The following is a 57,671-nucleotide window of genomic DNA, read 5'->3' on the forward strand; positions in this document are numbered from 1 at the left end:
ATTGTAAGCCTGGATAATGTTCTATTACCACTTGTAAAACGGAGAGAGCCACCCAAATTACCTGTACCATTTATTACTAACCTCGAGGCACTGCTTCCTGTAAGTGTACCAGTACTAGTAGATAGAGTTCCTTTTAACGTCAATGTATGATTCCTTATAGCTAATGAATTAGAGTTAACAATATCTAATAAACTATTGATAGATACATCTGTTGCCAGTTCTACTCCCGGACGTGCAGCGTTTGTTTGATTAACAATAACACTTGGTAAATCTAGTGCAAAAGTACCTGCAATTTTTTGCACTGTGGCATAGGGACTAGTAAATGTAAGGGTTGCCTTACTTGGATCAGATGTAGTTATATCTCCATCATTCAGCGTTAAATCTCCGCAAATATTTAAGTTAACTGTACTAGTATTATTGTTATTTATTTTTAGTGTTGCCCCTGGATGCACGGTTACATTTCTAGCAAAAGCATCAATCCCATTATTCTTTCCATTAATGATCGGGTAATTAATTAAATTTCCTGGAATAACCACATCATCCCCGCAGGTAGGAACATTAGGATAACAAGCTCCCCAGTTTACAGAATTGAACCAATCAGTAGTATACCCTCTCCATTTATACTGAGTAAGTGGTTGAAAATAAGCAGAACCTCCTGCCCCGGCACACTCAAAGAACTCGATATCATCAATAGCTACGTCATTACCACTGGCAGTAGCAGCAATATTTACAATAGAGATTTCATGAGCAAAAGTCGTGGTAAGATCGGTTGGGTTGTTAGGATTAACACCTGTCCTCATTTGAATAGAATATTTTTGCCACACACAATTCCCAGTGTAATTGCCTGTGATATCATCCCCTACCCGATAGCAGTTTACGTATAAACCAAATAATAAACTACTTCCTGTACCTGCTAAACTTGCAGCATAAAAAGTAAGTACATAATCTGTTGAAGGTTTTAAATTTAAAGTTTGTGTCCATAGTTTTTGCGAGGTATTAGCAGCATTAGCAATTAACATATTTCCGCCTGATACTGGAGAACGGGAGGCAACTGTATTCATATTGCAAAATCCAGTATGAAAGGCTCTGGGATTATCTCCAATAGCATATGTCCCTTCAGGATACATTTCACTTTGAACACTAGGATTGTCATAAACGCGTGTGTATTCTGAAGCAAATCCAGTAGTATTAGTATTATTAAAATTTCCATTTATTGCCAAATTAAGACCTGTATCGCAGTTAACATAAACGGTTACCTCATTACTTACAACCCAGGTATCTACCCCTCCGCAAGAAACTCTCATTTGACATACTACATAGTAGGTACCTGGTGTTCCAGAAGGCTGCAAGTTGTCCAGGCCTTTAAAATCCATACCTTTTGGCAGATAAGTATTGGTTGTATTTGGCAGATCATATATTACTCCTGTAGCAGATGTAGTTCTATATCCCCACTTATAGGCAGACGCACTAGAAGCAGTTAGTGTAGAACCTGAGGTAGTTTTTATCATAGATTGCACGTTGCCAGGAGTGATAAAATACATACTTACTCCATTAGTTGCACCCACAGAAATATTTAAATTGCTACTAATTACTCTATATCGGTAACCTGATCCTGTAGCATACAAAGGAATAGTGACAGGTATACTACCGGTAGCAGAAGTTGAGGTGATTTTACCTAGGATATCTACATTATTGTTTGGGTCAAAATTTCCTGAAGAGTTTGAAAGCTGTACTCTAAACTCATTTCCTTCATTAAAGCTTGCACTCGGTGGCGTTGCTGCCCCGGGAATAGAATTTACCGAATAGTTAACGTTAAATACGTAACCTGCCGTGTAACAAACAGATGCTGTAGTAATCGTCGCCAGTGGGTTTATCTGTAAATTACGCAAATTAATAGTACCTGAACCAGCGTCCATCACGAATTTTAGCTGTTCCATTACCTGGCCGGGATCTTGTATAGCTAAATTACTTGCTAAACGGCTCGTGCCATGCCATAGTTCGCATCTTCCCGTAGCTAGACTGTATTCTGTCCCATTCTGCCCCGTATATAGGATTGTACTACCCGAGTTATTTATAACCCAGGTAAAGACCTGCCCTAAGTTTAAATTATCAGCACTTGTATAAGCCGTACCATCAGGACTAGTTACTGAAATTCTGTTATTTGCAGTAGTCAGATTAAATTGTAAACGGGCAGTTGCTGTAGGTTTGCCGGCATCATCACCCAAGTTTTTCCCTATCATCAAAGTACCGGCTGCACTAGTATTTGCTATAGTTGAAGTGACGCCTAACTGAAAACGGATAACCGCAGTATTTGGTAAAGGATTCAAAATTTTGTTCCTAAAGGCATATATACTACCTGCTCCATTACGGATAAAGGCAAGATCAGTAGTGGCACTTGCGACAGCATTTCCTATATCATTAGAAGCTGCATATCTATCAAATTTATTTACCAAGGCAGTTCCTAAGGTACTATTATTAAATGCACGTACAGTCGTCGAAAGAGGGATGATAGCTGGAAAAGCAGTTGAGTTATTTATAAATTTTCCATTTGATTCAATTGTAGCATTTGTTATTGCAATATCAGTTCCTGTAGCTGTAAGCGTACCGCTTGCAATAGTAGCATTATTAATTTCGGCATAAGTACTGATCGTAAATGCGGAACCTGAACCAGTACGGTTTAAGGTAAAATTTTGCAAACTTCTCGAAGAACCGCTTGATTGACTGAAACGGATAGTTCCGCTAACAGATTTATTATCGCCTTTAATGATCAGTGAAGAAGTAGGCGAACCAATAAACACTGCATTGTTGGCTTGACTACAGTTATAACCTCCATTCAATGTAAGTACTCGACCATTTAGACTAGTGCCCGTATTTGCGGAATTGGTAGTCATACTAAAAACTCCGTTTACTACCACATCTGCGTTTAATGTTACGACAAGTCCTACAAAACCATCTATCCCGACTGTTAAATTATTCAAAGCTGTAGCAGAAGTAGGCAACTCCGGACCTGTAGTAACAGTTTGTGTATAAGTTACATTAACTAAATTATTAAAAGTGGGAGTCCCTGTTAGACTACCTTGCGTACGGATGATATTAGTTATGGCAGCACTATTTTCTCCCATAATTATGTTAGCACCATTAGTAATTGAGCCACTCACCAATCGTAAGGTGCCTGCATGGTAAATAGTTACTGGGCTTGCCGGTAAATTGATGCTAGCATTAGACCCAGTTTTATTAACATCAAAATTCAATAGCCCATTATTTATTGTAGGTAATGTTAGTACTGGTGTATTATTACCACCAATACTTAAGTTAGAAGTAGTTCCCCCTGTTATTGTTCCTGTACCTATAGTAGTACGCCCGTTCAATGTGAGTGTATTACTTCCAATACTTAGACTGCCTGCTGTAAAAGTGGCCAAGTCGGAAACTGTTACACTTTGAGAAAGCGAAACCATTGGTGTAGCTGCCGTATTATTGATTGTCAGGTTAAGAACACTAGCCGGTAAACCATTTCCAGTTACCTGAGGTAGTGTACCATTGTAGATAAAAGACCCAGAAGTAAGGTTTCTTGAACCATTAACCCGGATGCTTCCCAAACTTGTTCCCGCATTTATTCCATCCGGCGACGCAGTAAATAATGTACCAGTTGAAGTTAAAGTAAAACTTCCTGTGCCATTTACAGCAGTCAAGCCTGCATCAAGAATTCCGGAAATAACTGAAGTTCCGCTTACAGTGGCATTAAATCCACCCAATGAGAGTGTTGGTCCAGAATTTATTAATAAGGTATTACACACAGTAATATTTCCCAGAAGAGTTTTAATGCCACCTCCGGAAAAAGTCAAGTTATTGTAATTGATTCCCCCAGAAACTAACTGATTCCCTGTACTATTATAATTGATTGTGCTGTTACATAATGAAGAAGTAGTAATAGCTGCAATTGTATTAACGGCCCCTCCCAGATTCAATATATGTGCCTGATTACCTGAGCTCATATCTACCGTCCCCAATCCCGTTAAGCTACCGGTTATGGTTAGTGTTCTTGCTATCGTATTATCATAGCTTAGCGTACCATTAACTGTTACCGGCCCATTCATGAATATATCCCTTCGAAGGGTTACCATACCTGGTACAGAAACTGTTGTATTGGTACCAAAAGTTAACGTACCACCGCTACCTTGAATTACTTGATTGGATAAGCCACCAAAAGTTACGGTATTTGCTGAGCCTGGAGAAAAATTAACTATCCCAGAGTTTACTGTTAAGTTTCCTTTTATATTGATACCTCCAGTCAGCTGTATATTCATCGTACTGACATTAGTAACGGTGAAATTATCTGCAGTAAATCCATTGGAACCTATAGATGTTTGGGTATAGCCTGGCGCATTTATCTCGAAATCAGCATAGGTTCTTCCTGAAAGAGTAGGCTCTGAGCTTGTCTGCCGGTAACTGAATAGGCTACCAGTATTGAATTTAACTTTTGAATTTGGAAGAGGTTTACCAAAGGGATTTGCCCCATTCAATGATACAAATGTTGAACCACTTGCAAACACTACTGCTTCATTTGCACCAGTAGTAGTAAATGGATTCCCTACATTATTTTGTGTGAATACAGAACCAGTGTTAAATATTATTGCTCCTATGTCTGTCGCATCTAAGGTGTGAGTAGCCGCATTAGATGTACCACTAAGAATTACATCCCCGCTGATAGAAGCAGTTGCAAGGGCTGAAAGCCTGATATTTAGTGCATTATTTGTATTAATTTCCAGCGTTGAGCCTGCTTCCACAATTAAATCATCACCTATTACATTGCCACCAACAGTCAGTGTATTGCCGGCTGCACCTGCCTGTAGGATAACATAGGTGTTATTTCTAACTATTATCTGACCTATCGTTTCACTAGGTACGCTGGTTAAGGTAACCGTCCCACCATTTTCTATTATTAAAATATCATTTGCAGCAGGCGTATTTCTATTTGGATTCCAACGGTTTCCAGTTGTCCAGGGATTATTTCCCCCCTGCCAGCGGTAGGTAGACTGCCCGAATCCTACAGAGGATAGCAACAAGAGCATCCCAATACACATAGCCACAAAAATGTACTTCTGTATAGTTGGTTGCGTATGTATTAGATTTTGGTAAATCTTGATCATAGAATAGTATCTAAAATTAGTATCATTGATAGAATAATGTAAAAATGTGGTTAGTACTTACTTCAATAGATAACTCTTACTTTGAGAATTACTTATTCAGGTATAAGCTTGTATGTATCTTTTTTCTTTAGAAAAATTCTGTTTTTAGTTACTGAATTAGTTTAAATGGGCTATCATAATCGTTCGTGTGTTGACTATAAGCCTACTATTATTCTATTCAAAGAAACTTAAACGACTACAAACCTATATTATGAGGAAAGCTGATTACCTTACGTGCGTGGGGTCCTATAAACTTTAGCTATACCTGACAAACTGTTCCTTGTGCAATACTTGAAGAATGTATCATCTTGTTAATCAACATGTGACCCATGTAAAATCAATGTAAGGCATAGCCCTTGCTTTTAATAGATAATTTTTAAGGAAGTAGATAGAAACGGATGTGTACTAGCCTTTCTAATAGAATAGGTATCCGAAGGAACTTCATCTAATCTGTTGTATCTTAACAGCCTATAATTGTTGCAAGCTATGGAGATGATATAGATTGCTCACCTAAATATATAGGACTATGAATTGGTCATATGCTCCATATGCTATAGACTATCTTTACTATTTATAAAGCTAGTTTCGAAGCGTATTAACTTATCAGAAATTAACTATTGTGTGATAGATTTATTAGTATGGGCTACTAATAAAGTTAATTCAATCTGTCAAATTATAGGTAGACCTTGGCTTTTCACACAACTAGTTGGGAGAGCATTGACAAACTTTGAGGGGAAAAGTAATGTGTATTTCTGTATAATAATTTTGTTTTAAACTATCCCTTGAAAGAATAGTTAAACCCTTTCTCATTAAAGCAAAAAGGCTGCCTTACCGGCAGCCTTTTGATGTGTTATTTTTTAGCAGATTCGTAATTTTTACTTACTTCTTCCCAGTTGATCACATTCCAGAAAGCATTAATATAATCTGGACGTTTATTCTGGTATTTTAAATAATAGGCATGTTCCCACACATCCAGTCCTAACAAAGGCTTGCCTTGCTTTTCAGCTACATCCATCAATGGATTGTCCTGATTGGGAGTAGATGTTACTGCAAGGTCTCCGTTATTATCTACAATAAGCCATGCCCAGCCAGAGCCAAACCTGGTAGTTGCCGCTTTAGCAAATTCTTCTTTGAAGGCCTCATAGGAACCAAATTTTTTACTGATAGCATCGGCTAACGCACCGGATGGTTTGCCGCCTTCATTTTTTTTCAACGTTTTCCAGAAGAAAGTATGATTGTAATGCCCACCTCCGTTATTGCGCACAGCAACAGGATGTTCACTCACATTCTTTAACAGTTCTTCGATAGACTTACCATCCATTTCTGTACCGTTGATTGCATTATTCAGGTTGGTTACATAGGCCTGGTGATGTTTCCCATGATGGATTTCCATGGTTTGTTTGTCAATGAAAGGCTCCAGGGCATCAGGAGCGTACGGAAGGGGTGCTAATTCAAAAGCCATAATCTTGATTTGTTTTAGGTTTAGTTGTATGTTAAAAACAACGGCACAAAAATAGATTAGTTCCGTAAATTTCGAAAAAACTGCTGCAATAATGCTTCACTTTCTTGAGCCATTATGCCCGAGGTTATTTTTGTTTTAGGATGAAGAATTTTAGAAGGCACTAAGGAAAAGCCCCGCTTAGCATCTTTTGCACCAAATACCACTCTATCCAACTGAGCCCAAGCCAAGGCACCAGCACACATCAGGCAAGGTTCTAAAGTTACATACAGTGTACATTGCGTCAGGTATTTCGCATGCAAATGATTTGCCGCTGCCGTTATGGCCAGCATTTCTGCATGAGCCGTTACATCATGCAACTTTTCCGTCTGGTTATATGCTCTGGCAATAATTTTATTCCGGCATACCACCACGGCACCTACTGGTATCTCTTTGTCCTGATAGGCCAACAGGGCTTGCTTGTATGCTTCCTGCATGAATTTAAGGTCAATATCCAAATCAAATTTGTAGTTAGCGCCGGGAATTGCAAAAATACTGTATTGTGAAATCTAAATGCCTAAATTGGTGTTTGAAATAGTAAATAGTTAAATTAGTCGAAATATTTACAATAGCTAAGATTATGCATAATGGGGTAAAACATATTTTGAAGGATTTTGATCTGAGAAACACATCCTGCCGGGAAGAGATACTGGATCTTTTTTTGCAAAGAAAGTTTGCCTTATCACACGCAGATATTGAATCTAATGTACATGAAGGCTTTGACCGGGTCACTGTGTATCGAACCCTCAAAACATTTCTGGATAAAGGTATTATTCATAAGGTGTTGGATGATGAAGGCGTTACTAAATACGCGCTTTGCAAAGAAAAATGTTCGCATGACGAACATCACCATGAACATGTCCACTTTAAATGTGTACAATGCGGCTTAACAAACTGCATGGAAAATATAGAAATTCCATCGATTGCCTTACCCAAAGGCTATAATCTGATAGAAACCAACTTGCTTATGCAAGGGGTTTGCCAGGTTTGTAATGATAAAAGAAGGTAGATAGTAACATATACAACATATACAACAAACTGTTACGCTACTTAGGCTTTCGCATCACCATTTTACACCCAGCGTCCACTCTACAAAATCGGCAGTGCCATAATGAGACTTTAAGCAGATGGCGGCGAAAAGCCGTTGATTGATTGCGTATTTCAACCCATACCGCTGGTAAACCCGGGTATCTACTTCCTGATACGGTTTATATATATATACCCCCAGCTGGACCAGCATCGAAACACGGCTTATAAATAATTCATGTCCCAGGGTAATACCTACGCGCTTAAAATCAGGCATTTGCAGCGAGTCTACATCCGGGTCCGATTCTATTAACTGTCTCAGGGCTGTATTGTAAAACCCATCCATTCCTATATTCAAGGCACTTTTTCTGTTGATCCGCCGGTTTACATATAAAGCTAACACACCACCGGGGTATTTTTTCCCTCCTGGCAAGCCTATTTCTTTTATAGTAAAGGCACCAGAAACATTTACTTCCATATTCCGGTAGGAAGATTTTTCCAGACTATCTCTTTTTACTGATTGTACCTCAGCTACTGCCGGATTATAGAGTAACCCTACCTTAATTGCAGGAATATTGATGCCGGAATTAGGAACTTTGAAGGCTCCGTTAGAAAAATGCGTTAAAGTAATACCGCTTCTTACTTGCCAATGGCTAGCTATCCGGTAGTTGTGCGCAATCTCTCCCCGTAGATTATACATAACCCGGCTACTAAGGGCTGTATTCTGAAAATTTTTATCAGCATCGTATGGGTTGGTGAGTAACACCGCACCAGTGCCAATTTTTAAACGCAAAGCAGATTTTTTACTTTGCACGATTGCTTTATCCAGTGAAACTATTCCATACACTGCTTTTCCCAGTACTGGGTTCCGGAAATCAAACAGGCCAACCGCATATCCAACTTCCGGGTACCGGTATACTTTATGCCATTCTTTGGTGCCAGTGGTTATCTGGTTGTATGTAAATTCAACGCCATAAGGATGAGCTTTTACTAAATGTCCTACAGATGGCGCATGTTTCAGCACAAACCCATACATTCCATGCATACCTACAGAATAGGTGTTTTTGTAAATGGTTTGAGCAAAAACACCTGAGCAACTCAGAAAAATAACCAGTATGGTATAAATAAAGATGGATACCCTGATCCGGAAACTCATTATGATGGGTGTAGAAAACAGGCTAATTCATTAGTTGAGAGTAAAATTAACTAAAAAATATTACTGAAAAAATTTAACTCTTCGTACTAGTAGCTGTTCGTACGCCTTTACACGAAATCTATACATTGCGCCTTACTCACTCATTTGTATATAGTGGAGGTACTGCGTTTTACTTTTGCTGCCAAAGGATTCTTCTAACGTATGTTGCTACGGTATTATCTCTGTCAGATGCTAGAATAGATCGAAAAGGAATTATATCCTATAGAGAATATAATTAAGGAAGCAAGCTCTTAAATGTGGCGTACTGGGTAGGGGCTGTGGTAGCTGTACCACAATTTTCTTCCTCTGCTTTCTGCCTGATTGCTTCTATCCGGTTGTCCGGGTTGGGATGGGTGCTGATAAACTCTGGAACACGGCCTGCAGTGCCTTCTTGCTGCATTTTCTCAAAAAAACCAGCTGCCCCCGCTGCCTCGTAGTCTGTTGGGCACAAATAAATAACTGAATAATCATCTGCTTCCCTTTCGGCGGCGCGGCTATAACTTAGATTTGCCAGACCTTTAGCTATTTCGGTTACTGCTCCCTGGTTGCTACCTACCACAATATCAATGAGTAATTGCCAGCCATAGGCTTTGGTTAAGTTATCTGTGGTGTGGCGTTTATCTGCATGGGCTATTTCATGGCCCATAACGCCAGCCAATTGATCTTCGGTATCCAGATATTTTATTAAGCCTGTATAGACATAGATATACCCGCCAGGGGTGCAAAAAGCATTTAAGACTTCATCGTTTTGCACAATTTTAACTTTCCAGGGAAACTCATCCCGGTAGGTTACATTTCCTGAATTGAGAATTTTAGATGTTATATTCCGTAAGTATTGATATGCCTGTTCATTTCTGCCATTTCTGCCGGTTTCCGGCAATAGAGGAAATTGCTGAGGGTCTGATTCTATCTCTGTACTTACTTGCTGACCAAGGGCAATATCATCTTGAATACTGAATACATTAAAACTACCATCCTGGTCGCAGGCAGGCACTAGGAAAATTAGCAGAAGTAATACACAGTAAGTGAAAGTATATGAATGATACAAGGATGGTTTCATTGGTATACGAATGGAATAACAGATTTTATGTTTAACAGTAAATATAGCAATTGAGGTGTTTTACGTACAACCTAGTTTAGTAGTTTGAGCACTTTTTACATAAGTGAACCTATAATTATATTCTAGTATTCATTCTTTTAGTTGAATCAGAAACTCCTCCCCTTCGCTTTCAAGTCGTCAAAAAATTTTGTTAGTATAAATATTATTATGTTAATAAAAATATTTATACTTTTTATTCCTTTTACGACAGAAGATGGATTACAAAAAAAGAGTTGCTTTAAAAAGCAACTCTTCAAGTATACATATAGCTTATTTAATAAAGTTTAATAAGATATCTCTTTCTGAGAAACAGGTTGTAGCGTGGGATATGGCTTATCTTTTTGTTTCTTATTCTTTCTCCCCCACCAGATGTAGAACCCAGTAACCGGAAGAGAGGCAGCAATCAGACTAGCAAAAAACGCAAGTATTTTACCGGGCAATCCCATAATGGCTCCTACATGTATATCATAATTCATGCGCATCAGCTTATCTGCAGCACTCGCCTCATGAAACCTTCCCCACTGATGGCTTACGGAAAGTTCTTCTAAGGTAAACTGGTCAAAAAAACGGTAATCTATCCGCCAATACGTACTGGCATCATCATTGATAGCTGCCAGAATGGATGAATTATGATGCTCCGGAAAATGAACTTCAATAGACTGGGCACCTGCATGTTCGGCCTTCATTTTATGCCATATTTTGTCTACCACCGGAGCATCGCTAGCCACAGCAACCGCCGTAGTATTAGATAAGGGTTCACTGTATAGCTGGTAATCTTTTCCTCCGGAAGTAGCCCAATATGTGGCATTGGCAAACCACTGGAACCCCCAGACTAAGCCGGTAAGGGCCATAATAAGAACTACCCAGGTAGCATAAAAGCCTAATACATTATGCAGATCGTAGTTTTTTCTGCGCCAGCGGGCACTCCATTTAATAGTAAAGCGTTGCTTGGCAGCTCCTTTATTTTTTGGCCACCAAAGTATGAGCCCTGATATGAGCATTCCCACAAAAACAAGGGTAGCAGTGGCTACAACCGGCTGGCCAATGGCAGGTGGCAACCACAGATAAAAGTGCCCCATCAACACAATCCGGAAAAAATCTTTATCCATATCTTTCACCTTAAGTACTTCTCCTGTGTAGGGATTAAGGTACACCAGGTAATAATATTCCGGATCGAAACTGTAAAAAGATACAACCGCCGCCTTATCTCCACTTTCATAAAGAACGCTATGTATTTTTTTATCCGGTAGTTCCTGCTGCGCAATTTCTTGGAGCTGGGAAGGAAGTAGGAAGGAAATGTTTTGCCTGTCTACAAAGCGGAAAGGCTGAGTAAGATCACTAATTTCCACTTGAAATGCATATAAGCAACCGGTAATACTGATAATAAAAACCAGAAGTCCGGAGGTGAGCCCAAGCCAAAGGTGGAGTTTGCCTACAATCTTTTTAATGTGCATAGCTAAAATTTATATCCCAGGGTTAAACGGAAATTTCTTGGTGCTTCTGTTTGCCAGTAATAATAGCTTCCATAAGGAGATCCGGAAAACAGATACTCATTGAGAATATTATTTACATTCAAGGCAATGTTAAATTTATCGTTTTGCCACGAGATTGCTCCATCCATCCGGAAATAATCTGGCAAAGAACTTTCAGACCCATCAAAAATAAACCAGGATGACCGTTCCAGCTGCCATTGGTAGCCGAGGGAAACCCCGATGCCCTTGAAGGTTCCATGGCCCAGGCGGTAAGAAAGCCAGCTATTGGTTATATGCTTAGTGGCCCCTGGTACGGCATTTCCAATATTTTCAGGATTAGTGTCTTCTGTTACTTTTGAATCAGTATAAGCATAGTTTAAAGTAAGGTTGAGGCCTCTTACAATTTCTCCACGCACATCAACTTCTACGCCTTGTGTTTGCGTCTGACCTAGTTGTGTAGAAAAATTAATATGCTCTGGATCAGTGGTTAATACATTGTTTTTGATAATCCGGTAAAAAGATAAAGTAGAATTCCAGCGTCCACCCAGCCAGTCTTTTTTCAAGCCTGCTTCTAAATTATTGCCGGTAATCGGGTCAAACGCTTTTCCGGAAAAATCGGCACCTGCCTGTGGTACAAACGCCTGGTCGTATAAAGCATACACCGTTGTTTGTTTATTAATAGATCCGCTAATACCAACTCTTGGAGTGAACACGGTTTCATCTGTTCCACTACCATACTGGCTATCTTTTGCAGAAGTAAGCCTGCCAGCCAGGGTAAGCCGTATTCTGTCACCCCAGAAACGAAATTCATCTTGCAGGTATAACCCAGAATAGGATTGGCTTAAAATGTTTGCCCCTGCCCGCTGGCGCAGACTTCTGCTGCGGTCGAACTGTGGAAGGGAGTCCATTGGTACACTGTAAACCGGATTATAAATATTAAATCTTTCATATCCGTTCAGTGAGAACGACTGGTTCCAGTCAGCTATGTAGCGTTTATTTCCCAGGTCCAGGCCGCCCAATATCCGGTGGTTTATAGGACCTGTTTTTACTTCACCGTTCACAAAAATCTGCCCGAATTTACCTTCATTAAAGGCATCCCAGCTGCTTACACTGCGGTACAAATCACCATTTGTTCTTACCGAATCTATCCATAAAGAGCTTCCTATCTGATTATAATTAAAATAAGCCAGTTGTCCGGTCACCTTCCAGGTATCACTAAGTTTATGCTCTAGAATCAGGAAAGAACTGTGGTCGTTCATCACGGAAGGATCTAAGTTGGGTTCGGCAATAGTGGCGTTACGCGGAAGATCACCATAGCCATTGGCCGAAAATACATACGCTGACCCAATAGCTGACATCTGCGCATACTGATAGGTATATTCAGCCGTAAGAGAGGTTCGTTCGTTAAGCTGATATTTTATCACTGGGGCAATTGTGTAACGGTTTGTGTATTCAAAATCACGGTGAGAGCCCCGCAATTGTCCCATCAGATTTAGCCGGTATAAAAGCTTGCCATCTTTACTTAGTTTGCCATCCAGGTCGGTAGTAGCCCGGTAAGTATCAAAACTACCCACGGTTAAGGTAGCGGCCCCTCTGGTAAGGCCGGTAGGTTTTTTAGTTACAACATTATAAAAACCACTAGGCTCGCCATTGGCCATCATAAAACCTGCCGGGCCTTTTACAAACTCAATCCGCTCTACCATCGACATATCTTCTGCCAGAGGTCCCCAGCTGGACTGTACATTCATTCCGTTTCTGAAAGGAGCTATCCGCGACCCGCGCATATTCAACCGGGCATAGTTATCCCAGTGTTCTAGTTTAGTTACCCCACTTACATTTCTGGAAACACCTTCCAACATATCGAATATCTGCTGGTCGGCGAGTACCTGTCCGGTAATTACCTGAATATTTTGGGGTGTTTCCAGGATAGGTGTTTGCAAGCGGAGGCTTGGAGAGGGAGAATTGGCAATATAGGTATTAGCGGCTCCGCTAACAACAATTTCACTCAGTTGCTGTGTACTCTCATTTAATTGCAATTCCAGCCGGGTGGTTTTTCCCCGCACGACTGTTACATTTTGTTTGGAAGCTGAATATCCTACCCCGCTGGCTACTAACGTATAGGTGCCCTCGGCAACATTCCGTATTTCAAATCTCCCTTGTTCATCGGTAGAATTTCCAAATGTGGTTCCTTGTAAGCCAACGTTAATGCCCTCTAACGGCTGGTTTTCAGTATTCTGTATGGAGCCAGAAATTGTGCCCTGGCCAGATTGTGCTATTGTATAATAAGTGATGGTTTGAAAAAGAATCAGTGCAAATAGCCTTAAGATTTTAGGTTTATTTAGATGTGCTTTCATTATAGTTATTTAGATTAATTCTAAAGAAGCACAAATATTAAAATAATTGCTTGGTGGCACAAGTATTATTTAGAATATTTCTAAATAATTTTTATTGTAGTCTATCTCAGTCGGGTAAAAATGAAGTTAATACATAGAAAAGATGCGTTACACCTGTAGAGGGAAACTATGTAATAGAATGTGTAGAATACGCATCCAGCCTATTAAGCGATAAAAATAAATGAAAGTATATCTCCTGGTTAGTTAAGTAAACATGGAGGCAACTAATTACTTAAGATCCTAGCCACCCTTTTGCTTTTGCTTCCTCATACCCTTTGGCGCGTAGGATAGAGGCCGGATTATCTAACTTTCCATAACCCCACTCCTGATAACTGCTCCGGTCTCCATTATAATCAGTGTGAGAGTACTCCCTAACAATATCCAGTACGCCTAAGTCATAGGCTAATTTCCATGTTTGGGCTTTGGTCAAATACATTAGAGGCGTATGAATTCTAATATCTTTTTCCAGGGCTAAGGTCATGGTGGTTTGCAAAGAATCTACAAAAACGCGGCGGCAATCCGGATACCCGGAATAGTCAGTCTGGCACATCCCTCCTACCAGGTCTGCTATGCCTTTGGTATAAGCATAACTCGCCGCTAAAGTTAAAAATACAGCATTTCGGCCGGGAACAAACGAAGCAGGCAAATGGCTATTCATTTCATGAGCTGCCGATACATCTTTATCATGTTCCGTTAAAGCAGAGCCTTGCAGCATCCCACTTATATCCATAATATGGAAGGGCACTTGCGCCATACTGGCAATGAGCTGGGCTTGCTGTAACTCTACTTCATGTTTTTGTCCATACCGGAAGCCTAATGCTGCTACTTGGGAAAATTGTTTTTTTGCCCAATACAAACACGTGGTAGAATCTTGTCCTCCAGAAAATAATACTAAAGCAGATGTGCTCATACGACGAATATTTTGACAAAGTAAAAGTAAGGATTCACCCAAATGTTTAATCGAACCTTGTAATAATAAATACCGCCTCTATGGTAAAGCAACCCACTCAAGTATAGCCGGCCCCCAGTAAAACTTAGTAAAGAAGTACGTCCCAATCAGTAAAAAGGTAGTCATGAACAAGAGCAGAAAGGCAGAGAAGAAGTTAAGGAAAGGAGAAGCTTTGTATTGTTTTGCCCGGATAAATACCTCCACTACTAACAAATTAGGAATATAAAAGAAAAAAGCCATTACCCTGTCAAAAGGCCCGGTAAATTGTGGAGTATGCCCCATATTATGCGTTAAAAAATACCAGAATCCGTAATCCATCCGGTAGAGCCAGGAACCAATAGCTAAGGCATAAAGCCGCAATGCCCATGCCCGGTGTTTTTCCATACGTCCGGCAGCCGCATGCCGGTAGGTTTCAACAGCGGATACGAGCATAAGTAGGCCATAGAGCGAAAATCCAATATCCATTACGGTGCCACCAATGGTCCCTTTAGCCACAATAAACACCAAGCCCCCGGCGGCAGTTAGCAGCGATGCCACCACATACATACGGCCAATCCACCGGTGAATGGCAGGAAAGCGGTTTCGTAGGCTGCCTATCAATTGAATGCTACCTAGTAGTAAGATTATACCCCCAGCAGCAAAATGCAAACCAATACCTGTGGTAGCTGTGCCAGAGCCGGGAGCATATAAGCCAGGTAAAACAGTATTCCACTTATCCAGATTCTCGCCATACAGGGCAGCTGCATAAAAAGCAAGAATATACAGGCCAAACAAGCCTGCACTGATCCAGACGGTGCTGACTAATATAATTCCTGACAAATGAATAGCAGCAGCACTCCACTTCTTCAATGGCTGTTTGGTAGCCGGGAAATTACGCTGCTCAAGCGTTAATTTTGACATAGTTTAGCTAATAATAGATGGGCAACCAGACCTGTATATTGACTAAGGCAAAGCCGGTGTTCTGAAGAAAAGACCAATATAAGCCTTGTTTTGTCGGATGTCATATTTCTATAGATTCTTCCACAAGCGTATTGCCCAACAGGAACTATATTGCTTCCTGCTTTACCTCAACACTTCAATATATAGGTTTAGTATCTTATTTTTTACCATACCGGTTGTATAAAAACCGGCCTATTGTATGCTCAACACTAACGTAATGTATAATCTGCCGTCGTTTGCTTCCTATGTAGCGAGTATACACCTGGCAGACATTAGTACCAACTTTACAAAAGTACTAAAAGAAAAACAGCTTTATTTATCAGAAACAGATAAATTGCTACCCGAGGATATTTTTAATAAGAGGTGTCTGATTAATCTGCAAAAACTCCTGAAGGGGTTAGCAACTCCAAAACCTTCCAAAGCCCTGGAAGAATATTTTTACCTGTGGTACCCCCACCTGCCAGATAATTGCTGCAACTATTTACTTATTACCGATACAATTTTATCATTTTTTCATATCCATCAGCAACTGCTGCTGCAATATCTTCCATACTATACATCTGATGTTAGCCAGGCAGTAAACATAGCCGGTGACATCGGGAAACTATTCGCCAACGTTGAGCGGAAAGTTTTACACACGCACCTGCAACAGCAGCAAGATGTGCTGGTGAAGAGTCAGCACCTGCTTAGCGAAGCCCAGGAGATAGCACAGGTAGGGAGCTGGGAGTGGGATTTGGCAAGCGATCAAATCCTGTTTTCTGAGCAGATGCTTCATATTTTCGGGCTTAAACCGGATCAATCAATCCTGACTCCACAACTGTACTTGCAACTACTTCACCCTGGGGATGTACAAAAAGCCTTTGAGATTTTTCACGAATGTATCAACACCGGACAATCCTTTGCTTTCGAACACCGGATCATCGATGCTGAAAAACAAAGCCGGTGGGTTCTCTGCAAAGGGAAAATCATACGAAATACAAAAGGCCATGTAGAACGCCTGGTTGGGGCTTCAGTGGATATATCGGAACAAAAACAAGCCCAGAAACAATTGCTGGAAACAAACCAGGAATTAGCCCACACCGCACAGTTGCTACGGGATTTAAATAATAAACTTGAGCAGCGGGTTGCTGAGCGCTCAGCCGAATTACTTGTTGCAATTGAAAAAATCAGGCAGTTGCTTAAACGCGAGCAAATCGCCCATCTGGAAACAGACCTTCACCGCAAACAGGTGGAAAACCTTTTTATGCAAGCACCAGTTGCCCTCGGTATATTTAATGGGCCTCATCATATTATCGTACTAGCTAATCAGGCATTATGCAATATTTGGGGCCGCAGCCAGGATGAGGTAGTTGGTAAGCCCTTATTTGAAGCCCTACCTGAGTTAAAAGGGCAAGTTTATGAGAATTTGCTGGAAACCGTATTTACCTCTGGCGAACTGTATGTGGGGAATGAAGTGCCGGGTTCAATTACCAGGAACGGTAAACGGGTAGATGGTTTCCTGAACTTTGTGTACCAGCCGGTAAAAAATGCAGAGGGAGAAATTACTAGCATCATCACGGTAGCCAATGAAGTAACCGAGCAAGTAATTTACCGGAAAAAGACAGAAGAAAGTGAATCACGGGTTTTACGTATTCTGGACAGTATGCCTGAAATAGCCTGGACGGCCAACACAGACGGGAAAAACACGTTTCTGAACAAAAAATGGTTTGAATTTACCGGCTATTATTCAACCAAACTTTTTCATGAACTATCTCCCATTATTGTACATGAAGCAGACACTGACCGTGCAAAAAAACTATGGGAACACTCAGTAGCTACGGGCGAAGCTTTTCAGGCAGAATATCGCCTGAAGCGGCGAGACGGAGAATACCGCTGGGTATTGGTACGGGCACTGGCACTTAGAAATGAAGCCGGTGCTATTACCGAATGGGTAGGCACCGCTACGGATATACACGAACAGAAGCAGATACAGGATTTTCTATATACGGTGCTGGAAGCTATTCCACATCTGGCCTGGACCTCACTTCCCAACGAATCTTCGGTAAACTATTATAACAAGCGGTGGTATCAGTATACGGCTTTAACGCCGGAAGAAAGTATAGGGGGAGGCTGGAAAAACATAGTACATCCTGATGATTTTGCCCTTACCGTAGAGCGTATTACGGCGGGACGCAAAGCCGGCCAACCCTGGGAAGTAGAGAACCGATACCGGAGAGCAGCCGATGGTATGTACCGCTGGCACCTGAGCCGGGCTGTACCCATTAAAGATGCTAGCGGAAATATTTCGTTGTGGGTAGGTACAGCCACCGACATACACGATCAGAAAAATACACAATATGCCCTGGAGCATACCTTGGATGAACTCAATGAAAAGAATTTTGAACTGGATCAGTTTGTGTATAAAACTTCGCACGATCTGCGGGCTCCCCTTTCTACTATTTTGGGCTTAGTTACCATCCTAAAGCAGGAAAAAGAAGAGTGTGTAAAGAATCAATATATAGATTTGATTGAAAGCAGGGTAAACAAACTCGATAAGTTTATTAAATCCATGCTTGATTATTCCCGCAATACCCGCACTGGGGTTAGCTGTGAGCAAGTAGATTTAGAAGCTTTAGCCAAAGAATGTGTGCACGAACTGGAATACATGAAACATTTCAGCCGGGTACAGATCATCTTAGATATCAGGCAAAAACAGTTATATACAGATCTCTTCCGGCTAAAAATCATTTTTTCGAATCTGATCTCCAATGCTATTAAATATCAGGATTTTGCAAAGGAACAAAGCAGGCTTACGATAGAGATCAGCACTTCGGCACAATCCTGCATCATACGCTTTACTGATAATGGCATTGGCATTGAACAAGCCTATCAGGACAGAATATTTAATATGTTTTTCAGAGCCTCTGAAAATTCAGAAGGTTCCGGACTGGGATTGTATATTATAAAACAAGGGTTGGCAGCGTTGAATGGAACAATCTCATTCAGTAGCGAAATAGGTGTAGGGACTGAGTTTGTGATAACCTTACCATTGGTAAACCCAGTGTAAGCAAACAGGTAACTGTTGGCAGTAGCTATTGTCAATCAGGAAACGTGCGTAGCCAGGCGTTTAATATACACCTTGAACGTAGAGCCTGCACCTACCTGGCTCTCAACCTCAATTTTTCCGCCGGCATTGTCGAGTATTTTTTTCACAATATAAAGGCCTAAACCACTTCCCTCTACATGTGTATGTAAGCGTTGGAACATGCCAAATAGTTTGGAATTATTTTTTAGGCTTATTCCCAATCCATTATCCTGGAAGCTGAGCAAAGAATAATTTTCCTCCGGGGTGCAGCTGATTTTTATGGCAAGCTTTCTTTCCTGAGCTCTGTATTTTAGGGCATTACTCAGCAGGTTATAGAAAATACTTTTTACGTTTTTTCTGGAGAACATAATCTCTTCACATGCTTCCACATCAAGTACTATCTCTGCGTTTGCCTCTTCAATCTGCTCTTTCAGATTCAGATATACATCCTGATATACTTCCGTCAGATTCACCGGTTCTTTCTCATGAGTTATTTCCCGCTGAAGCTTCACAATATCTGAAAGATCATGAATAGTAGCTCTGAAACGGGTAACAGAGGAGTGAATCATTCTTATTAGCTCTGAAACGGCATGGTCTTTTACTCCTTTTTTTTCCAGATTTTTCTCCAGCACACGAATCAGCCCATCAATGTTAGCAATAGGAGCTTTTAAATCATGTGACGCTGTATAAATGAAATTATCCAGATCTGCATTTACTTGCCGCAGCGACTCATTAGCTGAGGCTAACTCCTCATTGTTGGCCAGAACCTCCTCATTTGCGGCAGATAATTCCTCGTTACTGGCGGCCAGTTGTTCGTTTAGCTTTTGCAACTCTTGCTGGGCTAGCCGTAAATCGTGTATATCGGTGGTAGTGCCTACCCAGAAAGTGATATCTCCCTTTTCATCTGTCAGGGGTAAAGCCCGGCTTAGCATCCAGCGGTACATACCATCCTGCCCTCTTCTGATGCGGTGCTCCACCTCAAAAGGAACTCCCTGCTGCAGGCTGGCAGACCATATACCTAACGTAGCTTGCAGATCGTCTGTATGCAGAAACGCCTTCAGGCTAAATCCGGCCCTATCTTGCGAATAGCTGTTAGTATAGGCATACCATTGCTGGTTTAAATAGGTATTTTCTCCTTTTCCATTAGCCGTCCAGGCGATTTGTGGCAGACTTTCCAGAATCAGTTCTACTTTCCGGGCACTTTCCTCTATGGCTTTTTTAGATAATATCTGATGGCTTACATCAGAGAGTAATACGGTTTTGTATGTCAGTGCATGGCCTCTTTTGAGCGAAGCCAGAGTAATTTCCACGTATTGCGAGGCATCATTGCTTTCTTTTTCAAGAACCAGCTTACTGGTGGCAGCCTCTGCATTGGTTACAAAGCTTTTTATTTGCTGTTTGTTTTTTTCCGGAAATAGTTCTTCCAGCCGTAAGCCTAACACTTCTCGTTCTGTTTTAGCGATCAACTGAGCAGCATAGGGGTTAAATGCCTGAATAGTGCCACTTTCATTGAGCAGAATAATGCCAACAGGCGCTTCTTCAAAAACTTTATCAATGTATTGTTGCTTTAAGCGGTCGAAACTTTGTGGCACTGGAAATGTGAGGGAACCAACCAAGGATTTCATTTTTTTATAACTCCGGCGTTGTTCTGTTCTGGCCATCTGATTCTCAAGTACCAAAGCCATTCCTTGCCTGCCTTCATTAGAAATACTATGAATGGTAGAGCCGCTAATGGGAGTAAACTGCAAGGCTTGTTTAATTTTCCGGTGGTTCACCGGATCGCTAATCAGCAGGATTGAAACAGCATTGTCTTTACTATAAATAACCTGCGCCAGTTGAATAGGGTTGCTGACCCTTTCTCCAATAATGACTATTCCGGCCTTATCTAGCAGAAAGCTGGGTGAAGATAACTCCTGCTCAGACACTTGCCTGATACTAGTTGCTCCTCCCCCAGGCTGAATATAGTGTAACGTTTCGTCCAGTAAACCGCTGTATAGTATTTCCATGCAAGCCGAACTAGCGTTAATCGTTTAACAGAGGTTGTTCCAGAACAGCTCTTCCAACCCAGGTATATAATAAATCAGTTGTAGGCGACATCACATGGGCAGCCCGGGCATCGCGTAGCAACACATCAAACCTGGAGTTTTCCCGGTAACCGATCCCTCCGGCAAGCGTCATGGCTTCATTTACTACGTCTACGGCACAGTGGGCCACTTCTGCTTTAGCGGAAAGAATGGCTAACAGTGCCGTTTCTTCGCCTTTATCCCCTTCGGCTGCTGCATGGTAGACAAGTTGCCGGGTACGTTCTAACTTTGCCCAAATCATCCCCAGGCGGTGCTGCAACAAAGGGATCTGATTTAAAGAAAGGCCATTATGCGAATAGCTTCGCTGCATCAGATGTTTTTTTGCTTCATCAAACGCAGCTTGTGCAATACCTAAATACGTACCAGCCATAGAGGTTAAGAAATAAGGAGCTACTACATGGAAGATATACCACAATTGGTCGCCCATCTCCCCCAGAAGATAAGAGGTAGAAACAGCTATATTATTTAGGGTAACACTCCGGGAAGAGTTCCCACGCATGCCAATACCTTCCCAGGCAGGGCCCCACTCTAAGCCCTGTGCGTTTTTTTCCAGCACCACACATGAAAACTGATGCATAGCTGCATCCGGATCTACACCGGCCGTTGTTACAACATACGAATCGGCATACCCTCCGCTAGTGACAAAGGTTTTCTTCCCTTTTACTAAAAAACGGTCTTCGGAAACAGGCAAAAGTTGAGTCTGCGGATAATAAAAGTGTGCCCCGGTTCCCGGTTCACTCAACGCTAAGGTAGTAATATGTTCACCAGCCGCAATAGGTTCCAGAAACTGTTTTTGCTGAGCTTTCGTAGGTTTGGCAGCAATAACCGCTGAGCCTACGCAGTGCATGCCAAAGCACAAAGCCGTAGAGGCCGATACCTGGCCAATAATCTCACAGGCTTTAGCTAATCCACTCAGCCCATGGCCTAATCCGCCAAACTGTGCAGGCACTACTAACCCCGCGAGCCCTTCCTGCTGCAGGTTTTGTATACTATGTTGTGGCCATTTTGCTTGTTTATCTACTTCAGCTGCTTCCCCACGGATGGTATCTTCGGTAACATGCTTAATCTTTATGAGGCTTTCTTCTAAACGCATAGGTTCTTTAACGGAACAACTTTAGTTTTGATAAGTAAAGTTTCACTCTTCGCTTGTATCTATCTCAAACAAATATAAACACCTTTTTTAATAGACTCTATGTAGTATACCAGGTAACTACAGCAATGCAATACATATCGTTATTCGCCTCTTCTTCACACAGGCAGGTAAGTGAATTTGTTGAAAAGATATTTTATGATTTGTTGAATCTTATCATCAATGAATATACTGTTAATAAAAGCATTGTTTTACCTTTTCATTTATACATATTTACTGCCTGCACGTTAAAGTAATGCCTGGAGCGTAGCGTAACAAGAGTCCCGGGTAGAATTATGTATGAATTCTGACAAACAACCTATCAGCCACGGTAATATTGAATTTACCAAACAAGAAATGGTGAATTGGTACGACCCGCGCCAGCTTTTCCACACCGCTATCAGGGTATTGCTCTCCTCTGTTTTTAGCACCTATGCAGATAAGCGGGAATCGTTTGCGAATACAGGTGAAGAAATGGCTTATACCCTGGGAAACAAAGAAGACGTATGGCTCGACTACATAGCAGACCTGGGAGATGGCTGGAATCCAACCTATACTACCGCTTACCTGCTTGCCCAGGAAAAACTGGTCATTGATCAGACCATTCTCCCAAGAGGCGACGCACTCGTCATGGGAGGCGATCAGGTATATCCTACTTCCAGCCGGGAAGAGTACCACAACCGTATGTGGGGGCCATATGAATGTGCATTTCTGCGCGACAGATGTACAGGTGCACATCCACAATTGTATGCCATTCCCGGCAACCACGACTGGTATGATGGATTAAATAACTTTTTGAAGTTTTTTTGCCAGCAACGCCGAATGGGGGGCTGGCAAACTAAACAACACCGGAGTTATTTTGCTTTGAAGCTTACCCCTACTTGCTGGCTTTGGGGAATAGACATTCAGCTAAACTCAGATATTGATAAACCTCAACTGAATTATTTTAAATCCATTGCCATCAAGCAGATGAAAGAGGGAGACCATGTTATTCTCTGTACAGCAGAACCTGCCTGGGTAAATTCCGATAAAAAAGCCTCCAAAGAACGATATGAAAAGTTAGCCTATTTCCGCAGATCAAACATTGATAAAATAGAGTATACCGAACTGGTTGAAGGACAGGAAACAGCAAAAACCAGAAACTTGCATCTGGTGCTGATTTTATCTGGCGATTTGCACCACTATGCCAGATATATTCATTTAGTTGAAGGCCAACCAGAAACCTACCACATTACCGCTGGCGGTGGGGGTACCTTTTTACATGCTACTCATAACTTACCCGATGCCATTACCTGGCACAATAAACACAGCCGTAAAAATGAGCAATTTGTATTGGCCAAAAGTTTTCCTGATAAAACAACGTCAAAGGCGTTAGTCTGGCTCAATCTCTTATTTCCACTGAAAAACTTGTATTTCAGTTTTTTTCTGGGTTTTGTGTATATGTTTTTAGGTTGGGTTCTGCAAAGCTCCAGTATTTTGTACGGAAACAATTTCATTATTAGCCAGAGTTTATTTAAAAACCTGGCTACAACCACAGATCTTTCGCGGATGGTAGTTCTGTTCCTGAATGTACTCTGGTTTAATCCGGCAGCTCTGCTGGTAATTGCCTTGCTGGTTGGTGGATTTACCCGCTTTGCCGACACCCATTCTGCTTATAACAAGGTGCCGGTAATTTTGCTGGGATTTTTTCATGGATTGCTTCACGTATTACTGGCCTTTGTCGTGATATGGCTATACAGCAACTTAAATGATTTTCTCCATACCGCCATTCTTCTGCCCAACTTACTGAATCTACTTCCGTTTTTGGGCGGTGTCGTGCTGATGTATGGCATTGGAGGAATCATGGGGGGATTTCTTACGGGTTTTTACCTGATTGTGGCAAACTTACTGCTGAAAGTACACGACAATGAAGCCTTCTCAGCATTTCATCATCAGGATTATAAAAATTTCCTGCGTATTCGTGTGTCTTCTGACACAATTACTATTTATCCTATTGGTGTTAAGCATGTACCCAAACAATGGAAAGAGGGAACAACTATAACCTCCCCATCTTTATTTGAACCGGCAAACACCGGAAAAGACCCATTGTATGAACTAATTGAAGAACCTATTACCATCAAACTTATTAAACAAGGTAAATCAACTATTACCCCGGTGGTTAAAACATAAGTATAGATGTAGTAAAATCAAAACACCTCACTGGTTCAAAAAGCCAATGAGGTGTTTGCAGGTAGTGAATTATATTCTGGTACTGGAGTATATTGTTAGAACCGAACACCAAAACTAAGGGCATTTAACTCAGGTCCGCGGCCATCGACAAATAAGGAATTGAGGTCGTATTTCACAAACAAATTAATATCTCCAATGCCTACCTGCCCTACTAAGCCATATCTTAGGTTATTGAGGTAGAAATTATCCCGTTCGTGCTCTTTGCGCTTCCCATTATCAAAGTACATAATTTTGGAATAACTATGTATCCGGTAGCCAACATAGCCACCCACGCCAATCCGGAACTTCGCATTGTCCCGGGGTCCAAAGTTGAGCATAGGCATTACCGGTAAACTTACATACCAAACAGTCAGCTTACTTTTTCTCAGATCCCGGGAAGCATCGGCAAATTCCACCGCTTCAGGGCCTCTTTGTATTTGTACATCCTGGTTGAACATGAAGTTATTGGCAGAAAACTCCAGTCCATATTTTAGGTACAGCGGGCTTTTGCGGCCTCCAATGCGAGTGCGGAACTCATTGCCCACTGCAATATAGCGTGACCCAAGTGGCCGTAGTCCGTATGCAGCATTGTTTTCGTCGGGAAAACGGTCTTTCTCCAGGTAGTTGTTCAGGCCCAGGTCAAATACAAATTCATTGTCTGTACGCCTGGAAGATTTATTACTGCGGCGTTCCCACTTATCTTTATTGCGTTCAGAATATTCCCTGGGTTTGCTGCGGGTACGGATAGTAACCGTTGTGGAATCATTTTCCGTAATAGTTACTTCATCGGTTTCTCCGCCTACTCTTACCCGGAAAGTTACCTCTGTTTCATTGTCTTTATCTTTTACCGTCACATGGCCATCTTTGATATCTACCTGGTTGCCATCTACCACAAAGCTGGTATCTTTCCTGCCTGCTCCAGTCTGTGTGGCTTCCGATACGGCTATTACCTGGCGAAGCAATGAATTAAAGTCATAATTTTTCAACTTGCTCAGTTCTTCTTTGTCTTCAGAATAAATGACAATCCGGGTATTCTTACCAAAAAGAATAACAATGGAGTCGTTTTCGGGAATGTGTACCGGATTGGATTTACTAAAACTTGCGCTGCTCATTCCCAGAACCAGGGCTATCAGTAGGTATATGCGTTTCATGTGAGTATAATTTATTTTCAAGGCTACATGGAATGGCTGGTGTTATGTATCAGGCCTGAATACGCTTCATTTCTGGCCATTTCATGTCTGTTAATCAATTGAATGGTTTATAAAAAATTATCTGCTGATACTTTCAATGTTTTGCGCATGAACAGTTGAAACTTCACGTATTTATGGGTTATTGTTTTTCGTTGGATTGATTGTTGGAGGCCTTATCTTTTACATAAGCAACAATGGTTTCAGGCCGTATACCTAGCTCATCAAAATCCCCTTTCTTTATTTTTTTCAAGGTGCTGAAGAATTTTCCGGCTCTGCTTTTTTTCTGAACTTCTCCGGTTTCTTCTGTCAGCATTTCCTCTTCATATTCTTCCGGTTCTTCTTCCAGATTTACTGTTACTACAAGGGTGGTACTTTCTTTTTCCACCAAAGAAGATGGCGTAACTAGGGATGGTTGTTTCTCCTTTTCTAGCTGGGCTACCGTGTTTTCTAAAGATGTAATAGCTGGGTTAAGGGTTTTCTTTGGTTCAGCTTCTTTTATTACCGGCTGAGTAAGTTTATTTTTCTCAGGTATATTTCTCTCCGCTGGACGGGTAGCTATCTTCTTGCGATCGCCTTCATTCTTCCCGACAGCTGCTTTTTCAGGGTTTTGTATTTTAGCTGCCTCTTCCTGCATTGCTATGTGCCCTTCTGTTTCCTTATTTTCTGGCAGCAGATTCGCTTGGTCTTTCGCAGCAGGCGTATCTGGTGTTGTAGCTCTTGTCTTCTGTTGCCCATCTTTCACTTGTTCAGTGGTAGCAAGTCCGGTAGGATTTCGTGTGCCGGCTGTTTGCTGGTGCAGTAGCCATACACTAACTACGAGCAAGGCAATAGCTGCTGCAGCCGCATACGGAAACCAGAATATGGCTTTATTTTTTTTTCTGGGCTTTTGAGATAGTCCTTTTTCCAGGGCTTGCCAGGCATTTTCCGAAGGAGAGCCTTCCAGGTTGCCTAGTTTCTGGGCGAAGAGATTATCTATTGGATGTTCTTTATTATTCTTGTATCTCATAGTCGTATATTTTTTCACAGCCTTTGTAATCTACCCATCCGGCTGCGGGTTAGTTAATCTCGTATATTATCTGGCAGCTACCCCAGCTTTTGGCAATTTATAGCCGGTCTTTTCGTCTGCCGTTTTTTTTTCTATTTCCTGCAAATACTGCTGCAACAAGGCCCTTGCCCGGCTTAATTGCGACTTGGAAGTATTTTCGCTGATCTGCAGCATTTCTGCAATTTCTTTGTGCGAATAGCCTTCTATGGCATATAAGTTAAACACGGTTTTGTATCCATGCGGTAATTGTTGCACTAGTTTCAACAGATCTTCTGCCTCCAGGCCGGTATAGGCTTCTGTATTGATTTCTTTGTGATATTCTGCCTTTTCAATTTCTACTTCCAGGTAGATGCTTTTGTTTTTACGGATATAGCCCAGGGCTTCGTTTACCATTACCCGTCTAAGCCATCCCTCAAAGCTGCCTTCGTGCTTATACTGCCCAATTTTATCGAACACCCGCATAAAGCCACTGATCAATATATCTTCTGCTTCAAATTGACTATTGACATAGCGCATACAGATCCCCATCATTTTTCTGGAATATTTGTTATAAATCTCCCGCTGAGCAATAGCATCTCCTTTCTGGCAAGCCCGGATCAGTTTTTCTTCAGTATCGGATTTATATATGTAAAAATTCCAGTTCATTGATTATCGTTTTCAAAAAGGTAGATGCAAGTCTGTGAACACACGTTGCACGAAGTTGAAAAAAATTTACAAGTTTTTGCAATTCTCTGCTTTCTTACTGAAACACAAAGAAGTATAAACCAAAAAACCTGTTAGATAAGATTAAATCTAACAGGTTTTTTGGTTTATCAGCCGTAGTAAAAAACGTTTATAAGATTTTTGCCTCTATTTGGTACGGTACTTTATCGTTAAAAATCAGTTTTTGAAACCCTTTTATCTGGTAAGCTGAAATCTGCGGTTGCCCACTCGCATTGGTAATGCATTGTAAGCTGATCATTTTTTCGGATTCAAACAGGTAATTTTCCTGGCTGATACGTGCTTCAAGGGTTTTTATCTGCTGATTTTTCTCATCAAACGTCACTTTCAGGTAATCAATATCCGGATTTTCTCCTTCCCGGGGCCTGAATATGCGGATATTTTTGTCCTGTTCTTCTATATCAAAGCTTGCTTGCAAAGCCGGTTTACTGATATCTGCCTGAATAAAGAGTTCCAGCTCCCGTTGCCAGTCTATATTCTGTAAGGTTTGCTGTTCCTGCTTTTCACCAATAAGCACCTTTTTCTCTACAGCTGGGTTGAGGGAATCTAGTAAGGCTGTTTGATTACTGATAAAACCAGCGACATTCACAAACTTTGAGGTACCTGAAGTATCCCGTACTGGCTCATCAATACAGCTAGACAAGAAGAAAAGGCTGATACACCCTATCAGCAAGCTCCCTGTTTTAGCAATGCACAAGTGGCTAGCCTTAAGTAGCTCAAACCAATTCTTCCGTACACGGTCATTTAAAAACATATATTCCTGATTATCTGGCATCTACTAACACATCGCCGGACATTTCTTTGGGTATGGATATGCCCATGAGCGTAAGGATGGTGGGTGCCAGGTCGCCTAATTTTCCGTCTCTGATGGTTCCTTTGTAGTCCTTATCTACCAGGATGCAAGGTACTAAATTAGTCGTATGTGCGGTGTTTGGCGTGCCATCTTCGTTAATCATCATATCAGAGTTGCCATGGTCGGCTATGATGATGGAGGTGTAGCCATTTTCCAGGGCTGTTTGCACAACAGCCGAAGCGCAGGTGTCTACTGTTTCGCAGGCTTTTACAGCTGCTTCAAAAACGCCAGTATGTCCCACCATATCCGGGTTGGCAAAATTCAGGCATACAAAATCTACCTCTTTCTTTTGCAGTTCCGGAATAATGGCATCTTTAATCTCATAGGCGCTCATCTCTGGCTTTAAATCGTAGGTAGCTACTTTGGGAGAAGGGCACAACAGGCGTTTCTCTCCTTCAAAGGCTTCTTCGCGGCCACCTGAGAAAAAGAAGGTTACATGCGGATATTTTTCTGTTTCGGCAATCCGGATCTGTTTTTTTCCTGCTTTGGCCAGTACTTCACCCAGCGTGTTAGTTAAATTATCTTTATCGAAAATGATATGCACGTTCTGGAAAGTATCATCGTAATTGGTCATGGTTACGTAATACAGGTTCAACTTGTGCATATCCTGTTCTGGAAAATCCTTCTGGGTAAGCACCTCAGTAATTTCCCGGCCGCGGTCGGTACGGAAGTTAAAACAAAGCACCACATCGCCTTCTGCAATGGTAGCCAACGGTTGATTATTCGTATCGGTACAGATGATGGGCTTAATGAACTCATCCGTTACGCCGGCTTCGTAGGCTTTTTTCAGCGCAGCAATTCCATCCTGGGTTAATTCTCCCTGGCCTTTTACCATAGCATCGTAGGCTAACTTTACCCGTTCCCAGCGTTTATCGCGGTCCATAGCATAGTAGCGGCCAGTAATAGACGCTAATTTACCACCAGTTTTAGTTAAATGGGCTTGCAGGTCTTGTAAGTAAGCTACACCTCCTTTGGGGTCTGTATCGCGGCCATCGGTAAAGGCATGTACAAAAACATCTTTCAATCCCTTATCGCTGGCAATAGAGCAGAGCGCCTTCAGGTGATTAATGTGCGAATGAACGCCTCCATCTGACACCAGGCCAATAAAATGCACTTTCTTACTGTTCTTTTTGGCATGGTCCAGCGCTTCTAGCAGCACTGGTTCTTTATCCAGGGTATGTTCCTCGGCAGCTTTATTAATTTTTACCAGATCCTGGTACACTATACGGCCGGCGCCTATATTCATATGCCCTACTTCCGAATTTCCCATTTGTCCTTCTGGCAAGCCTACCGCTAGTGCCGAAGCTTGTAACTTGCTATGTGGATACTTGCCATACAAGCTATCTATAAATGGGGTGTTTGCCTGATCGACAGCAGACACTTTTGGGTTGGTGGCAATTCCCCATCCATCCAAAATCATTAAAATAACTTTCCTGTTCATGTATATAAAAATTAGGTATAAAAGCTAACTATTCTTGTAAATCCTGTATATTCGAAGCTTTACGGTGGCTGACAGGCAAACAGCCATCTATTTATTACGTAAAGCTCCGCAAATATAGTATAGGAAAACACCGGATAACAGCTATGTTCGTAAGATTATTTTGGCTGTTGGTCTAAAACCAGGGTATTAAATTATTACAATTTCTTACTCACCGGGAGGTTTGGTTGAGTTAATGCCCGGGCAAAATTTATACTTAAAATTTTCTTTGGCATAGTTTTAGTAAATAATCTACCTGATTTTGATTTTTATTTATGATCAGACAACAAATGAAATATTTTTTACTTAGCCTGTTTTTTATCGGATTCATTTTCAGTTCATTTTCAGTAAAAGCCCAGAATGATGTGATGGGAGGAGCTAAAACTGCTTTGAAAGCCGGTAATTCCAGAGAACTGGCTAAATACTTTAACAGCAATATTGAGCTGATTATTGAAGCAGAAAATGTAGACTACGATAAAGTTAGCAAAACACAGGCAGAACTCATACTTAAAAATTTCTTCCAGAAATACCCAGCCAAAGATTTTAATTTTGGTCATCAGGGATCTTCGGAAGGTGGCCTGCAATACAGCACTGGTACGTATGTATCCGGAAACGGCTCATTTCTCGTGTATATTGTCCTTAAACAATTTGATGGCAGATATATGATAGACCGGATAGACTTCCGGAACCAGTAACTAAAGTTTCTAAAAAAAGGTATGAAGGCTATGCACTATTGCATAGCCTTTTTACTTTTGTGCCGTGAAACCAGATTACCTGACTCCGGAAGCAATCCGGCAATTTATTACCCTGGCGCTACAGGAAGATGTAGGCGATGGGGATCACTCATCGCTGGCGGCTGTACCGGCCAATGCCAGCAACCGTGCCCGGCTACTTATTAAAGATACTGGCGTACTAGCCGGTATGGAACTGGCACAAGCCATATTTGCACAAGTAGACGCCAGTTTGCAAGTGCAGGTATTGCTACGTGATGGCAGCCCGGTGAAACCCGGTGATATTGGCCTTACGGTATCCGGCAATGCCCAGTCTATTCTGAAAGCAGAACGGCTGGTGCTTAATTGTATGCAACGCATGAGCGGAATTGCTACGTATACTAACCGCCTGGTAAAACTCATAGAAGGCACCGGGGCCAGCCTGCTGGATACGCGTAAAACCACTCCCCTGTTCCGTATGATAGAGAAATGGGCTGTGGTCATAGGCGGTGGCCTTAATCACCGCTATGGCTTGTTTGATATGATTATTCTCAAAGACAACCATGTAGATTATGCCGGAGGAATCAGGCAGGCGATTGAAGCAACCAACCGGTATTTAACCTCTACTAACAAAGACCTGAAAATTGTAATTGAAACCCGCAACTTGCAGGAGGTGGAGGAAGTACTGGCTACAGGGAATGTATTCCGCATTATGCTGGATAATATGTCACCTGCTTTAATGAAACAAGCCGTTCAGCTGATTAATGGCCGCTATCCAACTGAAGCCTCCGGAGGTATTACCCTGGAAACGATCCGGGAGGTAGCTGAAAGTGGGGTAGATTTTATCTCAGTAGGTGCGCTAACGCATTCTATCAAAAGCCTGGATATTAGTTTGAAAGCCTATTAATGTGCTTATCAGCTAATGGGTTGCTGTGTTGATGGACATACGCCTCTTTATCCTTTTTGGTAATCTTTATAATCTTTAGTTTTCTAATATTTATTAAGACTAGAGACTTATTCCTACATTTGCGGTCGCATTCGAAAAATACTTGTTTTAACCAATGATTGTCAAGACACGCAAATATCAGCTGGACAACAGCACGTATATTAAATTAGCCATGAAGCACCTGCTTCGCACCCAATGGTACTGGATTTTTGTGCCAATCGGTATTATTATTATTAATGTTATTTTAAATCTGACTGTTTATCCGAATATCTGGATTTATTTTTTAGCGCCGGTTGTGGTCATTGGCTACCTGTTGTTCTGGTTGATTCAGTTTACCGGCGTTACCCAGGTAGAACAGAATAAAGTACTGTTTCAGAAATTATTATATGAAATAGATGGCCGGCAGATACTCATTAAACTCAATCAGCGGGAAGGGATGCAAATGAAGTGGGACATGATAAAAAAAGCCTATAAAGAGAAAGACCATTTTCTGCTGGTAGTTTCCAGAGCCCAGTTTATCCATCTGCCTTTCTCAATATTTAACTCCGAAAATGATGTAAAATTCACTGAATCCCTGCTGAAGCGTAAAAATCTGATTCCTTAGGTAGTGAAAGCTGAAAATACTATGAAAGACAAGTGAATAGACTTGTCTTTTTTTATTATGTCAGGTGTGATGTGTTTTACCAAGTACTAAGCCAATGCTACACATAGTAATTCCATTTTGGTATGGCCTTATGTTGAGGAAGGGCTAGTTGGCAGCCGAAGCTGGCGTTACTTGCCGATCTTCGTATTTTTATTTGATGTTTTCTAACAGTTTTTCCCCCTCTGTTTTACTTCTTTGCTTTTCCATCAACCGGTAGGCCTCCTGCAAATTCTGTGGCACAACACCAATCCCATTGCACCCACAAGTGAAAAAGCTAAAGGTATTGTTCGCTAAGCATTCAATTGCCAGCCAATGAATGTTTTACCTTTTTACTCTGCTTTCAAAACTTTGACAGGGTCAATTTGCCCCGCCCGAATGGTTTGGGATAGGACAGTCAATAGCCCGACTAGGGCAACCAAACCAAAGCCTATGCTTATATTGATAAGACCCAAATCAAGATGACTACCCATTTCACTTCTTAACAAATCGCCGCAAAACAAACCCGCTGGAATACCGATAAGTCCGGCAATTAGGAGAAGCATGCCAAAATTTCTGGTAACTGTCCACACCAATATTATTTTGTTTGCTCCTAATACTTTTCGTATACCCAGTTCTTTCGTGCGTGTTTCTACGGAGTAACTGGCTATGCCTAAAATGCCCAAACCAGCGATTATCATGACAATCAGGGCAACTCCTCCAAAAATTTCCATTTCTCCACTGATTTCTCCTGAGTAACGATACTCTTTTAAGTTATAAAGATTTGCTGTTTTCTCAGGAAAATGGTCTTCCCATACCGATTGAATGGCCTTGGTCGCTTCCATTTCTGTATTTGGCTTTATTTTTATGGTCAAGGTGGTTATTTCATTGGGCAAATACCGATAGATTAAAGGGAGTTGTTGGCCAATAATCTCATTGGGTATGATACCAATGACTTGTACAGAGGCAGAGTCCAATAATAGATTTTGCCCCACTAGGCTCTCCGATTTAGATTCCAACAATTTTGCGGCAGCTTCATTCACCAACACATATTGCTCCGTACTCTGGGGCATAGTTGAAGGAAAGTTTTGCCCAGCTAGTAAGCTGATACCTTCTGTTTCAATTGTTTTTGGGTCAATGCTTACGTACTTTATTTCCAGAATTTTATCGTTTACTGTTACAGAATCTTTGCCCATTTTAATCGGTTCATAATACCAGTTAGTCGCCAATGTCGTTTCGACCTGATTTAACTGATTTATTTCGTTTTGCAGGTTTTCATATTTTTCACCTTTTAAATCCAGTGTCAGCACATTGGATGGAACGGTTGAGCGAATAATCGCATTGTTTTTTCTATCATAATCGGCTACTATGACAACCAATATCATAAATAGGATGGTCACTGAAAATTGTACAACAATCAACGCTTTGTAAATAGCCACACCCCGGAACAGCTTTATATGCTGAATTTTACGCAAAACCTGTATGGGCTGAAACGCTGACAATAGCCATGAGGGAAATGCCCCTGCGACTAAGCCTGTGACAACTGCGTAGGTTATCAAGCCTACTATTAAGGTTATATCCCAGGAGAATGTCACATCATCCATATCGGGTATATAGTGGGCTAAAATTTGAACACATGGCACGGTAAACAACAAAGCAACTAGGGCAATTATGGTCGATTCTAGTAAAAATTGACCAATAATTTGTTCTCTTCTTGCCCCTATCGTTTTGCGGATACCTACTTCCTGCGCACGGGAGAAAGCACGCGCCAATGCCAGACTGATATAATTGAAAGCAGCTAAAAGAGTTAAAGATAGAATTATGAATAGCTGCGTTTTTACGTCTTCCCAACTAACGCCCGCATTGGGGTTATTTTTAATAGCAATTTTTCCAGGGGTAATCTCTTCTATGGGTTGTGCCAAAAATTGAAGATGGCTCTTATCCAATTTCCGGTTATAGTTCTGGAGCGTTGCATTAAGTTGCTCTAAATTACCTTCTGATTTTAAACGGGCATAAATTGCCCAACGTTTAAAGTCTCCCCAATCTTGTGAAATACTACTGATTGCTCCTTTTTTTTCAAGCATTTGGGCAGAATTAATAGATAACATGGCCTCAATGGGCAGATGTGTTTCTAAAGGCGGGTCCTGAATAATTCCTTCAACGGTATACGAACCTAAGTTTTCAAATTGAACCGTATGTCCTAAGACATTGGTGCTGCCAAATATCTTTGCTGCTGTTTTCTCTGTTAAAAAAAGGGTGGTGGGATTATTGATAAGGCTTTGTGCATTACCTGACAGCAATTTAAAGCCAAACACATCGAAAAAAGAAGGCTCTGAAAATTTTATGTCAATAGGTACATCCCCTTTGTCGGTTTGCAGGTTATGTTTTCCTGCCAAACGTACTTTTACCGTTTTTTCAACAAAAGAGACGCTTTCCAGTTGAGTCGCCAACGGCAATGGAGTTGTTGCCCATTTGGTTTGTTCCCCCTCCTTTGTTTCCTGCGTGAGTATCCGCACGAGTTGATTTAATTCCGGATGAAAATGGTCTGTATCAAAAGTGGCTTTTAGGCCTGTAAAAAGAATAACACCCACCGCCATACTCAGTGACAAGCTCAGTATATTGACTAATGAAAAAAGTTTGTTTTTCCAGAGTATCCGGATAGCGATTTTCAGATTGTTCTTTATCATGACTTAACGTGTGGATTTTTAATAAAAAATAGGCCAACTACTGAAGGGGTGATCCCTCTCAATTCTATTGGCAACGTTAGCGCCAAAATACAACTAATTAATTGTCAATTTATTATGCAACTGTTTATTAAAACCTGTTCGATTTTGCTACACTTGTTGTGTCAATCTGATACAGTCTAGTACAAAATAGTTAATACCCAAATTAGACTGCGGTATTTAATTTATCTCAGTGAGTGTTTGCCGTGGAGAAGCTTATGGCTAAGATTGTCAAACGTTTCTTTATTGTATGGGAACATTTGTCGGGTTACATGGAAGGGCATTATTACTAATGGCGTAACATGAGCAGCCGTCAAACCGCGGCCTCATGCGCGAGCCTTAAGTGTTGGCGGCCCGGTTGCCAGCTGAACAGTGTATATGCTCTTTTTTTAATTTCTTATTCACTTTGTTACCTCTTACCAATCATTTAAATGTATTTGTAGAAAGTTGTCAGATGTCATCAATGTATCCAACTTTATCTTACCATTGATATACATTTTGAATCTGTTGGCTTGTAAATCTACATCCACAAATTCAACTTGGTAAGCATACATACTAATGCTAGCAATCTTCTTATCGGGTAACCATTCTTTTTTCTTATATACTTTTATTTTTTCTATCGTTTCTACGTTAGGAAATCCACGGGTTTGTCGGGTGAAATAATATTCTGAATTGATGTTGGTTGTCGATACGGGTGAATTATCAGTGAATATTATGGAGATTATAACCCCTAGCAAACAAATCAATAATACAGCAATTATAAATCCTGATACAATTTGCCAAATTACTCAAATTGTAATCCAATCAATATTCATTTTTCAATAGAATATAATGGAGCATGACTAACTGACGCCGAGCCTTACTGCTCTAGGTCTGCGTGTGGGCAGGCCGGTGGAAAGCTTAGTTGATGTAAGCATGCGTTTCCTAATCATATCCGTTATAAATCACTTCTCCAAATGTCTTTGATTTCCAATAAACAATCTGTTGTAGTTCATTCTGGGATAATTCCTCTAAATCTTTTTTATCAAATTGAGCAGTAAGAACTTGTGGCGTTAAATATATGAAGCCTGCCTCTTCAAAAGCTTGGCTTATTTCTTTAGGCAATGAAACAAACTCTAAATTCATCCAACTGCTCTCTGGATTAATTCCTGCAAAATAAGGATAATGACTATTAACAACTACATCAATCTTTTCATTTGACCTGCAATGCTTATAAGACATCCTGTAGTAATTTGATGTTTGATCAGGATTCAATATCTTTTCTAATCTATAATCTGTTGAGTAAGTACAGTTATAGGCACAATCTTTCAAGCTTTTTCTATCAAGCTTTGGTATTGTATCATGGGCATGATTATAAAATCCGGTTATCCCTTTCTTCAATTTCATCTTCTTTAACGCATGCTAATGGATCAAAACTTCCCGTCGGCGTGCCCTTGTGTTGAGGTTATGCATTGGCATGGGCCGCTGATCGGGTGAAGTTGGCGTTAGTAGTTGTTTTTGATTATCTTTTTTCTCTCTTTCCTACTCATCTGGGATAATTGCTCGTTATAGTAGGCTTCCAAATCTGCATAAAACTGTTTCTTCCAATCTTTGCCATTAATATCAATCAAGTGGCATTCCATCTGCTGATTAAAATATTCCATAGCTTCCCATACCTTTCCTCCACAGCAATCACCTCCCATACTGATATATCGTAATCTGTATTTTGAAGCAAAGCCATTAAAAATCTCTGTTACTTTTCCACTATTGTAATAATCAGTTAATAGGATCAATGTATCTGTTTGAATATATTTTACAGCAATGTCTCTCACTCTTTGGTAAACTACTCTTGTCTCCTGCTCATTTGTAATATTGGATTGTAAGAGAAAAAAACAAGTGAGTACAGAAGTTAAGGGGAAATATCGTTTTTCTACTGTATCTAATATAGGGTTAGAAGGTAAGTCATTAAATTCCTTAGATATAATTTGAAGATGAACGCCTCTATGGACATCTTCACAAACAGACTGAGCCTGTAGTAAATAGCTTATCAGGGTCAATGAAGCTGTCAATAAAGTCTTTTTCATCATTTTCAATAACTACTAACATTTGCGTATAGGCTACTATAGCAGATATATTCCCAATATACGAAATACCCGCTAGTGATAATGGCATTCGTAAGGTTTCCCGGCTTCTTCAATCTGGCTCAGCAAATCCATTCCGTGCAGCTCAAACACCAGAAACGGATTTTTATCTATTTCATTAGCAAACAGGTAAATAACAGCAGCAATATGTTTGTAGGGCACGGCATAATCCGGGCACGAACAGGTGGCCTCCATATCCCGCCAGCTTCCGGGAAATACATATATCCGCTGTCTGGCCAATGCATCTTTCAGTTCAGAAGGCAATTCCCGGGACAGCAGTTTGGCCAGAAAAGCAGGGTTGCCTATAATGGTTTCCAGGATTGTTTTCTTCTCAGCGGCGGAAAAGGGCATTACCGTAATTTTTACTTTGTAGGGGGTTCGCTGGGAGCCCTGCACCTTTCCGGTAATAGTGGGTTTTTCAAACAACATGCTTTTTACCGAACCATTCCGGGCATAGGTTCTGCCGCGGGGAAGGCGGTTACTGAAATCAATATGCGTAAAAGCATTAAGCCACTGTTTTCCCCACCAGGTGTTTCCAAACTGGACAGTTATACTACTGACTTTTAGTGATAAATTACTTTCTACCCATACCCCAAATTGATTAAATACCTCCTTAATTCAAAGTTTCCATAGAAATTCCGTTAATCATATGCCGCCTGACAACCATTTTCTCTGTAGCTTAACTAATTCCGTTTTTAGTTGTTATCTAGAGTGAATAAATAAGGTGTATCTTATAAACATTCAACGCACCAACACTTATGTATGATGTATTAATAGCCGGGGGAGGCCTGGCCGGCCTGGTAAATGCCATTCAGTTGGCCAGGGCAGGCTTGCAGGTGGTACTAGTCGAGAAAAAACAGTATCCTTTTCATAAGGTATGTGGAGAATATATATCCAATGAAGTTTTGCCTTTTCTGCATTCAATGGGGATTTATCCGCAAAACCTGGATGCTTCTACGATTACACACTTGCAGGTAAGCTCCCCTTCCGGCAAGCGGGCACTGCTTGCTGAACTAGATCTGGGAGGGTTTGGTCTTAGCCGCTACGTACTGGATGAATTCATGTACAGAAAAGCAAAAGAGAAAGGGGCTACTTTTTTACTTGGCAAAAGTGTAGAACAAGTAAGCTTTAGGGATGATTACTTTGAGGTGGAATTAGCGGATGGGCAGGTATTGAAAAGCAAACTGGTCATTGGTGCTTTCGGCAAACGTTCGCGGCTGGATAAGCAACTGAACAGGCCTTTTATTAATGAACGGTCGCCCTACATTGGCATTAAATATCATATTCAAACCACCTTTCCTCCACACCTGATTGCCCTACATAATTTTAAAGATGGGTATTGCGGGGTGTGTGCTATAGAGAATAATACGTATAATTTGTGCTACCTGACTACCAGGGCCAACCTGAAGCAGTATGGTACTATTGAAAACATGGAAAGTCAGACCTTGTATAAGAATCCGTATATGCAGCAAATAAAACAAAATGCCGTGTTCCTATACGATAAACCGGAAGTGATTAATGAAATTTCCTTTGCCCCGAAACAAGCCGTAGAAAACCATATTTTAATGTCTGGCGATGCCGCTGGGCTGATTACTCCTTTGTGTGGCAATGGCATGGCTATGGCTATCCACTCTGCTAAAATTCTTTCTGAACAAATAATCCTGTATTTTACTGGGCATCAAAACCGGAATCAGCTGGAATATGCCTATGCCAGGCAATGGCAGCAGGTATTTGCCAGAAGGTTATGGGCCGGCCGGCAGATACAGCACTTGTTTGGCAGCGAATGGCTTTCCAGTATGGCTGTTATGCTGCTGCAATCATTTACGCCGGCAACCAGATTTCTGATGAAACAAACACATGGGAAGGTGTTTTAATGCTGGCTTACCATAGGTGAAGTACACAGCAGCGATGGGTAGTGGAATGATGAACCATAGAACAAAAAAAAGTAAGTTCGGCGAAGCCAACGATGAACTTCCCTAATAGCAGCACTTACACGAGCAGGTATAGGTATTTTTTCATAGGAACCCGGCTTCTCATTATAAGCAAAATGCACGTCACTAGCTGTGACGTGCAGTATACTGGGAAACAATCCGTTGGTTTACTTCCTGAAGAATATAGCTTACGAGCTACACGATAGCATTGAACAACCTGCTTTTTGACTTGCCCAGGATGGCTTTTTAGCAAAAAACTCATCAAACTTCGCTGAATAGGGTTCTTTCATGGCTGCCTGAAGCTTTAAAAACAAGGCATCATCTCCATTTTCCAGCGCTTGAATGGCCTGATGAAGCAGGTAGTTACGCAAAACAAACCGGGGATTATTTTCCTGCATGCGTTGCAGAGAAGCTTCCCGGCTACACGTATTAGTGTTGATTCTGGCTACATACGATTGAACTACCTGGTACAGGGTATCTGCTTCCTCGGGTTTAAGCTGTTTATAATAACTTTCTTTAAAATGCTCCACTGCTACCTCTTTACTTTCTATGGTAAGCGGAAGTTGCATTAGCAGCTGGTAAAAAATAGTCATATCTGGTTTGATGGCAGAAAGCATTTCTATCAGTTGGTTGATCAGGTCCAGATCTTCAGCTCTTAGCTTGTCAAGGCCTAGCTTATTCCCCATCATCACATAATAGGTATGCCAATATAACTCTTCGTACTTTTCCAGTTCAGCTATTAGTTGCTTGGTATCGCCTACTAACGGAGCTAAGGCACTCGCCAGGCAACCCAGGTTCCAGTAAGCAACATAGGTTTGTTTGCCGAAAGCATATCTTCTCCCTGGCAGATCGGTAGTATTCGGTGTAAAGGTTGGATCATACTCATCCAGAAAAGAATAGGGACCATAATCAATGGTCAAGCCCAGGATAGACATGTTATCTGTATTCATTACGCCATGCACAAAACCCACCCGCAACCACTCTACTACCATATGTACCGTACGTTCCAGTACTTCGCTAAACCATTCAATAAGCTTATTCTCTCCTTGAATATGCGGATAAAACCTGTTGATCGTCCAGTCAGTCAGCTTACGCAGGTTATCTAGTTCTTCTCTGGCAGCAAGTATCTCAAAATTGCCGAAACGCAAAAAACTGGGCGCTACCCGCATTACAATAGCACCAGGCTCATACGCCGCATTTCCGTTGTAGAACATATCCCGTAGCACCTGGTCGCCGGTAGAGACCAGGCTTAAGGCTCTGGTGGTAGGTACCCGCAGGTAATGCATGGCTTCACTCATCAGGTATTCCCGCAGCGAAGAACGTAACACAGCCCGGCCATCGGCCCGGCGGGAATAAGGGGTTTGTCCGGCTCCTTTTAATTGCAATTCCCAGGTTTTTCCGTTTGTTGCTTCCCATTCGCCCAGAGTAATTGCCCGGCCATCGCCCAGCTGCCCGGCCCACTGCCCGAACTGATGTCCGGCATAACAGGCTGCATAAGGATACATAGAAGGGGTAACAAGGTTGCCTGCCAGGATGTGTACCTCTTCCGGATTTTCCGGTTTTTGGATGCCCAGTTCCCTGGCCAGATCATCAGACCAGGCAAGCTGTTTCGGATCGGCTACCGGCGTAGGAATAGCTTTGCTATATAATACTCCTGGGGTCTGCCGTGGACGTACGTTTCCGCTTTCATCGCCTGGAAACGTGTGTACAAACTCTTTCTTGTATTCTTTTAAACTTAGTTTTTGCATCTCTCTTTATCTGCACATATAGATAGCTGTGCTATAGCTGATAATACAATTACCATAGGTAAGGTTCCTTTTGATAGAACTTGAATGGTATTGAGTTATGGATGGTTTCACTCCTCTATACAACCTGCCCTGCCAGTAGTCAGGATCAAACAAGTTTAGAGAAGTAACATCAAAAAATACTTACTTATGAGTATTGCAAAAGGTTAAAATTCTTTTTATACTTGACTATCAACCAGCTACCGTTTCCGAAGATAGAAATATCTCTTATGCCAGATTAAGTTCATACTCTGTTTTTGATACAATTTCTTCCGACTCTTTTGCCTGAATTTACCGGTGTCTTGCGCTGACCTTTTAGCTTTTTTGAAATAAACCCAATGTAGGCATACACGGATAGTTTATACTAAACTCACTTGCTGCCTTCTTTTGCTAGCAGTTGGTGGTATGTACATATGGAAACAGGTGCTAACAAGCGTGGATTCCATTGAAAAATAAACGTAAAATAGTTTACCAGGGAACAAACGGATGCTGTTCATTGCTTAAAACCTACTCTATAAATAGGCTTATCAACTTTTCTTACCGGCCACCTTTATTCACAAATGTATGGATACATACAAACATTTTACCTCCGACTTACAGGAAGTTATTGATTCGGAACTCGACTACATAACCACCCGGCGCAAGCTTTACGGCCTTCCAGATGACAAGCAAGAGGCAAAGAAGGATCTGTGGGGTATGTGTATTTCCGGAGGCGGTATCCGCTCAGCTACGCTGGGGCTGGGCATGATGCAAAGTTTTATCAAAAACAACTGGATGAAGAAGTTCGATTACCTGAGCACTGTCTCAGGTGGCGGCTATATTGGCAGTTGCTTATCGTCTTTACTCACCGGCGACAAAAAGGCTTTCACACACCAGGGAAAAACCATGGATGTAACTCCGGAGAACTCACCTTTTGTGCGGTTAGGCGAAGAAGAGAGCGACTATAAATATGCCGATGAAACCAGGCTAACGGTTATGCACCAGATGCACCACTTGCGCACCCATGGCGAATACCTGACCCCTCAAAAAAACTACGGAAGCCGGGATGTAAAACGGGCCGTAGGCAGTGTGGTTTCCGGAATCTTCCATAACTTTCTTCTGTATTTTTTCTTTCTGCTAACCTTTGTTGCTTTCAACTACAGTGTGCTGTATGTGATCTCAAATGGTACTTTTTTCCAGGAAATCCGGTATAGCAAACCTGTAAAGCTGGCAGACGATTCTACCCTGGAATATGTACTGGCTGTGTTTGGCAACTGGCTGACGGAAGGTATCTCTAGGCACCTCCAACTTATCGGACAAGGCTTAAAGGCACATCCGCTGGTAGGCATTGCTTTTTGTCTGGCAGGTGTGCTAACAGGCATCTTCTACATTTACCGGATTGCTGCCGCTGTAAACAAAATCAAACAATACCAGAATAAATCTTTTGATAAGGATTTAGATAGCAGCAAGATAGATCCATTAAAAATTAAATCTGGCTATAATCCTGAAGCTCATTTTGAAACAGAGTTTACCACCAGTTTATCCAGGCTAGCTATTTTAGGCACTCCCCTGGTAGCAATCCTGATAGGTTTCTATATCCGCGAATTTAGCAGCAACTACTGGATTATATTTTCTTTACCGTTCTGCTTTTCCATTGGTTTAAGCCTGGCTGTATACCTGATTATTCCATTTATGCGGCAAGGTAAAACAGGACGTTACCAACGCTTATTCCGCTCCTTACAGGGAAATATACAGGGCAGTGCGTTATATAGCCTGGGTATTGCTGTGCTTATGCCTTTCGTTGTACTGGTTGCTTTCTCTGCCGGCCCTTCCGTTAACTTTCTGTTTTCCATTATATCCTTACTATTCGGCTATTTTGTTTTCAAGCTGAAGGTAGGCGGAGGCGACTCAAAGGTATATGCCAGCCTGATGAAAAAACTAAGGATTCCGCTGCTCAACCTGTCGGTTTTACTGTTTTTAGGTATTAGCATGGCTGCCCTGGCCGGGTACCTGACAGAGTTGAATTCGTTGCCTGTTGCGGCCGCCATCTGCCTGGGTGCGGCTTTCGCCTTTGCCGCCTTTGGCTATTTTGTAGATGCCAACAAAGTATCGCCGCATTATTTCTACCGCGACCGCCTTTCAGAAGCTTACTTAAAAACGGATGCCAGGGTAAAACGCACTAAAGCTAATTCAGCTCAGGGCCTACCCCTGACCAATATCCGCAATGACGAGGATTTAAAACTGAAAGATTTAGGAAAAGACAATAACCGGGGTCCTTACCACCTGATTGTAGCTGCCCTGAACCTACAAGGGTCGGATGAACTGGTCCGCAGGGATTTAAAGTCGGAACATTTTATCTTTTCAAGCAAATATATAGGGTCGCAAAGTACCGGCTATGTAAAAACTGAAGCTTACCGGGGCGGAAATACGAAGCTTGCCAGAGCCATGACTATATCTGCCGCAGCAGTTGGCTCTGCCGCCGGTTCGGCCAATGCATTTTGCCATTCATTTTTATGTACCCTATTCAATCTCCGTCTGGGCTACTGGATTGAAAACCCCTGGTCTTACCGGGAAAGCATACCTTCTTACCGCAAACGGTATTTCTGGCCCGGCTATTTATTCAGCGAATTAATGGGTACCTGTACAGCCAGAGAATCGCTGGTAAATGTGTCGGACGGCGGGCATACCGGCGATAACCTGGGCTTAGTTCCCTTGCTCCAGCGAAGATGCAAAACCATTGTAATATGCGACTTTGAACAAGATTATAATTATGATTTTCAGTCGTTTACCAATGCAGTGAGGATGGCCTATATTGAAGAAAATATTTCGATTGATATAAATTTAAAACCCCTTATTCCTTCCCCTTCTACGAGTGGCGGCATAGGAATCAGTAAGAAAAGTGTAGCCATTGGCAAAATAAAGTATCCGGATGGAACAGAAGGCAAACTGATCTATATAAAATCTTCCTTAAGCGGCGACCTCCCGGTTCATGTATTTAACTATCATAAGTCATTTCCAGACTTTCCTCAACAATCTACTGGCGACCAGTATTTCGACGATACCCAGTTTGAAGCTTACCGTAGCCTGGGCGAACACCTGGCTAGCCAGGCTATTTTACAGATGAAAAAAGAAGAAACGGATAAAGAAAAGAGCAAAGCCGAACCTCCTTTTGAAGGTATAAAGTTAAAATCATCCGACGGACAAATTCATTTAGCCGGTAGTTCAGATATACGGGAATAAACGGCAAATTGTCGGAATGATTGATTTAAGCTAGTGAATGCACATCTACGCAAACTTACTTACCCATGGCAGATACTAAACCGGCAGGTATGATGAATGAGTTGGTAAAACATGCTTTTACTACCGCCATCGGTGTAGTGGTAACTTTTTACGTTACCTCCGCCATCAAAGAAGATGATTTTAAGCAGGATGAAATAGAAAAAGGAAAGCAAATTATGGAGTCGCTGGAAAAAACCAATATGTTGCTCAGCAATTATATTTCCCGCTACGATAGTTTACATGAACGCTACATTCAGCTCAGAGAAACCAAAAGCACTTCTCCCGAAGATACCCGCAAAACGTACCGGGCCGCCAATACCGGTACCCACGACACAAGCCCTGAATCTCAGCCTATGCCAACGTCCACGCTGATCCATAACAGTGACTGGATCACACCAGATGGCACCATACTTTGGCAGTTTTCTAAGGATAAAGTGTCTATGAAAGGCATCGGAAATTTTGAGGGATTTATGGAAGCATCAGGCAAGTATGAAGTGTCCGGAGATAACCTGACTGGTACGGCTACTTACTCAAAACTGCTGTACTTGCCCTCCAACGAACATGTAAAATTTGACTTCAAGCTGGATGGAGAAGGGAACGTACTGTATGGAAATATCATTGATAATCTGGGAAATGTTACGGTAGCCACCTTGTATAAAAAAAGATAATACCCCAGTTTCTTACTTTTTAATCGTTTGTCAGGCATTATTCCTCCCTAAGCCATATCTCTGGCCGCCAAGACTGAGTACACAAATTTTACCGCAGAAGCAACAAATTTTGAAAAAGGATAGGCTGAGTAAAAATAATAAACCATCTGCATTTTATACTATCCCGAAAGCCTCGTCAAAAGGCTTGCGGGATGTGATGTTTCTGAGCTATAAAAAATAATAAATTCTTACTTCCTCCTTGCTATCACTTTTATTGTGCTACTGGCTATCCCTTACATTTTTAGTATCTTACCCGGCAACTTATTATCCTATACTTACAGCTTCTAGTAGTTGAATCCAGGCAAAAGGGCGAAGTCTCTACAGACAAATTCATCAACTCAATGGAAACATCGTGCAGAAATATAGGTATAACACGTAACCAAGCAATTCTTCTATTTTCTAAATTTCGCATTTGCAATTTATGCTTCAGCCAGCACAACCCATTGGTATATTCGACAGCGGTATTGGAGGGCTTACCGTTGCCCATGCCGTTTCACAAGCCTTGCCGCACGAACACATGATTTACTTTGGAGATACGGCCCATTTGCCTTATGGCGATAAATCTACAGCAGCCATACAAGCCTATGCGGTAAAAATCTGTGACCTGTTGTTAAAGCAACAGTGCAAATTAATTCTGATTGCCTGTAACTCTGCTTCTGCGGCTGCTTTTGATCTAGTAACTGCGTATGTAGGCAGCAAAGCCAAAGCCATGAATGTAATTGATCCGGTAGTGGAATATGTGGGGCAGCGTTTTGAGGGCCAGACTATCGGGCTAATTGGCACCAAGCAAACGGTAAACTCGAATGTATACACAAAAAAAATAGACGATCTGCAAAAATCTATTACCCTGCATTCATTAGCTACTCCCCTGCTGGCACCCATGGTGGAAGAAGGCTTTTTTAATAATACTATTTCCGAAAGTGTGATCACAGCCTATCTGTCTGACCCGCATTTGCACCGGATTAAAGCCTTGATATTGGGATGTACGCACTATCCACTAATAAAAAAAGAAATTGCCAGTTATTACCAGAATGAAGTAGAAATTATTGATTCATCAGAAATAGTAGCCGCTTCTGTAAAGAAACAGTTGGCCCAATCCGGATTATTGAACAACGCAGAAAGGCCGTACAAGAAGTTCTTTGTCTCTGACTACACCCGTTCTTTTGAAGCCTCTACCAAAATATTTTTTGGCAAACAAGTAAGACTAGAGCAGTATCCATTGTGGGAGTAGTTTTCTACTATTTTGAGTACCTTCTGATTGCTCATAAATATATTCAAATTATTGCCTGAGGATAATACGTATTAAGTATTTCTACAAGCATATCAACTGGTGATGTGCTTACATTTCTTGTCACTGTTTTGTAAAATTCAACAAGTGCATTTGTTGGTTTTCTATTGCTGAATTGAGGATACACTTGTTAGCTTCTCTACTTTCTCTTCAATAGATTAGGAAACAAAATTTAATTAATCAGATGCATGATTTTTGGTGAACCTAACAAATCGCCTAACTACGGAATGCTGATTACCTCTTTGAATGGAGCAATCTTTTTTATATTTCAGGTGTATAGCCACAGGAAAAATAGAAATATTGTCTAATACAATTATTGCAACAGCGCATGTAAATCCAATAATTTAAATCCTGTCTCAATCTTACATCTATACCTTTCCTCAGAATAGCTTTCTAGAATCTAGTAAATCACTTTCTGTTAAATTGTTCTACGAAATCACTTCAAGTAACCCGAGTTTATGCGTATTCAATTCACTCTTTTAACTATTCTCTTCAATTTGCTCCAGCTTACTGCCTGGAGCCAGGTTTATAAAATAAGTCTTGCTAAACAAACAGTAGAGCTACCTGGCAGACATTTTTATGTATCCGATATTATTGATGCCCGTATATCGAAAAACAACATTGGATGGGTACAGAGAGGCCCTGTCAATAGCAGAAGAGAAGCGAATCTGGAAAAAGGTTTTACGCCAGAACTGACAGATTTTTTTAACAGAAATTTACCTGCTCAATCTAATTTACCAGGCGTTATTGTAAAAATTCTAAAGTTTCAGGTTTCCGAACATACCACTGCATTTTCTGAATTTGCTAAGGCTGAAGTGGCTATGGATTTTATTTACCAGAAGGATAATCAGTTTTATCATTTGTTCCGGGGAATTGGTGTCGAAAAAAGGTATGGCCTGGATGTAACTGCCGGACATGATGATAATATAAAAACAGCTATTGAACAGTGTCTGAAACAGTTTTCCAGAGAGAGTATTGAGCAGCATTTAGCAAAAGCCAATCCGGCTACCTGGGCTGATGTTTCCAAAGATTTTCTGGCCACCTTGGAAGCCCACGATTACCCAATTCTGACAGATTCTGTTATGAAGAAGGGAATCTATGAGAGCTTTCTGGATTTCAGAAATAATAAAGCACTGCCAGCACACAATTTGGTTATTGAAAAAGTGAACAGAACTTCCAAACAGTTACAGAATATTTATGAAGTAAAACCTTATCTGCTGGAAGCCGATGGAAGCAAAAAGCCGCTTAAGCATATATGGGGGTTTTCTGATGGAGCAAATCTTTATATCCATCACAACAAAGATTATTTTCTGATTGACAGAGATGGAAATACATTTTCGTTCTATGGCTATGGTCCGGTACAGACCAATACTGCAGCCGTAGTAGCTGGTGGAGTAGCCGGCGGTATGATCGGAGGTGCCATTGCAGGTGCTGCTACACAAAAAGCCACACAAGCCGAATATATTCTGGACATGATGACCGGCCATATACTATCTGTAGAGAATGCACAGGTAGCCATTACACCTACCCCTGTAGCAGAGTATCCGGCTAAAATAAACATATATTGGTGGGATGGTGCTGCCAGTGCTGGGGCATTGGATATATATGTAAATGATAGTCTGGTACATACTATTCAGCCAAAATCGCAGGTTGTTCTGGAATGGGAAAACATGCGTACAGAAATGAAGATTTGTGTAAAAAATCAGCAGGAAGCCTGTTTTACTTTCATTCCTAACTTTAATAAAATTAATTACCTAGCGTGTAGCGTAGTAACGAAAGGAGGAGCCAATCAGCCGGAAATCAAACCCGTTATCGCAAAAGAAGGTGAATTCTACGTTAAAAAAATCTCATATCTGCAGGATAAAGAGAAGAAATAAATTCTTTAAACTAAAAGCAGTGTCTTATAAAAGAAGTATTTGTTACTTTAGAAGTATAGTTGTAGCAAGTCGCAATCTGACACAAATCACTCTCTGATTAAATAACATGTAAACAGATAATATAAAATCTACCGGAAGCAAAGCTCAGAAAGTTTGCTTCCGGTAGATTTTATAGTTTAAAGCAATAAGGTATTTGAACTATTATAGCAAAGGTTGTATTTAAAAAGCTACTCCAGCACTTCCATAGAACTTAGCTCCGGGCTGCCGCCAGAGTTGCCAATGCCAGCCGCAATGTAAACTTTATTATTATACACTACGGCCTGCGTTCCATGGCGGCCAGTCTGTAAGGCGGGCAATGTTTGCCAGGTGTTGGTTTTCAGGTCAAATGCTTCTGTCTGGTTGTGGGCCAGTTTCTGCGGACTTTCTCCCCCAATAATTAATACCTGGTTGCCTACCGTAACAGCTGTACACCCAGCCCGTTGCGTAGGAATATTCTGTGCAGTCGGTAAGGTTTTCCAGGTGTTTTGTTTAAAATCGTATATATCTACTTCCGGCACCGTGATATCCAGTACCCGTTTAATTTTCTGGGTAGATTTTCTGCCACCTGCCACCACTAGCTGATCGCCTACCACTGCTGCCTGAAAATGATCTCTGGCATGGGGAATATCAGCAAGCTTTGTCCACTTTCCGGTTTTAGGATCAAACGCATCTACCCAGGTTACGTGTCCGTCCCAGTGGCCGTCGGTTATGCCAGATATTAAGTAAATTTTATCTTTATATAAAGTAACTCCGGCAGCCCCTCTGCGACGGTCCTGCGGAATTTCGGCTCCTTTGCGCCACTCGTCTTTTTTCGGATTGTAGATGTAGATATTTGGAATGGGTGTTTCATGCGGATAATCACCAGTGAAGGCTCCTAGTACATAGATTTCTCCTTTGTATTCTACTGCCTGAAAATGGTGCATTTCCATAGGAACCTGGGCCACCTGCTTCCATTGGTTGGTTTTGGGTGTATATACATCTACCGTTTGCTTTTTGCGTCCGCCGAATAGATAGAACTGGTCTCCCACCCTGGCAAAGGCATTTTCTCCACGGGGCATGGGTTCCTGCTGAGGAGTTACTGGCTTCCATCCGGTAAATAAAGTTTTATAGGCAAAACTGTAGAATAGGCAGGACAGCAAGACTACCAGAACTGGTATGAGCAGCGTTTTTTTCATACTAAAAATCTAAAAGGTATTTAGGTAATACGATAGCCATGTCATTCCTCTATACCTGACTTGTACATAGTGGAATGAAAGCTATCAAATGTAAACTATTTTTTTTAGAAAGACAGCAGCTATCATTCCATCTAGGCATCTACCGAATCATACACAATAACTTTTTTCCACAAGTTAGAGCAGTCTTCTACAAATTTCAGGTGCACCGGATGGTTCTGGTAAGTGTCCTGGTCTTTGCGGTTGTCGAATACCAGCAATAAAGATAATTGGTAAGAAGTATCAATTACCTCCCGGTTGGTATCTGCCGGCACACCAATGTGCGACATTTTAATGGTTTCTATTTTTTTCAGGGTTTGCAGGCCTTTTAACAAACGGGCTTTGTCTCCTTTGCTGTCGGCATTTTTCAGCCAGAAATATACGTGGTGTACAAACATAGTAGTAGGTTTTTGTGCGGAAGACTCAAAAGGAAGCAGGCTTACCATTCCGGCTCCAGCCAATGTTAAGGATGATTGTTTGATGAATTTTCTGCGGTTAATTTCTGTCATGAATGAAAGACATTTAAATAAATGATGAAGCGTAAGCTAAGGTTATCTTCTGTTCAACAAAGCTAAGAAAGCTTTCGAAATGGCTTCTTGTAAAAATTCATTATTTCTCGGTATTTTGTGGGTACATGAAGCGTTTTAACCAGTACGAGCCATTCAATATTTCCCATTTCGAGCTAAACGAATGGCCCTATCCTCTGCATAACCACAACCATTTTGAAGTCATTTTTATTCACCAGGGCAGCGGATGGCACAATATCAACGAGCATCAGTTCAGCTATCAGGCTGGAGATGTATTCCTGCTGGGGCCGCAGGATTCTCATACATTTACCATTGCTGCCGCTACGCAGTTTACCTATATCCGCTTCACTGAATTTTTTTTCCAGAATACCTCCAGCGGACATACTGGTAAAAACTTGAAGCAAACGATAGAATATTTATTTCATACGCCCTATCAGTCGTTGGGCAGCCTGATTAAAGAGAGCACGGAAAAAAAGAAGGTAGAAAACCTGATCACGGTCTTGCTGGAGGAATATGCCGAACGCAAAAAAGCCTTTGCTGAAAGTGTTATTGAAAATATTATCCGGTCTATTTTAGGTATTCTGGCCAGAAATATATCCGCACAAGCCTTTTTTAATCAGCTGGAAAGCCTTAAGCGTTCACAGGCCCTGGAAGATATTCTGGTATATGTCCGGCAGCATATATATTATCCCGATAAACTGCGCATGGAAAATCTGGCCGAACATATGGGCTATTCGCCTAATTATTTAAGCATCTTCTTTAAACGGCAGACGGGAGAATCGTTGCAACAATACATTCTGCGCTACAAACTCAAATTAGTAGAAACCCGCTTACGGTATAGTGAATGGAGTATTTCCCAGATTGCCTACGAATTAGGTTTTACTGATGAGAGCCATTTAAGTAAACTATTCAAAAAATACTATCAGCTATCCCCAGGCGAATTCCGTAAATCTGTTGAGCAGAAAATTACTTAATACAAAAGGCCAGACATACTGCCTGGCCTTTTGCTTCTACGTACAATTTATTATTTAGCTGCCACCGTAAACGTAGCCTGCATCACATACGCATGACCTGGATAGGTACATACAATGGTGTAGTCACCGGGTTTAGTTGGCGCAGTAAAATAAATGGTTTCTTCTGAACCTGGCTGTAACAATTTAGTATGGTACAATATTTTTTCAGTGTTCGGAATGTAGCTCATTTTAGTGCCTTCGATACCTAATTTAATCGCCAAATTTCCAACTTCTACAGCATCTCCCGGAGTGGTAATTACCAGATTATGTGTCATATCATCAGTGTTATTGAAGGTAAGCTTAATTTTAGCTCCTGGACTAACAGTTACTTTGTCTACATCGAACTTTAAACCTGGTTTGGTACCTACGGTAATTGTCTGGTCAGGTGCTTTCCAGGAAGCTGGCATAGTGAGTTGCCGCTTAGCTGCGCCTTTGGCAGAAGTAGTAGCAGCATTACCTCCACTTTTGCTAGAAGTTTTTTCCATAGTAGCTCCGGTAGCACCGCCTTTTTTCTGAGTAGAAGCAGACATATTGCCGTGCATGGAATGATCAGCTTGTGTATTAATTTGCGCCAATGGCAACTTCTCCCCGTCGGGAATACGGTTTAAGGTATAGTAAGCCGTTTCATGCAACAAAGGCTGGTTATCTGCAGAACGTACGTCAGATGCCATTAACTGGTGAATAAAGCCTTCCCGCAATCCATCTACCACTACTCTGGCCTTCATGCCATCCTCCGATACTTTTACACCCATAATTTTGCATGTCTGATCTTTGTAAACCGGGCTTCCATATACTGGATGATATTTGTACGTAAAGCTGGTTACACTATAGGCTGCCGGATTTTCAGCTGATTTTTTGTCTACTGGCATCGTAAACTCAATTTCAAATCCATCTGGCTGAGCCCGTACAGTTTTCATTTCAAAAGGCGTTTTACCTGTCCATACCAGGCGTTGTAAACCATAGGGTTGATCTCCGGTAGAACCCCAGCCACGGTTAGACTGGCCTACAAACATAGATCCATCGCTGCCCCAGGTAATCCGCATAACTCCAGATACAAATCCTTCACGGAATGGAAATACGGCTCCCTGGTAAACGCCTTTTACTTTCTCTAAAAATACCCGGTTAATCTTGCTGTGTCCCTGGTCGCCAACAAACAATTGATCTTCGAACGGGCCAAAGGAGCCTTTGGTGTTGTTCAGTAGAATATCTGAGGTAGAAATGCCTACTAAGGTATGTGGGAACCACACAGCCGGTGTTTTAATAGCCGGAAAATCCTTCTCCATTTCATATAACGATTTAATCGTAGTAGATTCCACATCTTCAGGCTTTTTACCAAACGGCACTTTTGGATATTCTACTTTTGCTTCTACTTCTTCAGCTGTTAGTTTCACTGGTGATTCTGGCAGATTAGCCCATTTCAAACCGGCAATATGTCCAACAAAATCTCCTTTTTCTACGTGTGTAATCCCGCCGGAACCCATCCAGTCGCCTTGATTTTCAGCATAGAATAAATCGCCCTCTTTGTTAAGCCCTATTCCATTAGGCGAACGCATACCAGTAGCAAAGGGAGTCATTTTACCATCTGGGGTAATTTGCATCGTCCATCCGCGCCATGGCACCCGGCTTTCGCCTTTCCACCATTCTACATCGCCAAAAGCTACGTTACCAGTTACCGTCATGGTGCCATCCGGGTGAATAACCGGGCCATAGGAGTATTCATGGTAATGGCCGGATAATGGCCAGGCATAAATGGTCTCGTATTTGTCGGCAACGCCATCTTTATTGGTATCCGTTAGTTTTGTTAGTTCGCCGCGTTGAGACATGTATAAGGACCCATCTTTATAAGCCAATCCTAAAATTTCGTGCAAACCGTGGGCAAAGCGCTTATAATAGGGATTAGCTCCATACGGATTTTGAATTAACCATACCTCGCCTCTGCGGGTAGAAGCAGCCAGGGTACCATTGGGCAGCAAGGCCATACCACCTACTTCTAATGCCACACCTTCCGGCATAGGCAACGTAACCATCCTGTAGAAATCTTCCTCGGTAGCTGGGCCGGACTTTTTCTGCTCACCAGAATCTTGTGCACTGCTTGGAAGCGAAGTGAAAACCGATAGCAGGCAGCACAGAAACACTGCTAAACGGTTCTTTGTATAAAAATTGATTGTCATGCGTTTGAAAGTTTTGTGTCGAGGTTTTACTAGCAATGTGTACTTTTCCACATTAGCCATAAACCCAAACTAAGTTTTTACCAGATTAATGAATATTTTACACCAGTACTCTTACCTTCGATAGGTACTACCAACTCTTTGCGATTGCCTGCATTCCGAATTTCTGGTTTAGCACCGCCAGTATCTCCCACTTTCACATAAAAAGCTTTTCCATCTACTGTATAGGTACCATCTTGCAGGGAAGTAATTTCAGTACCCTCGGCTATGCGGCAATATAAAGTACCTTGCTTCTGTCCGTTAATTTTAATCTCTCTGGTTAATACTTTCCCTTCTTCTTCAGGAAAGGTGCGATCGGTAACTTCGGTACCATTTACCAGATACTTAAATACTGGGCGGCCAGTAGCATCTATATCATAGCCTTTCGGGCGGAAGGTATTTGCTTCGAAAGTGGCAGGCCAGGTAGCATTTTTGTCGGCGAGATAAGCTACCGTAGGTGCATCAGATAACCTTACTACACTTCCGGAAGCTCTGGCACTGCCATCTCCACGGTCGTGCCACATGGGTGTTGCATCTAGAAAACCACCTTTCCATACTTGCACCAGAGCACCAGTACCCAAATCCATGGTATAATGTACACCAGAAGGTTCTCCTACCGAGATGGCATGTGTAATTCGCTTGGCTTTTGCGCTTGGTTCTTTCTGAAAATCTACAAAACTGCGGTGCATTAGTGGCTCGTTTCCAGGTTTCAGATAAATCTGCGGACGAGCTCCCCGGCGGTTAGTATTGGCTTGGGCAGCATTATCTACATTGACACTTCTGTATTTTATGTTGCGGAAAGCTACCGGACCATGGTCTCCCTGGATAACAATTGGGCCAGTTGCTTTTTCGCCCGGAAAGGCAGGACCTCTAGTGGGTCCGGTCAGCTCTACATTTTCATGAATGAGCACTCCATTGTGTATTACTTTTACAAAACGGGCATTCTGGATTTTATTTCCGCTAGCGTCAAACCGGGGAGCCTGGAACACAATATTGAAATGCTGCCACAACCCTGGGGCACGGCTTACATTCATTCTTGGGGCATAGCCTTCAAAGCCTTTCTGGCCTTCGGGCTTGCTGTCGTCCCAGCGTTCATAAATGCCTCCACAATCGCCGGCTCTGGGATTTTGCACGCCCCAGCTATCCAGTAATTGTAGTTCATAGCGGCCCTGTAAATATATACCGGAATTAGAACCTTTAGCCATCATAAATTCTAAATCAAGTTCTACATCGCCATGTTCAAAGTTAGAAACCAGGTTATCTTTTTCTTTATCTGTTGGCTGGTTAACTAAAACTCCTTTTCCTGAAGAAATTTTAGTAGCTTTTGCATTGCCCGAACGGTCGTATACTACATCTGCGGCAACAGCCCAGTTTTTTGCCGCCGGCTTAAAGGCACTCATGTCATTGAGGGGTACTTGGGTAAATTCGGCAGCATTGTTTTGTGCCTTAGCAAACAGGGGCGTAAGCAGGCATGCCCATAAGAGCAACGGCCAATACTTAGTACCCTTCATTCGTACATACATGGTCATAGATTTTGGTAATAGGAAATAAATTAGATTTAACAAAGATGCAACTTGGCATTTCGGGGCATAAAGTTATAAAATAATGATAGTTTCCGTAATAGAATGCGAATAATTTTAGAATTAAAATTGAACCCAGAACGGAACGTGATCAGTATAAGTAGGTTAATTTATGCATACCACTCACCCCAATGCAAGCCGAATACCTACTCAGACAGTAGTACATTTTATAATTACGCTTTTTTTTGTAATCTTGGCAACATGATAACATTTTATAAGCAGTAACTGTTTACCATTTTTAAAATTTTGCTATCAAAAGGCAACTCTATAACTCAATCTTTCTCTCTGCTTTATGGCAACAACTAACCAGACCCAAGTATTATATCCGCTTATTTTTCACCCCATTTTTAAGGAACGAATCTGGGGCGGCAACAAGTTAAAAACTGTACTAAACAAAGAATGTCCTTTTGATCAATGCGGGGAAAGCTGGGAAATTTCCGCTGTACCAGGCGATGTATCGGTAGTAAAAGAAGGCAAGCTGCAAGGTAAAGCACTTGATGAACTCATCCGGACATACAAAGGCGAATTGGTAGGAGAGAAAGTATATAACAAGTTTGGCGAAACCTTCCCCTTGCTTATCAAATTTCTCGATGCGCAGGAAGACCTCTCTATCCAATTGCACCCCAATGACGAACTGGCACAAAAACGGCATAATTCCTTTGGAAAAACAGAAATGTGGTATGTGATGCAGGCCGATAAAGGGTCCAGCGTCCGAAGTGGATTTAACCGGAAAATTGATCAGCAAACCTATCTGGAGCATTTAGATACTAAAAAACTCGACGACATCTTGAATATTATACCAGTACAGGCCGATGATGTCATCTTTCTTCCGGCCGGACGGGTACATAGTATTGGCAAAGGGCTGGTAATTGCCGAAATTCAGCAGACATCGGATGTTACTTACCGCATCTATGACTTCGACCGGGCAGACAACCAGGGTAAAAAACGCCAGCTGCATACCGAAGAAGCACTCGGTGCCATTGATTATGAGCATTATCCGGAATATAAAACTTCCTACAAAAAAGTAAGTAATGAGATTACCCAATTGGTTTCCAGTGCATATTTTACAACTAACCGGCTACAGTTTACCCAGCCTATTCAGCGGAACTACCAGCAGACAGATTCATTTGTGGTTTATATTTGCCTGGAGGGAAGTTTTACTATTGACTATGCGCAGGGTTCAGTTTCTGTAAAAAAGGGAGATTCCGTATTACTGCCAGCCTCTTTAAAAGCAGTTACTTTACGGCCAGATGGGGAGAGCAAGCTAGTGGAAACCTATGTACCCTGATTTCTTTTTTATAAATAAACATATCTTTTTAAAGCAGTAAAGGTTGATCCCAAAATCAACCTTTACTGCTTTATACCTTAAGACATTAATAAAAAAACTCAAACTGTTTACTCTCCATACAAGTGATAACTGAGTCTTTTAGTAGGAATGCGATTGCAACTTAATTTATCACTTGTTTCCTGCTTTTCGCGGCTTCTTTGTTTTGGTGTTTATATCCAGAAAAATATTACGTAAAGTCAACTTACTGCCGGGTTACCAAGCTACTTTTTCTTTCATCAAGTGAATATTATTTCTAACGGATACTCATTATGAAAACAATTCTAAAGAAAGCTTTCTTCTCCCTATTTTTTGCCTTCACTTTACAACAGAGTTTTGCCCAGACCTTCCTGCCAGCCATAGACCGGTTTTCTTCTAAAAAAGAAGGATATCTGGTAACGGCTAAAGGCGATACCACTAAATTTTTGCTTGATGACTTGGACCGTAAAAAAGGCCTGATTGTGAATGTGACTGGCAAAGATATGAATGGGAAAAAGTTTGAATATAAAGCGGAAGATATACAATTCCTGGCTTTAGCACCTGCCGACTTTTCCAAGCTTTCTGCCTATAGTGAGGGCAGCGGCTCCATATTGAGAGCAAGTAAAACAGATTTCAAATCTATTAACCGCGACCTGGTGTTTTTTTATCAGGAATACCTGGAAGACAAAAAGAGAACTGTTTTAGTGCAATTACTGAATCCTGGTTTTGACAATACCTTACGCGTATATAATGACCCGTATGCAATGGAAACCTCTGGTGTGGCCGTAGCCGGTGTACAAATGACTGGTGGTATGGATAAATCTTATTATGTTAACTACAAAGGCAAAACTTTCAGAATGTATAAAAAAGATTACGATAAAAAATTCAAAGAATTCTTTGGAGACTGCCCCGAGTTAAAAGCAAAATATAAAAACGAAGCATGGCGTGATTTCGCTGAACATGTGTTCTTCTATGAACAAAGCTGTGCCAGTGCACTTTCTACTAAATAACTAATACTTACTTCATCAACACTACTTAGCCGCCGGATAGTAACTATATCCGGCGGTTCTTTTTATTTATAGTTTATTCAACATATGGAGCAGCCATTCTTTATACCCCGGAAAAGGCAATTCTAATTCATATAATAATTCCCGCCTTTCTACGGTTGTCTCCTCATTCGTAACCGGATTTAGGCCTTTTTTGTATACAGTTTGCCAGTAAAATCCCATGCCTCTCTTTTGCCAGGCAGGTAGGGTATTGTAATTTATATTCATCTGAAATAACAGTTCGTTTTTCTCTGCAACAGAGAGTTTTTGTAAACGGTTAGTTGCTTCGGCCACTGATTTACCTTGTTCCCGCAGTTTCCAGTAGCAGTAAGCATTTAGCGAATTACGGTGGGCATCTTCTGCCCGCCACAGAAAATAATCGGTTACCAGATCAAGCGTGGGTAATATGCACAACCGGCAGTCAAATACGCCAATATGCTGCAAAGCATGTGTAAAGGCTGCACTTGCTTCTCCGGCCAGTACAGAAAGCAATTTCCGGTATTTACGGTTAAACGATTGGTCATTAGGGTGAAAAAGCAAGGAGATTTCATCACTCTGTGTGTAGCCATACTCTATAGTGAATCCGCTATTCATCAGATGCTTCATTGTACTAATCATGGCATCCCGGAACTCCATGGAAAAAGGTTTTTCCAGATCCAGGATTTCTTTGCTCAGTTTAGTAAAACCTCGGCCATCCAGGCGGGCTATCATGTATAGATCTGGCGGCACAAACTGATCGGCAGCCGTTTCGTAGAGGCGCATTTTTGCATCAAAATCATTGAACTTCATGTTGCCAAGGTTTAGTTATAAATTCATTGGATGAGGTTAGTTGCACATAATATAATTCATGATAGCCCTCTTCCCAGGAAGGAAGTTGCAAAGCCCGGTATTTAGCCAGTACGCCTTTTTCACTGACCAGTTGCCGGCCGCTTCTACTGGCATTCCTAGCCAGGCAACCTTGCAGGTTTGCTTCGAAATAGTATCCGGTGATAGTATAGCGGTGCTGAATGGCTTGGTCTATGTATTTCTTACGGTCTTGCAGGGTTACGTTGGTATTGTCTACCACCAGAGGCATGGATGTCTGAAAGCAATATTCGAGAAGGCGCTTCTCGCGGTTACGGGTACGCAGCATATCCAGGTTTACCCGCAGATGCGTATGGAAAAAGTGCTGTGTATAATAGGTGCTTTTGCCACTGCCAGGAATACCAATAAATAAAATTAGCTGCATAAGGAATTTATTCTTAAATGTGAATAG

General features: G+C 41.5%; 41 protein-coding genes (1 of these 41 cut by a window edge). 14 read left to right on the forward strand and 27 right to left on the reverse strand.

Annotation, left to right across the window (positions count from 1 at the left end; all coding sequences use genetic code 11):
• The 3 genes from Q0590_RS11300 to Q0590_RS11310 form a co-directional block, all read right to left on the reverse strand.
• Window positions 1-5,147, reverse strand: the 5' portion of a protein-coding gene (locus Q0590_RS11300) for a T9SS type A sorting domain-containing protein (RefSeq protein WP_302037647.1). Its footprint begins 1,201 nt before the window's first position; 5,147 of the gene's 6,348 nt are visible here — the first part of the coding sequence; it begins with the start codon at window positions 5,145-5,147; its stop codon lies beyond the left edge, outside the window.
• An 889-nt stretch (window positions 5,148-6,036) separates the two neighbouring features.
• Window positions 6,037-6,648, reverse strand: a complete 612-nt coding sequence (locus Q0590_RS11305) for a superoxide dismutase (RefSeq protein ID WP_302037648.1) — start codon at window positions 6,646-6,648, stop codon at window positions 6,037-6,039.
• 56 nt (window positions 6,649-6,704) lie between these two features.
• Window positions 6,705-7,121 (reverse strand): nucleoside deaminase, encoded by a 417-nt coding sequence (locus Q0590_RS11310; protein ID WP_302037827.1) that lies wholly within the window; start codon window positions 7,119-7,121, stop codon window positions 6,705-6,707.
• Window positions 7,122-7,264: 143 nt separating this feature from the next.
• On the opposite strand from Q0590_RS11310, the gene Q0590_RS11315 reads away from it, so the two are divergent.
• Window positions 7,265-7,693, forward strand: coding sequence for a Fur family transcriptional regulator (locus Q0590_RS11315; RefSeq protein ID WP_302037649.1), 429 nt, complete (start codon window positions 7,265-7,267; stop codon window positions 7,691-7,693).
• Window positions 7,694-7,747: 54 nt separating this feature from the next.
• Here the strand turns inward: Q0590_RS11315 and Q0590_RS11320 are convergent, their stop codons facing one another.
• From Q0590_RS11320 to Q0590_RS11345, 6 genes are all read right to left on the reverse strand, one after another.
• Window positions 7,748-8,866, reverse strand: coding sequence for an acyloxyacyl hydrolase (locus tag Q0590_RS11320; RefSeq protein ID WP_302037650.1), 1,119 nt, complete (start codon window positions 8,864-8,866; stop codon window positions 7,748-7,750).
• Between the two features lie 274 nt (window positions 8,867-9,140).
• Entirely contained in the window at window positions 9,141-9,965 is an 825-nt protein-coding gene (locus Q0590_RS11325; RefSeq protein WP_302037651.1) for a M48 family metallopeptidase, read from the reverse strand.
• A 323-nt stretch (window positions 9,966-10,288) separates the two neighbouring features.
• On the reverse strand, window positions 10,289-11,458 hold the full coding sequence (locus Q0590_RS11330; RefSeq protein ID WP_302037652.1) for a PepSY-associated TM helix domain-containing protein: 1,170 nt from the start codon (window positions 11,456-11,458) through the stop codon (window positions 10,289-10,291).
• Window positions 11,459-11,460: 2 nt separating this feature from the next.
• Window positions 11,461-13,830 (reverse strand): TonB-dependent receptor, encoded by a 2,370-nt coding sequence (locus Q0590_RS11335; protein ID WP_302037653.1) that lies wholly within the window; start codon window positions 13,828-13,830, stop codon window positions 11,461-11,463.
• Window positions 13,831-14,101: 271 nt separating this feature from the next.
• Window positions 14,102-14,779, reverse strand: coding sequence for a 7-cyano-7-deazaguanine synthase QueC (queC, locus tag Q0590_RS11340; RefSeq protein ID WP_302037654.1), 678 nt, complete (start codon window positions 14,777-14,779; stop codon window positions 14,102-14,104).
• 78 nt (window positions 14,780-14,857) lie between these two features.
• The gene (locus Q0590_RS11345; protein WP_302037655.1) at window positions 14,858-15,718 is read right to left on the reverse strand and encodes a DUF2306 domain-containing protein; all 861 of its coding nucleotides are present in this window, start codon (window positions 15,716-15,718) and stop codon (window positions 14,858-14,860) included.
• A 238-nt stretch (window positions 15,719-15,956) separates the two neighbouring features.
• Here Q0590_RS11345 and Q0590_RS11350 point away from each other — a divergent pair, with 238 nt between their 5' ends.
• Window positions 15,957-18,803: a PAS domain-containing sensor histidine kinase gene (locus Q0590_RS11350; protein WP_302037656.1), complete on the forward strand. Its 2,847-nt coding sequence runs from the start codon at window positions 15,957-15,959 to the stop codon at window positions 18,801-18,803.
• Window positions 18,804-18,838: 35 nt separating this feature from the next.
• On the opposite strand, the gene Q0590_RS11355 is transcribed toward Q0590_RS11350, so the two are convergent.
• A complete protein-coding gene (locus Q0590_RS11355; protein ID WP_302037657.1) occupies window positions 18,839-20,827 on the reverse strand; it encodes a sensor histidine kinase in 1,989 nt (662 codons plus the stop codon).
• A 16-nt stretch (window positions 20,828-20,843) separates the two neighbouring features.
• Window positions 20,844-21,998, reverse strand: a complete 1,155-nt coding sequence (locus Q0590_RS11360) for an acyl-CoA dehydrogenase family protein (RefSeq protein ID WP_302037658.1) — start codon at window positions 21,996-21,998, stop codon at window positions 20,844-20,846.
• A gap of 336 nt (window positions 21,999-22,334) precedes the next feature.
• Between Q0590_RS11360 and Q0590_RS11365 the strand changes: the two genes are divergently transcribed.
• Window positions 22,335-24,203 carry a metallophosphoesterase gene (locus Q0590_RS11365; protein ID WP_302037659.1) on the forward strand — a complete coding sequence of 623 codons (1,869 nt, stop codon included), beginning with the start codon at window positions 22,335-22,337 and terminating at the stop codon, window positions 24,201-24,203.
• A gap of 95 nt (window positions 24,204-24,298) precedes the next feature.
• Here Q0590_RS11365 and Q0590_RS11370 read toward each other — a convergent pair whose 3' ends face one another.
• The 5 genes from Q0590_RS11370 to gpmI all read right to left on the reverse strand — a co-directional run bounded on the left by Q0590_RS11370 (window position 24,299) and on the right by gpmI (window position 29,491).
• Window positions 24,299-25,393, reverse strand: coding sequence for an outer membrane beta-barrel protein (locus Q0590_RS11370; protein ID WP_302037660.1), 1,095 nt, complete (start codon window positions 25,391-25,393; stop codon window positions 24,299-24,301).
• 178 nt (window positions 25,394-25,571) lie between these two features.
• Window positions 25,572-26,438 (reverse strand): hypothetical protein, encoded by an 867-nt coding sequence (locus Q0590_RS11375; protein WP_302037661.1) that lies wholly within the window; start codon window positions 26,436-26,438, stop codon window positions 25,572-25,574.
• Between the two features lie 66 nt (window positions 26,439-26,504).
• Entirely contained in the window at window positions 26,505-27,122 is a 618-nt protein-coding gene (locus Q0590_RS11380) for an RNA polymerase sigma factor (RefSeq protein WP_302037662.1), read from the reverse strand.
• A gap of 187 nt (window positions 27,123-27,309) precedes the next feature.
• Window positions 27,310-27,840 (reverse strand): hypothetical protein, encoded by a 531-nt coding sequence (locus tag Q0590_RS11385; RefSeq protein ID WP_302037663.1) that lies wholly within the window; start codon window positions 27,838-27,840, stop codon window positions 27,310-27,312.
• 121 nt (window positions 27,841-27,961) lie between these two features.
• Complete coding sequence (gpmI, locus tag Q0590_RS11390; RefSeq protein WP_302037664.1) at window positions 27,962-29,491, reverse strand: 2,3-bisphosphoglycerate-independent phosphoglycerate mutase; 1,530 nt, start codon at window positions 29,489-29,491, stop codon at window positions 27,962-27,964.
• A gap of 326 nt (window positions 29,492-29,817) precedes the next feature.
• Between gpmI and Q0590_RS11395 the strand changes: the two genes are divergently transcribed.
• From Q0590_RS11395 to Q0590_RS11405, 3 genes are all read left to right on the forward strand, one after another.
• Window positions 29,818-30,222, forward strand: a complete 405-nt coding sequence (locus Q0590_RS11395) for a DUF4783 domain-containing protein (protein ID WP_302037665.1) — start codon at window positions 29,818-29,820, stop codon at window positions 30,220-30,222.
• Window positions 30,223-30,286: 64 nt separating this feature from the next.
• On the forward strand, window positions 30,287-31,144 hold the full coding sequence (gene nadC / locus Q0590_RS11400) for a carboxylating nicotinate-nucleotide diphosphorylase (protein WP_302037666.1): 858 nt from the start codon (window positions 30,287-30,289) through the stop codon (window positions 31,142-31,144).
• A gap of 154 nt (window positions 31,145-31,298) precedes the next feature.
• Window positions 31,299-31,787 (forward strand): YcxB family protein, encoded by a 489-nt coding sequence (locus Q0590_RS11405; protein WP_302037667.1) that lies wholly within the window; start codon window positions 31,299-31,301, stop codon window positions 31,785-31,787.
• Between the two features lie 368 nt (window positions 31,788-32,155).
• Here the strand turns inward: Q0590_RS11405 and Q0590_RS11410 are convergent, their stop codons facing one another.
• The 4 genes from Q0590_RS11410 to Q0590_RS11425 all read right to left on the reverse strand — a co-directional run bounded on the left by Q0590_RS11410 (window position 32,156) and on the right by Q0590_RS11425 (window position 37,074).
• The gene (locus tag Q0590_RS11410; RefSeq protein WP_302037668.1) at window positions 32,156-34,489 is read right to left on the reverse strand and encodes an ABC transporter permease; all 2,334 of its coding nucleotides are present in this window, start codon (window positions 34,487-34,489) and stop codon (window positions 32,156-32,158) included.
• Window positions 34,490-35,449: 960 nt separating this feature from the next.
• A complete protein-coding gene (locus Q0590_RS11415; RefSeq protein ID WP_302037669.1) occupies window positions 35,450-35,911 on the reverse strand; it encodes a hypothetical protein in 462 nt (153 codons plus the stop codon).
• A 98-nt stretch (window positions 35,912-36,009) separates the two neighbouring features.
• On the reverse strand, window positions 36,010-36,591 hold the full coding sequence (locus Q0590_RS11420) for a hypothetical protein (protein WP_302037670.1): 582 nt from the start codon (window positions 36,589-36,591) through the stop codon (window positions 36,010-36,012).
• A gap of 69 nt (window positions 36,592-36,660) precedes the next feature.
• Entirely contained in the window at window positions 36,661-37,074 is a 414-nt protein-coding gene (locus Q0590_RS11425) for an SWIM zinc finger family protein (RefSeq protein WP_302037671.1), read from the reverse strand.
• A 329-nt stretch (window positions 37,075-37,403) separates the two neighbouring features.
• Here Q0590_RS11425 and Q0590_RS11430 point away from each other — a divergent pair, with 329 nt between their 5' ends.
• The gene (locus Q0590_RS11430; RefSeq protein ID WP_302037672.1) at window positions 37,404-38,519 is read left to right on the forward strand and encodes an NAD(P)/FAD-dependent oxidoreductase; all 1,116 of its coding nucleotides are present in this window, start codon (window positions 37,404-37,406) and stop codon (window positions 38,517-38,519) included.
• Between the two features lie 245 nt (window positions 38,520-38,764).
• On the opposite strand, the gene Q0590_RS11435 is transcribed toward Q0590_RS11430, so the two are convergent.
• Complete coding sequence (locus Q0590_RS11435; protein WP_302037673.1) at window positions 38,765-40,324, reverse strand: protein adenylyltransferase SelO; 1,560 nt, start codon at window positions 40,322-40,324, stop codon at window positions 38,765-38,767.
• A gap of 600 nt (window positions 40,325-40,924) precedes the next feature.
• Between Q0590_RS11435 and Q0590_RS11440 the strand changes: the two genes are divergently transcribed.
• The 4 genes from Q0590_RS11440 (at window position 40,925) to Q0590_RS11455 (ending at window position 47,490) form a co-directional block, all read left to right on the forward strand.
• Window positions 40,925-43,579, forward strand: a complete 2,655-nt coding sequence (locus Q0590_RS11440) for a patatin-like phospholipase domain-containing protein (protein ID WP_302037674.1) — start codon at window positions 40,925-40,927, stop codon at window positions 43,577-43,579.
• Between the two features lie 65 nt (window positions 43,580-43,644).
• Window positions 43,645-44,286, forward strand: coding sequence for a hypothetical protein (locus Q0590_RS11445; RefSeq protein ID WP_302037675.1), 642 nt, complete (start codon window positions 43,645-43,647; stop codon window positions 44,284-44,286).
• A gap of 460 nt (window positions 44,287-44,746) precedes the next feature.
• Entirely contained in the window at window positions 44,747-45,556 is an 810-nt protein-coding gene (gene murI, locus Q0590_RS11450; RefSeq protein WP_302037676.1) for a glutamate racemase, read from the forward strand.
• Between the two features lie 515 nt (window positions 45,557-46,071).
• A complete protein-coding gene (locus Q0590_RS11455) occupies window positions 46,072-47,490 on the forward strand; it encodes a DUF6563 family protein (protein WP_302037677.1) in 1,419 nt (472 codons plus the stop codon).
• Between the two features lie 227 nt (window positions 47,491-47,717).
• On the opposite strand, the gene Q0590_RS11460 is transcribed toward Q0590_RS11455, so the two are convergent.
• Both Q0590_RS11460 and Q0590_RS11465 read right to left on the reverse strand, forming a co-directional pair.
• The gene (locus tag Q0590_RS11460) at window positions 47,718-48,704 is read right to left on the reverse strand and encodes a Kelch repeat-containing protein (RefSeq protein WP_302037678.1); all 987 of its coding nucleotides are present in this window, start codon (window positions 48,702-48,704) and stop codon (window positions 47,718-47,720) included.
• Between the two features lie 131 nt (window positions 48,705-48,835).
• Window positions 48,836-49,249 (reverse strand): Dabb family protein, encoded by a 414-nt coding sequence (locus Q0590_RS11465; protein ID WP_302037679.1) that lies wholly within the window; start codon window positions 49,247-49,249, stop codon window positions 48,836-48,838.
• Between the two features lie 125 nt (window positions 49,250-49,374).
• On the opposite strand from Q0590_RS11465, the gene Q0590_RS11470 reads away from it, so the two are divergent.
• On the forward strand, window positions 49,375-50,241 hold the full coding sequence (locus tag Q0590_RS11470; protein ID WP_302037680.1) for an AraC family transcriptional regulator: 867 nt from the start codon (window positions 49,375-49,377) through the stop codon (window positions 50,239-50,241).
• 50 nt (window positions 50,242-50,291) lie between these two features.
• Here Q0590_RS11470 and Q0590_RS11475 read toward each other — a convergent pair whose 3' ends face one another.
• Both Q0590_RS11475 and Q0590_RS11480 read right to left on the reverse strand, forming a co-directional pair.
• A complete protein-coding gene (locus tag Q0590_RS11475) occupies window positions 50,292-52,451 on the reverse strand; it encodes a plastocyanin/azurin family copper-binding protein (RefSeq protein ID WP_302037681.1) in 2,160 nt (719 codons plus the stop codon).
• 77 nt (window positions 52,452-52,528) lie between these two features.
• A complete protein-coding gene (locus tag Q0590_RS11480; RefSeq protein ID WP_302037682.1) occupies window positions 52,529-54,016 on the reverse strand; it encodes a 3-keto-disaccharide hydrolase in 1,488 nt (495 codons plus the stop codon).
• A 343-nt stretch (window positions 54,017-54,359) separates the two neighbouring features.
• Between Q0590_RS11480 and Q0590_RS11485 the strand changes: the two genes are divergently transcribed.
• Both Q0590_RS11485 and Q0590_RS11490 read left to right on the forward strand, forming a co-directional pair.
• A complete protein-coding gene (locus Q0590_RS11485) occupies window positions 54,360-55,355 on the forward strand; it encodes a type I phosphomannose isomerase catalytic subunit (protein ID WP_302037683.1) in 996 nt (331 codons plus the stop codon).
• Between the two features lie 308 nt (window positions 55,356-55,663).
• Entirely contained in the window at window positions 55,664-56,380 is a 717-nt protein-coding gene (locus Q0590_RS11490; protein WP_302037684.1) for a hypothetical protein, read from the forward strand.
• A gap of 66 nt (window positions 56,381-56,446) precedes the next feature.
• Here Q0590_RS11490 and Q0590_RS11495 read toward each other — a convergent pair whose 3' ends face one another.
• Window positions 56,447-57,205 (reverse strand): tRNA(His) guanylyltransferase Thg1 family protein, encoded by a 759-nt coding sequence (locus Q0590_RS11495; RefSeq protein ID WP_302037685.1) that lies wholly within the window; start codon window positions 57,203-57,205, stop codon window positions 56,447-56,449.
• The gene (locus Q0590_RS11500) at window positions 57,192-57,644 is read right to left on the reverse strand and encodes an AAA family ATPase (RefSeq protein WP_302037686.1); all 453 of its coding nucleotides are present in this window, start codon (window positions 57,642-57,644) and stop codon (window positions 57,192-57,194) included. The genes Q0590_RS11495 and Q0590_RS11500 overlap by 14 nt, the downstream gene beginning before the upstream one ends.
• Window positions 57,645-57,671 lie beyond the last annotated feature (27 nt).

This window comes from Rhodocytophaga aerolata, from assembly GCF_030503435.1.
Lineage (GTDB): Bacteria > Bacteroidota > Bacteroidia > Cytophagales > 172606-1 > Rhodocytophaga > Rhodocytophaga aerolata.

Coding starts and splice junctions, on each gene's coding strand:
- Q0590_RS11305 (WP_302037648.1), bottom strand. CDS start 6,648: ATGGCTTTTGAATTAGCACCCCTTCCGTACGCTCCTGATGCCCTGGAG.
- Q0590_RS11365 (WP_302037659.1), top strand. CDS start 22,335: ATGAATTCTGACAAACAACCTATCAGCCACGGTAATATTGAATTTACC.
- Q0590_RS11445 (WP_302037675.1), top strand. CDS start 43,645: ATGGCAGATACTAAACCGGCAGGTATGATGAATGAGTTGGTAAAACAT.
- queC (WP_302037654.1), bottom strand. CDS start 14,779: ATGAGCACATCTGCTTTAGTATTATTTTCTGGAGGACAAGATTCTACC.
- Q0590_RS11315 (WP_302037649.1), top strand. CDS start 7,265: ATGCATAATGGGGTAAAACATATTTTGAAGGATTTTGATCTGAGAAAC.
- Q0590_RS11470 (WP_302037680.1), top strand. CDS start 49,375: ATGAAGCGTTTTAACCAGTACGAGCCATTCAATATTTCCCATTTCGAG.
- Q0590_RS11420 (WP_302037670.1), bottom strand. CDS start 36,591: ATGATGAAAAAGACTTTATTGACAGCTTCATTGACCCTGATAAGCTAT.
- Q0590_RS11335 (WP_302037653.1), bottom strand. CDS start 13,830: ATGAAAGCACATCTAAATAAACCTAAAATCTTAAGGCTATTTGCACTG.
- Q0590_RS11320 (WP_302037650.1), bottom strand. CDS start 8,866: ATGAGTTTCCGGATCAGGGTATCCATCTTTATTTATACCATACTGGTT.
- Q0590_RS11355 (WP_302037657.1), bottom strand. CDS start 20,827: ATGGAAATACTATACAGCGGTTTACTGGACGAAACGTTACACTATATT.
- Q0590_RS11485 (WP_302037683.1), top strand. CDS start 54,360: ATGGCAACAACTAACCAGACCCAAGTATTATATCCGCTTATTTTTCAC.
- Q0590_RS11460 (WP_302037678.1), bottom strand. CDS start 48,704: ATGAAAAAAACGCTGCTCATACCAGTTCTGGTAGTCTTGCTGTCCTGC.
- Q0590_RS11375 (WP_302037661.1), bottom strand. CDS start 26,438: ATGAGATACAAGAATAATAAAGAACATCCAATAGATAATCTCTTCGCC.
- Q0590_RS11435 (WP_302037673.1), bottom strand. CDS start 40,324: ATGCAAAAACTAAGTTTAAAAGAATACAAGAAAGAGTTTGTACACACG.
- Q0590_RS11495 (WP_302037685.1), bottom strand. CDS start 57,205: ATGAAGTTCAATGATTTTGATGCAAAAATGCGCCTCTACGAAACGGCT.
- Q0590_RS11325 (WP_302037651.1), bottom strand. CDS start 9,965: ATGAAACCATCCTTGTATCATTCATATACTTTCACTTACTGTGTATTA.
- Q0590_RS11360 (WP_302037658.1), bottom strand. CDS start 21,998: ATGCGTTTAGAAGAAAGCCTCATAAAGATTAAGCATGTTACCGAAGAT.
- Q0590_RS11350 (WP_302037656.1), top strand. CDS start 15,957: ATGCTCAACACTAACGTAATGTATAATCTGCCGTCGTTTGCTTCCTAT.
- Q0590_RS11480 (WP_302037682.1), bottom strand. CDS start 54,016: ATGACCATGTATGTACGAATGAAGGGTACTAAGTATTGGCCGTTGCTC.
- Q0590_RS11425 (WP_302037671.1), bottom strand. CDS start 37,074: ATGTTGTTTGAAAAACCCACTATTACCGGAAAGGTGCAGGGCTCCCAG.
- Q0590_RS11405 (WP_302037667.1), top strand. CDS start 31,299: ATGATTGTCAAGACACGCAAATATCAGCTGGACAACAGCACGTATATT.
- gpmI (WP_302037664.1), bottom strand. CDS start 29,491: ATGAACAGGAAAGTTATTTTAATGATTTTGGATGGATGGGGAATTGCC.
- Q0590_RS11490 (WP_302037684.1), top strand. CDS start 55,664: ATGAAAACAATTCTAAAGAAAGCTTTCTTCTCCCTATTTTTTGCCTTC.
- Q0590_RS11380 (WP_302037662.1), bottom strand. CDS start 27,122: ATGAACTGGAATTTTTACATATATAAATCCGATACTGAAGAAAAACTG.
- Q0590_RS11395 (WP_302037665.1), top strand. CDS start 29,818: ATGAAATATTTTTTACTTAGCCTGTTTTTTATCGGATTCATTTTCAGT.
- Q0590_RS11455 (WP_302037677.1), top strand. CDS start 46,072: ATGCGTATTCAATTCACTCTTTTAACTATTCTCTTCAATTTGCTCCAG.
- Q0590_RS11345 (WP_302037655.1), bottom strand. CDS start 15,718: ATGTCAAAATTAACGCTTGAGCAGCGTAATTTCCCGGCTACCAAACAG.
- Q0590_RS11465 (WP_302037679.1), bottom strand. CDS start 49,249: ATGACAGAAATTAACCGCAGAAAATTCATCAAACAATCATCCTTAACA.
- Q0590_RS11415 (WP_302037669.1), bottom strand. CDS start 35,911: ATGAAATTGAAGAAAGGGATAACCGGATTTTATAATCATGCCCATGAT.
- Q0590_RS11310 (WP_302037827.1), bottom strand. CDS start 7,121: ATGCAGGAAGCATACAAGCAAGCCCTGTTGGCCTATCAGGACAAAGAG.
- Q0590_RS11330 (WP_302037652.1), bottom strand. CDS start 11,458: ATGCACATTAAAAAGATTGTAGGCAAACTCCACCTTTGGCTTGGGCTC.
- Q0590_RS11500 (WP_302037686.1), bottom strand. CDS start 57,644: ATGCAGCTAATTTTATTTATTGGTATTCCTGGCAGTGGCAAAAGCACC.
- Q0590_RS11430 (WP_302037672.1), top strand. CDS start 37,404: ATGTATGATGTATTAATAGCCGGGGGAGGCCTGGCCGGCCTGGTAAAT.
- Q0590_RS11410 (WP_302037668.1), bottom strand. CDS start 34,489: ATGATAAAGAACAATCTGAAAATCGCTATCCGGATACTCTGGAAAAAC.
- Q0590_RS11440 (WP_302037674.1), top strand. CDS start 40,925: ATGGATACATACAAACATTTTACCTCCGACTTACAGGAAGTTATTGAT.
- Q0590_RS11475 (WP_302037681.1), bottom strand. CDS start 52,451: ATGACAATCAATTTTTATACAAAGAACCGTTTAGCAGTGTTTCTGTGC.
- Q0590_RS11370 (WP_302037660.1), bottom strand. CDS start 25,393: ATGAAACGCATATACCTACTGATAGCCCTGGTTCTGGGAATGAGCAGC.
- murI (WP_302037676.1), top strand. CDS start 44,747: ATGCTTCAGCCAGCACAACCCATTGGTATATTCGACAGCGGTATTGGA.